Raw genomic sequence first — 55946 nt, 5'->3', positions numbered from 1 at the left:
ATGTCCAGCCCAGCCGCTGACGACCGCCGGATGCGGGAGAAAATGACATGATGGATATCTCTTGTTGCGGGGACAAGGCTGCGCAGCGTTGATGATTTGATAGTACGGATAGAATCGTACAATTGTCAACGCAATACGTCCAAAATGTTTGACTGTACGCGAACGGTTTATTATCTTGCCTTGATGAACGACCATCATCCCACGCGTGACGACCTTCGCCTGCCCGATGTGCTTCTGGCTCTGGGCAACCCGATCCGGCTGGCGGCAGTGAAGCAGATCGCGACGGGCGAATGTATCTGCAGCGACTTCGTAACGGACGTTTCGAAATCAACGATGACGCATCATTGGCGCGTGCTGCGCGAGGCCGGCGTGATCCGGCAGCGGCCGGAAGGCCGGGTCATCTATATGTCACTGCGGCAGGATGATCTGGAGGCACGGTTTCCCGGGCTGTTGTCAGCGATCTTCAACGCCGATAAGGTGGCATCGTCATAGTCTGGCCGATGCCGGCTATAAGGCCTGGACGAGCTTGGTCCAGTGTGCCGCGTAAGCTATATACGCCTCAGGAACTTCCCCCTCGAATTCCACCGTGTGCGCCTGTGCCCGGCTGCCATCGACAAGGCATGCCGTCCCAAGGCTGGTGCCGGTAGCACTCTGGCTGCCGATCAGCACAGGCCGGCCGGTCGCGGCCTTCAGCATCCGCAGATAGCTTGGATTAACCGCGAACGGCCCCTCGACGACGATCTCGCCTTCGGCGCCGATCAGGTCGAGCGAACTGGCCGTCATCATCGCCAGATGGAAGGAGACGACGGCAAGCCTTTGTGAGCCTGTCAACGACGCCTCGTCGCAGGTCCAGGAGGCCTTGACGTGCGGGAAAGGCCCGGAGCCTTCGGGTACCGATGGCAGCAGCATCCATTCAGCAGCTGCGACCTCCGCCTCGACATCCTCGGAAACCATGACTGCCGGATCGGGGATCAGCGTCGAGAATGCCCGCCCGCCCATGAAGCGGGCCGAGGGTACGGGATCGCCGAGCGCGTTGACATTGATCAGCGTGTCGCGCGCCTCGTCCAGCGCCACCTTTCTTGCGCCCATCGCCATCATCACCACCCAGGTTCCGGTGGACACCACGGAGAACGGCGCTTTCCGCGTCAGCACATGCGGCAGCAGCGAGGAATTGGAATCGTGGATGCCGCAATAGACCGGCAAACCTACGGGTAGCCCAGCGGCCTTCGCAGCCTTCGGGGTCAATCCACCCAGGACATCGCTTGCACGCCGTACCGGCGCAAACAGCGGCCTCCAGCCGCGGGCGTCGACCATAGTGGAGAAGTCGGCAGAATAGGGATTCCAGAGATCGGTGTGGCAGCCGAGCGATGTCAGCTCGGTGGAAAGGACACCGGTCAGCCGGTAGGACCAGTATTGCGCGTAGGTGAGGATGCTGGCGACATTGGCAAATTGGTCAGGGAATGTCTGTTCCTGCCAGTAGATTTGCGCGCCGATGTTTAGCCCCATCGGCAATCTGGCAGCACCAGTTTCGGAAAAGGGCGGGCGAACCGTCTCATAGTGTCCGGCGAGCGTATCGGGTCCGGTGAATTCATAATCGAGCAGCGGCAGGGCAAGATCGCCGTTCCTATCGAGCAGAACGGCTGTCGCGCCGTGGGTGGTGACAGAGATCGCCTCGATCGGTGTCTCGGCATTCAGCGCGGCGAGGCTTTCGGCAATGAACCGCCACAGACGCTCGACGTCGAAATGCGGGTAGGGGCCTTCGGTCATGACACCATTGGCGGTCTTGCGCACCGCCGTTTCCTCAAACCTGTCGAGATCAACCAATGCGACCTTGGCATTCGTCTTGCCGATATCGATGACGGCGATGGTTTTCATGGCACTACTTCATATGAAAGACGGTTGTCAGCGGCACGGCGACAGGCTCGTTGTCCGCCTTCGTCTCCATGATGTCAGCCATATGGGCCCACCATTTCTGCATCACCGGATGTTTGGGCAGATCGGCCATGGTGTGATCATCCCGCCGCCAGAGAACACCGAACAGCATGTTTGTCTCTTCGTCGAGATGGATCGAATAATCCGACACGCCGGCGTCCGTGAGAAGCGCCGACAATTCCGGCCAGATCGCGTCATGGCGCGCCTTGTATTCCTCAGTCATGCCGGGATTGAGCCGCATGCGGAAAGCGTATTTTTCCATTCTATCCTCAATGGGCCGTGCGGCGGCGGGCGCGTGACCACAGGATCGGCAATGCGATGACGGAAATCAACAGCACGCCGATAAAGATCGACATGACGATGCCTGGCACGTTCAAGAGCCCGAAACCGAAGGTGACCATGCCCATGATGAACGCGGCGAGCACGACGCCTGGAATGGTGCCGGAACCGCCGAGAATGCTGACGCCACCCAGCACCACCATCGTCACCACTTCCAGCTCGACGCCGAGCGCAATCGACGGACGGGTGGAGCCGAGGCGCGAGGTCAGGCAGATCGAGGCAATGCCCGCCATCAGGCCCGTCAGCAGGAACAGAATGAACTTCACGCGAGCGACGCGGACACCGGAGAACAATACTGCCGTCTGGTTGTTGCCGATGGCATAGACGGCGCGGCCGAAATTCGTTTTGTGCAGCAGCACGCTGTAGACAATTGCGAAGAACACGAAGAGTACGAATTCGAACGAGAAAACCCACCAGACATAGCCCTGGCCGAAATAGGCGAAGCTCGCCGGATAGCCCGTATAGGCCTGGTCGCCCAGTATGATGAAAGACAGGCCGCGAAACAGGCTCATCGTGCCGATGGTGACGACGATCGATGGCAGGCCGAGGCCGGTGATCAACAGCCCGTTGACTGCGCCGCAGAGGAGCCCCGTGCCCAGCCCGACGACGACCAGCATCGGCGTATCGGCGCCCATCGTTACGGCAAGGCCCATGGCGGTCGAAGACAGGGCGATGATCGAGGCGACGGAGAGGTCGATTTCACCGGAAATGATGACCAGTGCCATGGCAAAGGCGATCAGCGCCTTTTCGGTAAAGTTGAATGTCGCGTCGGACAGGTTCCATGGATCGAGGAAATAGGGCGAGGCAAACGAGTTGATCGCGAAGATCAGGATCGCCACCACCAGGAGCAGGCTCTCCCAGCTCTTCAGCGCGCGGCTGCCGCGGCTCTGCAGACGATCCGGAATGATCCGGGGTGAAAGATGCGCTTCCGCCATCAGACCGCCTCCGCCTTCTTCAGAATGACACGGCCCTTGCGCTTTTCAGTCCGGGCATTGACGGCAACGGCGATGATGATCACCGCACCGGAAATCGCCAGCTGGGCAAAGGGCGAGATATTGATGACCGGCAGCGCATTCTTGATGACCCCAAGGAACAGGCTGCCGAGCACCGCACCGCCGACAGAACCGATGCCACCGGCAATCGAGATGCCGCCGATGACGCAGGCTGCGATGATATCGAGTTCGAAACCGGCGGCGATATCGACATAGGCGACCGCATAGCGCGACACCCAGAGGTAGCCGGCGAGGCCAGCCAGCCCACCGGACAGGCAATAGGCGAGAAAGCGCGTGCGGCCGACATCGATGCCGGTATAGACGGCCGCATGCGGATTGCCGCCGACGGCAAAGAAGGCGCGGCCGATCGGCGTGCGCGTCATCAGGATGTAGACGGCGGCGATTGCCAGAACCGAGAGCCATGACAGGACAGGAAAGCCGATCAGCGGCGCACGCGGCAGCGCCTTGAAGGCATCGCTCATCTGATGCGCATTGATCCACGCGCCCTTGCTCAGGAGAAAGATGCTCCCGCGAAAGATGGTCAGTGTACCGAGCGTCACGACGATCGGCGGAATGTCGAGCTTCCAGACGAGCAGGCCGTTGATCGAGCCGAGGGCGGCGCCAAGGGCGACGACGGCGAGAATGACCAGCGGGATCGGTATGCCCGGAAAGGCGGCATTGACCATTGCCGCGACCATGCCGGACAGCGCCAGATTGGCCGCCATCGACAGGTCGATACAGCGCGTCAGGATGACGGCCATCTGGCCGAGCGCCAGGATGATCAGGATCGAGGTGTCATTATAGACGCGCGCCAGATTGACTGGCGCTACGAAACCGGGGAAGCGCAGCGCGATCAGGAAGACCAGAGCGATGATGGCGATGACCAGAAGGATTTCGCGGTTCTTGAGCAACTTTGCCATTATACGGCCTCCCCAATGCCAGCGGCGGCACGGACCAGCTTTTCGGCCGTCAGTTCAGCGCGCTCAAAACGCCCGGCGATGCGGCCTTCACGCATGACGATGACGCGATCGGCCATGCCCATGATTTCGGGGATTTCCGAGGAGACCATGATGACGCTCAATCCCTGCCCTGCCAGTTCGCTCATGAAGGCGTGCACCGCAGCCTTGGAGCCGATATCGATGCCCTTGGTCGGCTCATCGAGAATGATCACCTTCGGCTGTGTCGCCAGCCATTTGGCGATCACCACCTTCTGCTGGTTGCCGCCCGACAGCGTGCCGACATCCTGATCGAGCGAGGCGGCGCGCAGGTCGAGGCGCTGCGTATAGTCGCGCGCCAGCGCAAACTCGTTGGCAAGCTTCAGAAAGCCCGCCCGCGAGGTTTTCTGAAGCGAGGGCAGCGTGACGTTCTGGAAGATCGGCAGGCCGATGATCGCACCCTGACGGCCGCGTTCCTCCGGCACATAGACGATCCCGGCCTCGATCGCTTCGGCGGGAGAGCGGATGACAAGCACGTCGCCGTTCAATTTGACCGCACCGGCAGACGGCCGGGTGATACCGATCAGCGACTGCATGAATTCGGAACGGCCGGCACCGATCAGGCCGTAGAAGCCGAGGATTTCACCGCGGCGCAGCTCGAAATTGATATCCTCGAATTCGGTCGGATGGCGATAGCCAGAGACGGTCAGGACCGGTTCGCCGATCGCGACATCAACCTTCGGAAAGACCTGACCGACATCGCGGCCGACCATCATCTTGACCAACTGATCCTGCGTCACATCGGCAATCAACCCCTCGCCGACCATGCCGCCATCGCGAAACACGGTGTAGCGATCGGCAATGCGGAAGATTTCATCGAACTTGTGGCTGATAAAGAGGATCGCCTTGCCGTCTGCCTTCAGACGGTCAATCAGCTCATAAAGCTCGTGGATTTCCTTGTGCGACAAAGCGGCCGTCGGCTCATCCATGATGACGACGCTGGCGTCAATCGACAGGGCGCGGGCAATCGCCACCATATGCTTGTTGGCAATGCCGAGATCGCGCAGCCGGATGGTCGGATCGATGTCTGTGCCAACGCGGGAAAGCAGTTCGCGGGCATTGCCGTTCAGTTTTTTCCAGTCGATCAGACCGAAACGGTTGCGCGGCGCGTGGCCGAGAAAGATGTTTTCGGCGACCGACAGTTCATCGAACAACACGGTTTCCTGATGGATCGCGGTGACGCCGGCATGCGCTGCGGACAGCGCCGTCGGAAAATGGGTTTCCTTGCCACCGACACGGATCGTGCCGCCGTCCGACTGGTAGATGCCGGTGAGGATCTTGACGAGCGTCGATTTGCCCGCGCCGTTTTCGCCGATCAGCGCCGTGACGGAGCCCGGGTAAAGAGCGAGCGAGACGTCGGACAGTGCTTTCACGCCCGGAAAGGACTTGGATATGCCCTCAAGCGCGACAGCGGGTTTCATCCGCGATGTGGTCGTTTCCTGCAGCAAGAGGCAATCCACCGATGTGAGTATACGATTGAATAGGGACAGGATCGGCGGGCTCGATGAACTCCCTCCCCCTTGTGGGGAGGGTTGGGGAGGGGATTCCCTTTTTAAAAAGAAATAACCCCTCCCCTCCGCTTCGCTCCGACCCTCCCCACAAGGGGGAGGGTTAAACCGCGATCAGAAGATCTTGGCGAATTCTTCGACGTTCTTGGCGTCGTAGATGAACGGGTCGGCCATGGCGCCTTCGGTGTTGTCGTCGAGCTTGACGGTACCCATGCGGCCCATCTTCAGTTCGGCGCCCGGCTTTGCTTCCGCGCCGCCGATCAGGTCATAGGCGATCATGGTTGCGGAATAGCCGAGGTCGATCGGGTTCCAGATGGCGAAGGACTTGGACGAACCGGCCTTCACATGGCCAGCCATTTCCGAAGGAAGGCCGAGACCGGTGACGTTGATCTGGCCGACCTTGCCGGCATCTTCGACGGCCTGCGCGGCAGCAACGATGCCAACGGAAGTCGGAGCGATGATCGCCTTCAGGTTCGGGTAGGACTGGATGAGCCCTTGTGTTTCGCGATAGGACTTGTCGGCCAAGTCGTCGCCGTAGACGGTGGCAACGACGTTGATGCCCTTGTAGTTGCCCTGAACCTTTTTCATTTCTTCGATCCAGACATTCTGGTTCGTGGATGTGGCAGTCGCGGAGAGAACGGCAACGTCCCCACCTTCAGGCAGCTGGTCGGCTGCAAGCTTGATGATCATGTTGCCGATCAGCGGGCTCGACGACGGGTTCAGCTGCATTGAGCGGCCTTCTTTGGCGACGCCCGAATCCCAGGAGATGACCTTGATGCCGCGATCCATGGCCTTTTTCAGGGCCGGAACCAGGGCGTCGGTGTCGTTGGCGGATACGGCGATCGCATCGACCTTCTGGGCGATCAGCGAGTTGATGACCTCGATCTGGCCTTCGGCAGTCGTCGTCGTCGGGCCGGTGTAGATCACTTCGACATCGCCGAGTTCCTTGGCGGCTTCCTGCGCGCCCTTGTTGGCTGCTTCAAAGAAGCCGATGCCGAGCGCCTTGACGACGAGGGCGATTTTCTTGGTTTCCGCGTGCGCGGTACCGGCCATCAGTGCCAGCGAAACCGCTGTCGTGACCATCAGTGCCTTGACAATTTTCATGACGTTCTCCTCCCAGAAGCCGCGCGGTCACAATGATCGCGTTCATTCGGCTGTATGCTCTCAAAACTTTGCCAGCCGGCGTGACGCCATCGGCGGTTCCCACTCCCCTCCTCCCGCCGGCTTTACGCCGACGAGGAAGCATTCTCTTCAACAATGCCCGAGCGCGTATTGGCGATGACCAAGCCGACGCCTGCATCTTCGAGCATCTGGACATGCCGGTCCTCGATGCCCGAATCCGTGATCACCGTGGTGATGCGCTTCAGCCCGCAAAGAATGAGGCTGGAGCGTTTGTGAAATTTCGACGAGTCGATCAGAACGACGAGTTCGTCGGCTTGGTCGATCAACTTCTGCTCCGCCTGGATGAGCAGCGGATCGCCTTCCATCAGGCCGAGCGGACCCAGCCCCTGCGCGCCCATGAACATGCGGCGCGCATAGAAATTGCGCGTCACGTCATTATCGAACGGGCTGAGGATGATGTTCTGCTCGCGGTAGATCGTGCCACCCGAGAGCATCACGGTATTCTTCGAGTGCTTGAGCAGATGCTCGGCAATCGGGAACGAATTGGTGAACACCTGCATGCGGCGGTTGGCGAGGAAATGCACCATCTGGAACGTCGTGGTGCCGCCATTGATGATGATCGGCTCGCCATCCTGACAGAGCGCGACGGCTTCCTTGGCAATCGCCTGCTTCTGGCGGGCATGCAGGCCCTCGTTGACACTGAACGGACGGCCGGCAAGGCCGACGAACTGCGGTGGATTGATGGCTTCCGCCCCGCCGCGCACCCGGCGCAGACGTTTTTGCACATGCAGCGCCGCGATATCCCTGCGGATCGTCGCTTCAGAACTATCGGTCAGATCGACCAGCTCAGGCACGGTGATGACCGGCTTGTCCTGGACCGCTGACAGAATGATCCTGTGTCGCTCTTTCTCGTGCATTAGGCTCCTCCAATATTGTCTATGCTTCCATCACGACCGCGCATTGTCAATCACAAACAATCATATTTTTTCATTGTGCAGTGCAATATGACTGAATTTGATCGTTTCTGATTGACATGCGGCGGATCTTTGTGTGATCTGATCGCAACGAATGCGCTCTTTGCCCGGCGAAATCTACCGGGCTGGCGCGGAATTGACCGGGAGGAATGATCGATGCTCGACAAGCAACAAGGCGCGCGCCTTGCCAATCTCTGGGACGACGTCAAGGCAGCGGCGATGAACGAAGCCGAGCGGCTTCTGTACCGCTCCAACCTGCTCGGCTCCGACAAGCGCATCACCAATTATGGCGGCGGCAATACCTCTGCCAAAGTGATGGAAAAGGATCCGCTCGGCGGCGGCACGGTCGAGGTTCTCTGGGTCAAGGGTTCCGGCGGCGATGTCGGCACGATCAAGATGGACGGCTTTTCGACACTCTATATGGAGAAGCTCGAAGCCCTGAAGGGCCTCTATCGCGGCCTCGAACATGAAGACGAAATGGTCGGTTACCTGCCGCATTGCACCTTCAACCTCAATCCGCGCGCCGCTTCGATCGACACGCCGCTACACGCCTATGTGCCCAAGAAGCATGTCGATCACATGCACCCGGATGCGATCATTGCCATCGCTGCCTCCAACAACAGCCGCGAGCTGACCCAGAAAATTTTTGGTGACGATATCGGCTGGCTGCCCTGGAAACGTCCCGGCTTCGAGCTTGGCCTATGGCTTTCGAAATTCTGCGCTGAGAACCCGAACGCACGCGGCCTGATCCTTGAAAGCCACGGTCTCTTCACCTGGGGCGACACGGCCAAGGAAGCCTACGAGACTACCGTCGAGATCATCAACAAGGCGATTGCCTGGTTCGAGACGACCAACATGGCACCGGCCTTCGGTGGCGCAGTCAAGCCTGTTCTCCCGGCCGCTGAGCGCCGCGCGGTTGCGCAAAAGCTGATGCCGGTCATTCGCGGCTTGATCAGTGCCGACGAGCGCAAGCTTGGCCATTTCGACGACAGCCAGGCAGTCCTCGATTTCGTCACGTCGAAGAATCTTCAGCCGCTGGCAGCACTCGGCACATCCTGCCCAGACCATTTCCTGCGCACCAAGATTTGCCCATTGGTGATCGATTTCGATCCGGCAAACCCTGACATCGACAAGACGCTGGCCGGCCTTGAAGCCGCCATCGCCGAATACCGCGCCGGTTATGCCGCCTATTACGAGCGTTGCAAGCGTGACAACAGCCCGGCGATGCGCGACCCGAATGCGGTCGTCTATCTCATCCCCGGCGTCGGCATGATCACCTTTGCCAAGGACAAGGCGACGGCGCGCATTTCCGGCGAATTCTACGTCAACGCCATCAATGTCATGCGCGGCGCCTCCGGCGTCTCCACCTATGTCGGCCTGCCGGAACAGGAAGCCTTCGACATCGAATACTGGCTGCTTGAGGAAGCCAAACTCCAGCGCATGCCGAAGCCGAAAATGCTGGCCGGCAAGATCGCACTGGTCACCGGCGGGGCTGGTGGCATCGGCAAGGCGACGGCTCACCGTTTGATGCAGGAAGGCGCCTGCGTCGTGCTCGCAGATATCGATGAGGCCGCGCTCGCCTCCGCACTGAGCGAACTCGGCGGCCGCTACGGCAAGGATTTTGTCCGCGCCGTCACGATGAACGTCACCGATGAAGCCGCTGTCGAAAGGAGCTTTGCCGATACGCTGCTGGAATTCGGCGGTCTCGACATCCTCGTTTCCAATGCCGGCCTCGCCTCCTCCGCGCCGATCGAAGACACGACGCTGGCGTTGTGGAACAAGAACATGGATATCCTGGCGACCGGATATTTCCTCGTCTCACGCGAAGCATTCCGCATCTTCCGCAACCAGAAGGCCGGCGGCAACGTCGTCTTCGTCGCCTCCAAGAACGGCCTTGCCGCCTCCCCCGGCGCCTCGGCCTATTGCACCGCCAAGGCCGCCGAAATCCATCTTGCCCGGTGCCTGGCGCTCGAAGGCGCATCCGCCCAGATCCGCGTCAATGTCGTCAATCCGGACGCCGTTTTGCGCGGCTCAAAAATCTGGAGCGGCGAGTGGAAGGAACAGCGCGCCGCCGTCTACAAGACGGATATGGAAGGACTTGAGGCAATGTATCGCGAGCGTTCGATGCTGAAGCTCAGCGTCTTTCCGGAAGACATTGCCGAAGCGATCTACTTCCTTGCCTCCGACATGTCGGCCAAGTCGACCGGCAATATCATCAATGTCGACGCGGGCAATGCCCAGTCGTTCACACGCTAGACCGGAGAACGACATGACACGGATGATCACACAAGACGTTATCGCCACCGACAATGCCGCGCGCATTGCCGATCTGAAGGCCGATTACGACTATCTCGGCACGCAACTCGCCCGCCGGGGCATCGATATCGGCGCGGTTAAAGCGAAAGTATCGGCTTACGGAGTTGCGGTCCCGTCCTGGGGCGTCGGCACCGGCGGCACCCGTTTTGCCCGCTTTCCCGGCACCGGCGAACCGCGTCATATCTTCGACAAGATCGAGGATTGCTCGGTGATCCAGCAATTGACCAAGGCGACGCCGACGGTCTCGCTGCATATCCCCTGGGACAAGGTGGACGATCTTGCGGAACTGAAGGAAAAGGGCAACGCGCTGGGTCTCGGCTTCGATGCGATGAACTCCAACACCTTTTCCGACGCTGCAGATCAGGCGAATTCCTACAAGTTCGGTTCGCTCAGCCATGCCGATGCTGCGACCCGTCAGCAGGCTGTCGATCACAATCTCGAATGTGTCGAGATCGGCAAGGCGCTCGGCTCCAAGGCGCTGACCGTCTGGATCGGCGACGGCTCCAACTTTCCCGGGCAGGTGAACTTCACCAAGAGCTTCGAACGTTATCTCGAGGCAATGAAGGCGATCTACAAGGGGCTGCCGGATGACTGGAAGATCTTTTCCGAGCATAAGATGTTCGAACCGGCCTTCTATTCGACCGTCGTGCAGGACTGGGGCACCAACTATCTGATCGCCCAGGAACTCGGCCCCAAGGCGCATTGCCTGGTCGATCTCGGTCATCATGCACCCAACGTCAATATCGAGATGATCGTTGCACGGCTGATCCAGTTCAAGAAACTCGGCGGCTTCCATTTCAACGATTCGAAATATGGCGACGACGATCTGGATACGGGCTCGATCGATCCCTACCGCCTGTTCCTCGTCTTCAACGAACTGGTCGATGCCGAGACAAGGGCTGCAGAAGGCTTCGCGCCGATGCACATGCTCGACCAGAGCCACAATGTCACCGACCCGATCGAAAGCCTGATGAATTCGGCGACGGAAGTCAGCCGCGCCTATGCGCAGGCGCTGCTCGTCGATCGCAAGGTGCTGGAAGGCTATCAGGACGGTAATGATGCGCTGATGGCGACGGAAACGCTGAAGGCCGCGTTCCGCACGCATGTCGAACCCATCCTTGCTATGTCGCGCTATGAGGCTGGCGGCGCCATCGCGCCGGTTGCCGCCTATCGCGCCAGCGGCTATCGCGCCAAGGTTTCCGGCGAACGGCCGGCATCAAAGAGCGGCGGCGGCGGTATCGTCTGAGAAACGCAGACTACCCAGAAAGGCCCGATCCCTCGGGTCTTTTTCCGTTTCAGGCCAGTCGTTTCCTCATTTTTACGCCGAAAAGACATCTTCATCGCCCACTCCCGCCTTTTCACGGCAAAAAATAGGCAAAGAGCGCATTTCCCCTCTAACGCAAAACACTTTTCGCTCTATCTTGCTCCTTGCAGATACAACGGAAAGGAACCATCCATGGGTATCGAGAGCATTGTTGTCTTTCTTATCGTCGGCGCCATCGCCGGCTGGCTTGCAGGCTTGATCGTTTCGGGTTTCGGCTTCGGCCTGATCGGGAATATGGTCATCGGCATTATCGGCGCCTTCATTGCCGGTTGGCTGTTCCCCTATCTGGGCGTCAGCATCGGCAGTGGCATTCTTGCCGCCATCATCCATTCAACGATCGGTGCCGTGATCCTTCTCGTGCTGATCCGCATCGTCAAGCAAGCTTGACTTATCATGGCATCGTGCCGGTCTGCCGCGAGGCAACCGGCACATCCACGATCTTTGTTCTGGAGACATTATGTCTGACATCTACGATCCCAGGATCGAACAAGCGATTCAATCCTTCATTTCCGATCATCCCGGCATGCACACGCGCGATGAGGCAATCTCCGCGATCCTGATCAACTGGTTTACCAGCCACGGCTATTTACCGCACGATCAGGAAGGCACGCGCCCGGAAAATCTTGACGCGTCGAACGACGACTGAAAAGATCGGCAACGGCCTATCGCCCGGATCATCCGGGCGGCATCGATTAGAAAAGTCCCTTCATCCGATGAGCATCGCTTCCGTGAAGACCTTCTTTGCCGAACACGCCCCCGACATCGCCGTTATCGAACTTGAGCAAAGCACCGCCACCGTGGCGCTTGCAGCGGCGGGACATGGGGTCGAGCCGGCACAGATCGCCAAGACACTGGCGCTGCGGGTGGCAGACGAGGTGATCCTGATTGTTACGCGCGGCGACGCGCGCCTGGACAACAAGAAATACAAGGCCCGGTTTGCGACCAAGGCCCGCATGCTCGGGTTCGACGAAGTCGAGGAAGAGACCGGCCACCCTGTCGGCGGCGTCTGCCCCTTCGGTCTTGCCAAACCGCACAAGGTCTATTGCGACATTTCGCTCAGGGCTTTCGACGAGGTCGTTCCCGCCGCTGGCGCACCGCACGCGGCGGTTCGGATCAACCCGGAGCGGATGGCTCAGTTGTCCTTCGCCGAATGGATCGACGTGTCGGAGACTTGAGGCCGCCTGCCTTCGAATGAACACAAATGTTTCCTTGAAGTTAATCTCCGGAACCGGCATTCCTTCGCCCTCACGTTCGCTATTTGCCGGCTTCCTTACCGGCTCGACGCCGATGTTTCCGGTGTGACGAAGGAGTTCAATCCGCAATGAACAGGCTTGTTTGTTTGCCCTTGATGGCCGCAGCGATTGCGGCACCGGCGGCAGCCATGGATCAGTCGCTGGTCAAGCAATTTGAAAAACTGGATCCGCAGACCCGCCTGGAACAGCGATGCGACACTGAAGCGATGTGGAAGATCAGCGCCGATCAGTCGTCGTTCAAGCCTGACAAGGTGATTGCCTATACGTTCGCCGAGCCGGTCGTCGATGCCGACAATCTAAAAGCGCCAGGTGCTGTATTCCGGAGCAAGGGCGAGTGGTACAAGCTAAAATACAAATGCAGCACGGGACCGGACCATATCGAGGTTCTGTCGTTCAACTACAAGATCGGCGACCTTATCCCGCATGACGAGTGGGACGCCCATTATCTCTATCCGTAAGCAGCATTTCTGCTGCTGTTACAGGACGACGAACAGGACCATGATGGCGCCGAACGACAGCGCAGCCATGATGTTCAAAAGCGTCTTCATGATATGATCAGTCATGTCGAGCCTCCTCTGATCTGCAGGAGCGCGTGAAACCGTCTGGCTCCCGGCCTGCGGTGATCTTCGCCCGCCCGGCAGGACTATTCCGCCGATTGCGCCAAATCTCCTATCGAGTAACGCACCAACGAACGGTTTGGGTGCACCCGACGAACGATTCTGCTCAAATTTGCGCCTCAAAAGTTAAAATAACGTCCTATCGATCGTCGGCACTGATGAAATTTGTTAACCAAGACCGGCATGCTGAATCCCCTGATCGGCTGAAACTCGCCGTCTTGCCGGCTCTCGAATGGAAGAGGCGCAGGCGGCCGCAGCCACTATCAATGCGCGGCAAATACGGTCGCTGGAAAAACAGTTTCGTGGCGACGATCAGCCAGCCATGCCATAGGCGCGGAACAACAGTCAACGCGCGATGTCAGCGCCACAAAGGCGCACGATGTCCGCAATTAGCGGCAATCGGAATTCTCAGCCTGCCGCCGTTCAGGATTTCGGCGTCTGTTCCTCACGGACGGCTTCGTCGTGGTACCAGTTGCTGTAATCGACAGTGAGGACCTGCTTCGGGCGTATATCCGCGATCGTGGCAGATTGCTCGAAGCGACGGCCACCCGAATTCCGCCCACCGGCGGGGAACTCGAAAATCTTGGCCGTACCGGCCGGAGACATCATTGCCATAGTGCCTTTTCCTTTTTCACAGCCCTCAGCAGGACTGCTTATAAAGACCATAGCAGACTTGGGCGTGATTTGCGCGGATTGATTAAAAAAAAATCAATCCGCCTAAAAAATAGGCCATTTTTTAGGCATCTGATTTTTCATGACATTTTTGCGATAAATTTTGTGCGTGTGCACTCCAGTCAAATTGTCGCAAGTTCTGCGCATTTTTTGGACAAACCCAGCCATCCCAATCCAAAACCGGCGGGAAAATGCTGCGAAAAGGCAGGAAGCGATGCCGAAAACATCAACTTCGCCAGTGACTTCAACTTTTCGCATCCGTCATAGCCTGGCGCCACGCAGCCGCCCTGTTTTGCGCCTTTCCGAAGAAAATTGGCTTGTGGCTTCCCGCCCAAGTCAAACTGGCATGCCACCTGCATATAAGATGGCAGCCGTTGGCGGCGCAGCGTGATGGGCTTTCCAGATGTTGTGCATCATCAACCCATGAGAGGTTAGAAATGACGAAATTTAAGCTCGAGTATATCTGGCTCGACGGATATACCCCGGTCCCGAACCTTCGCGGTAAGACACAGGTCAAGGAATTTGACGCATTTCCGGCGCTCGAGCAGCTGCCGCTCTGGGGTTTCGACGGTTCCTCGACGATGCAGGCCGAAGGCCGCAGCTCGGATTGCGTTTTGAAGCCGGTTGCGATCTATCCGGATCCGGCCCGCACCAACGGCGCGCTGGTCATGTGCGAAGTGATGATGCCCGATGGCGTCACCCCGCACGCCTCCAACAGCCGCGCCACCATCCTTGACGACGAAGGCACATGGTTCGGCTTCGAGCAGGAATATTTCTTCTACAAGAACGGCCGTCCGCTGGGCTTCCCGGAAACCGGCTATCCGGCTCCGCAGGGTCCGTACTACACGGGCGTCGGCTATTCGAGCGTCGGTGACATCGCCCGCACGATCGTCGAAGAGCATCTCGACCTCTGCCTCGCAGCCGGCATCAACCACGAAGGCATCAATGCCGAAGTGGCCAAGGGCCAGTGGGAATTCCAGGTGTTCGGCAAGGGCTCGAAGCGCGCTGCCGATGAAATCTGGATGGCTCGCTACCTCTTGCAGCGCCTGACGGAAAAGTACGGCATCGACATCGAGTTCCATTGCAAGCCGCTGGGCGATACCGACTGGAACGGTTCGGGCATGCACGCCAACTTCTCGACCAAGTACATGCGCGAAGTCGGCGGCAAGGACTATTTCGAAGCGCTGATGGCAGCTTTCGAGAAGAACCTTCTCGACCACATCGCCGTCTACGGCCCGGACAACGACAAGCGCCTGACCGGCAAGCACGAGACGGCACCGTGGAACAAGTTCAGCTACGGTATTGCTGACCGCGGCGCATCGATCCGCGTTCCGCATTCCTTCGCCAACAACGGCTACAAGGGTTACCTGGAAGACCGCCGCCCGAACTCGCAGGGCTGCCCCTACCAGATCGCTTCGCAGATCCTGAAGACGATTGCGGAAGTCCCGACTGCGGGCAAAGTTTCGGCCGCCGCCTAAGTTTCTGCCGCTCTACCGATACGACCTTATGGCGTCGCCCACCCGGGCGGCGCCATTCTTGTGTCCGGTTGGCAATTCAGGCCGACAAGGCGTTCCCAGCCATAACGATACGGCCAGCCGTTTCAGGACCACTAGGTCATTTCCCGCACTGGTATTCCCGTCACGGCGTGACTAATTGTACGTCTTAGAGTGCCGAGACCAAGACAGGGTGTATCCATGCAAGTGCCATCCAACGCCACTTCCGGCCTGCGTCGCGAGAGCGCAGGCGCTCCACCAAGCGACAGCAGCGGCATCATCGAATGGCTGATGACCGAGACGCGCGACGATCGCTTCATCGACAATATCTTCATCGACATGTGCAACCGGCTCAATCAGGCCGGCATCCCGGTCTCGCGCGGGACGCTGCACTTCCGCATCCTTCACCCGCAATGGCTGGGTGCCCGGATCCTGTGGCAACGAGGCATGGAAGAGGCCGATATCCAGACGTTCGGTTTCGGCATCGAGGACAGCGACCGTTACCGGAACAGCCCGGTCAACGACCTCCACAACGGAGCAGCCGAGGTGCGCCAGCGGCTCGAACCGGCAGCCTTCGCCAACGCCCCACCCTATCCGCTCTATGACGAACTGCGCATTGAGGGACATACCGATTACATTGCCTGGCCGCTGAAGCACACATTGGGCAAAAACCACATCATCACCTTTGGCAGCGACAGACCGGGCGGCTTCAGCGATGACGACATTACGGCTCTGGCCGAGCTGCTGCCAGCCTTTGCGCTGGTCAGTGAAATCCGCCTGAAGAACCGCCTCGCCCGGACGCTGCTCGAAACCTATGTCGGCCCGCATGCCAGCGAACAGATCCTTGCCGGCGCCACGACGCGTGGCAGCGGGGTCACGGTCGGCGCTGCCATCCTGATCTGCGACCTGCGCGACTTTACCGGCATTTCCGACATGTGGCCGCGCGACGATGTCATCGAGCTGCTGAACGGCTATTTCGATGCCATGGCCGAGCCGATCGAGCGGCATGGCGGCGAAATCCTCAAATTCATGGGCGACGGCCTGCTGGCAATTTTCCCGCTCAGCAACACCCGCGCCTGCGGCGATCTTCTCGCGGCGATCCGCGAGGCGCAGACCGCGATGACGGCGCTGAACGAGGAGAATGTCAAAAAGGGGTACCAGCCTCTTGGCTACGGCATCGGCGTTCACGTCGGGGACGTGATGTATGGCAATATCGGCTCGCGCAGCCGCCTCGATTTCACCGTCATAGGCCCGACCGTCAATGTCGCCTCCCGGCTCGAAAGCCTGACCAAGGAACTCAAGCGGCCTGTGCTGCTCTCGCGTGCATTCGTGGAAATCGCCGGATGCGAAGCCAAAATTCCCGGATGCGAAACAAAGATGGAAAATGTCGGCTCCCACCTGTTGCGCGGCCTGAGCGAACCGATCGATGTCTTTGCCTTCTGAAGGATCTGCCTACCTGTACAGATAGGCGCTACCGGGTCCAAGCGGATGCGCCATCGGCTGCGCTGCGTCTCCGGTAAACGCCGGAGATCGCACCGGCTCGCTTTGCGGCGCCGGCATAGTCAATTTTCCAGCGGCGATATAGAGCAGGAACGAGCCTATCTGATAGGGAAAGATGACGTCGATTTCTGCGAAAGAGCGCACGAACAGCAAGGCGGAAATGCCGAACAGCACCAAAGGTTCGAAACCCCGTCTCTCGGCCAGCACCCTTTTGAGGTGACCGAACAGGCCAGCAAGAAACAGCGTGGTCAAAAGAAGCAGCCCGATCCCACCGGTTTCCACCATCGTTTCGATATACGTATTGTGAAAATGAAACCCACTGCGGGAGCCGATGAAGAACTCTTCCCACAACCGCTCCGGTTCGGAAAAACCCTGCACCCAGTAGGCCTGATAGCCGATACCGATCACCGGCGATGCGCGCGCGGCCTCGATCCCCTGTTGCCAGAGATACGTCCGGCCGGTGAGGGTCGAATCCTTGCCGAAAGCACCGAGAACACTGTCGATCGCGCCACCGTAGATAGCCCCGACCACAGTTATGGTGCCGAAGATGGTGGCAGCGATGAATAGCAGCTTGCGACTTTTCGGCGGCAGCAGGGAAAACACTTGCATACCGACGGTGATCCCAAGGACTGCAACGGTCGTCAGAACCGAGGTCGCCGACTGGGATGCATACAGACAATAAGCTGCCAGAAGACCGATCACCCCGCAGACAGGAAGCCAGAACCCACGCTGCTTCAAAAGGACGACGGCGGAGAAACAGAAGAAGACCGCAAGCGATGCATAGAATCCGAGCTGGTTCTTGGAATCGAAAGCCCCGACGAAACTGACCGTCCCGTCGAGCGGGTCAAAATGATAAACGCCGAACAGCAGCGAATAGAGCAACACGACGCCGGCTCCGGTGACCGAGCCCAGCGTCAACGTCTTCACATCCAGCGCCCGCATGGCAATCAGCGCGCAGATGACATGGGAGAGATATTGAATCGCCGCTCTTGTCGTCGTGCCCGGCGCTGCCGACCAGAAGACGGAGAGCAGCGCAAAAACCGCGAAGGCAAAGATCCAGATATATTTGACGTAGTTCCCCAGTGCCCGCCGGTAGTCGATGAGCACCAGAGGCAGCCAGACGGCGTAATAGAGCAGGATCGAGACCTGGCCGAAGCGCCCGGAATAGGCGAAGACGAAATAGGAAACGGTGAGGGCGAAAACCCCGTAGAGGAGGTTTTCGCCCGGCTTCACCAGACTGGCCTTGGCGATTTTCATCCTTACGGCCTCATTGTGTGTTGAGCGTAGGCTGCACCTTCACGACATCGCCGGGCTGAATGGGGGTGCCTTCGTCCGCCGCGATCGTCGTCGATTTTCCATCCTTCTGGCGGATGATGGAATAGTTGATGTCGATTGTCCTGCCCGGCTTCGGGGTCAGCGAGGCATCAGCCGACTGGACCAGCGCTTCCGTCATCAGATCGCGGCTGGTGATCAGCTTCAGCGACAGCGTATCGAGCTCGGCTTCGGTATTCTGCAGTTCCTGGGCAAGCTGCGCATCCCAGTCGTTGCGAAGGTTGGTTTCGTCCTGGCTCGCCTTGCTGACGTCCTGCTTGGCCTTCAGCGACGCGGTATCGATATCGAGCAGCGCAGCCTGAAGATCAGCGGCCCGCTGCTCGACGGCAAGCTTACGGGCGCTGAGTGCCAACCCTTTCTCCGCCAGAACATCGACGCGCCCCTTGTCTTCGATAACAAGCTCCAGCTGCCGCGTCTGCGTGACCGACTTCTTGCCGAGCGCTTCGATTTCGCTTTGCAGAAGCGATTTAAGTTCGGCCAGCGCGATCAACTGGAGCTTCTGCCGTTTGTCCCGGGAGACCATCAACGCCTTTTCGCTTTCAAGAAGACCGGGGGCATCTGCGACGCCCTTCAACTCGGCGGGCATGACAATATCAGTCTTCTCGGCAATCTCTGCCTGCAACCGTGCGCGGCGAACCAGAAGCCGGTTTCGCTCGGTGATCTGCACCGACGATTCTCCATGCGCGTTGATGAAATCCCGGGCAAAGCGTTGGCCATTTTCGGCACGCCGCAGGCCGCCACCCAGGCTGACAGCCTTCAGAACCGTCATATCGGGCGCAAACGGATATTCACCCGGCGTCTGGATCTCGCCGGCCAGGTAGATTGGCCGGTATTGAGCAAGCTCCACGGACGCGGACGGGCGATCGGGCAGACCAAACAGTTTTTGCAATTGCAGGCCGAGTTCCTCGGAAATCTCCGACGTGGTCTTGCCGGACGCGGGCATTGTGCCAAGGAAAGGCAAAGAAATGCCGCCGGATGCGCCGACGGTGTAATCGCCGCTGATAGCAGACCAGTCACGGACGGTTCCTTCCGCCGTCTGCCATTCCGCGACGCGTATTCTCAGCTTGTCCATGGCGCCCAGCGTGTAATCGCCGGCCAACGCCGCATGAATGCCTGAGACGCTGATTGCGATGGCGAGCGCGGAAAGACGCGCAGCACCCCGGACTTTGCGGCAGAGGGCTGGAAGTCCTTTGCAAAGACTTCTGTTCATGAAATTTCCTCACTTAACAACAAAGCCGATTCCGGCATTACGACGGAAGCGGCGTATTCACGCTGATGACTGTGATCAGTAACTACCCCGGGACAGGCAGACAGCAGGAATTGTCTTGGCAACGATGACCACATCGTTGAGCAGGGACCAATTGGTCACATAATGCGTATCAAAGGCGATACGCGCGGCATAGGAGACGTCATTGCGGCCACTCACCTGCCAAAGCCCTGTCAGGCCAGGGCGTGACTTCAGATAGAAGACGGCAGAATGCTCATAAAGCTCAAGCTCGTCTTCGACAACGGGACGTGGGCCAACGACACTCATTTCACCGCGGATGATGTTGAGCAGCTGCGGCAGTTCATCCAGGCTCAATTTGCGCAGGACATTGCCAACCACGGTGACACGCGGATCGTCCTGCAGCTTGCGGGTTGCCTGCCATTCCTCATAGGCCTTGGGATTTTTATGCAGATGGTCCTGCAAAATCTTGTCGGCATCCGGCGCCATTGTCCGGAACTTGAGGCAATGGAAAAAGCGGCCATTATGACCGACGCGACGGTGTCCATAAAACACCTTGCCGCCGTCGGAAAACTTCACCATCGCCATCAGCAGCAGAAAGAGCGGGCTGAAGACAATGAGCGCCAGGGACGCGGCGAAGATATCGAAACCCCTTTTGGACATTCCCCCTATCGGCCGGTGTGCCCCGGATTCGATGGTCGTAAAATACGGCGAACTTGCCGATCGAGTCGCAGACTTCATGGGAGAAAACTCCATTCGGGTTGGCGATTGGTCGGGTTCCAGCGGGTACTGGGATCAATTACAGATGAGAGTGTAGAGGGAGATTTAGATTTTTAAAGGCAACTTTCGCCCCATTAAGGCCGTTCATGGCAAATGCGGCCAAGTTAAAAATAGCCGCGGCCCTATCGTCTGCGTTCATCGACCCATATTTTGCGGTTTGATCAAAAGAAAATCCGCCGCGATGGAAAACTATGCTGTCTCTCTTGAGTTTTGTTTCAAAACTAACCCATTTATGAACATCACTGATCCGGATTTGATATTTAAGATTTCTTATCTTCGTTAAGAAATACCAAAAATATTGTCTTTTCGGTAAAAATATTGCGATGCAGCATTATTTTTGCACTGCACTTTAACTTATTAGTATATTCTAATTTTGTAACAAAAGTTGATCGACTAAAGGGCCTTCTCTGCCACCAAGGGGTAGGCGACCAGAAGAATGCACCTTTTAGATGCGTGCATATGGCAATGCATCTCGAAATGTGTCCGAATCCTGTTGGGGCCGCTTCTCGCATCGCAATCCGGCGGCAATCCGGAAAATTGGCGTGATATTCCGCCAAAAATATTGTCGTTGTTGCGCAATCGATAGATGATTTTAAATGCAGGCTAAGAATTCATACCGTAAATAACGTAAATGTAATGAAACAGAGTGCTTATGCGCGATTGAAACCGCCGTGGGTCTTCGATATGTTAATAATCGCCTAAGAGGATAAGGTGGATTTTTCAATGATGTCTGCAAACCAAGACATAATATTGAGGACGCTCTGATGTTTGCACCACGTGTTTTCATCAGCATGATCGGAGCGCTGAGCGTTTTTGCCATCGTGACCTTTATCCTGACAGGTTCTGCATGGACGACAGCGTGGCAGACGCTGGTCTGCGCGGTGCTGGTGCAGGCCGGATATTTCATCGCCGTGCTGTTTCTGGTGGCAAGGGAAGGCCGGGACCGCCGCAACGCGGCACAACGCCAATCGCCGGCGTCCGCATCGGCCGGTGACGAAAAAGAGCCGAAAACCATCCGTGTCTCGAACAATCCCGGCCACTTCAATTCTTGAATGGGCGCCTGAACCGCCAGTTTGGCATCTGGGCTTTCGTTAATCTCAGTTGCCCTTCATTCATACTCCAAACTGACTGATCTCTTCGCATCCGCAATATCGCGCCTTGCCGCCCGTCCAAAGCCAACCTAGGTTCGGCGCGACAGCGATGAAGGAATGCGATCATGAAACCGAATGCAGACGTCTGCGTTATCATCGCCGCGAAAAACGCGGCCGACACGATCCGGCGGGCCATCATCTCGGCACTGAGAGAGCCTGAAACCGCCGAAGTCATCGTCGTCGATGATGGATCGAGCGACGGCACCAGCGATGTCTCCCAAAAGGCTGACGATGGCAGCGGACGGCTGACAATCGCCCGATTCGAAGTCAACAGAGGACCGGCTGCGGCCCGCAACCACGCCATTTCGATCTCGAAAGCGCCGGTCTTGGCGATCCTTGACGCCGATGATTTCTTTTTTCCTGGACGGCTGGGCAACCTCCTGTCGGAAAAAAATTGGGATTTCATCGCTGATAATATCGCCTTCGTTGACGCCGAGACGGCCGAGGAGGCGCATCTTGCCCTTCAGACCTTTCCGGCAGCCCCGCGGGTTCTTACCCTTGGTGAATTCATCGCGGGCAATATTTCCAAGCGGGGTGTCCGGCGGGGGGAGATCGGATTTCTGAAACCGCTGATGCGGCGCGATTTTCTCGATGCCCACCACCTTCGCTATCAGGAAAGCCTGCGGCTGGGCGAGGATTACGATCTTTATGCCCGTGCGCTGACCAAAGGCGCCCGCTACAAGATTATCCACAGTTGCGGCTATGGCGCCGTCGTCCGTGGCGATTCCCTCAGCAGCAGTCACCGCACAATCGACCTGAAGCGGCTCTATGAGGCTGACAGGACAATTCTTGCACAGACGGATCTGACGCCGGAGGCAAGGGCGTTGATAGCCGAGCACGAGCATCACATTCGCTGGCGATATGAGTTGCGGGAATTTCTTGACATCAAGCAGCAGTCCGGTGCGAAAGCCGCGCTGCTGCATGCACTTGGAAACCCAGCCGCCATTCCGGCCATCGCCTTCGGGATATTTTCTGACAAGACGGAGCGTTTCCGCCGCCAGGCGGATGCGGCACCGGTGGCGCTGGGCGGATCAGGGGGCTTGCGCTATCTCCTGCAGCCGCCATCAACCGCCCGGTAAGGCGGGTTTGATGGCGGAATCTACGGCGATCGCGGCTTAGAAATAGTCGCGGCGTACCCCAGCGATAACCTCGAGAAAGCGCTCCTTGCGCTCCGCCAGAGTGTGATCGGCGCTCAATTGCGGCGTCGCCCGCGCCGCTTGCCAGAGGGACAAGGCCGAGGGAGCCGCTAGCAATTGTTTGGCGGCAATCCGCAATGACGTCTGCTTGGGATCACGGGCGGCGACCATGACGCTTTCGTCAATCTGACGCTTGTTCGGGTCATCGAGCGCCGGCTGATGCGCATCGAAATCGACTCCCCAGAACTTCGCACCCTTGATGATGGCTTCTGCCCGGCTGGAAACAGGGACATGGCGCGGACGATAGATGACGCCAACAGTCTGAGCCCAATCGTTCCACTTGAAACTGTTGATGCTGTTGGAGGTCGCCACCGCGAGCCACGGAACGCGGAAAGCATCGGCGAGAATGGCACCGTGCATCGATTCCGCGACGATCATTTCAGACTGGGCAATCTGGCGGATGACATCCTTCGCCTCGCCGCGCGGATCGATGTAGTGCAAACCGACGGTCTGGCAGACAACCGGCCACATACCGGCAATCGCCGATTCCCAATGCGGAACGAAGCTCTTCTTATATTTCTTCGGCAGACCTTTGAACTCGGGCATTTCGGCGACCATGACCGCCGGATCAATGATGCCGAGCTTGGCATCAACGCCGACTTTCTGCGCCGTCAACGGTCCGCGAACACAGCGAATGTCCCATTCCTGGCTGTTGCTCATATCGGGCAAGGAGCCGTAACCAAAACCGCTGCCGAGCACCAGTTTGTGCCGGCCTTCCGGCAGGAGCGCGCGGTTCAGCACCGTGCCGACCCCGACGAGAAGCGTATCTGGACGAACATCGCGAAATCCCGGGATCAGAAAATCCCAGAGCCACAGATTGAGATCGTCGCCGAAATTTCCGTGTGCGGATTCCCAGTAATAAGGGTCCATGACCATCTCCTACATGCGTTGCGCAAGGAATTGCTCGCGCGTGATATGCAATGGCAATCACGCGCATCAATGGGCGCAACAAAAAAATGCTGCACCTGCGAAGGCTACCGTGATAACTTGCCGACGGCAAGCTGAAGCGCGCTTTGCAGCAGCTTCGGATCACGCCAGACCCAGCGGGCCAACAGATTGAACTGCGGCATCTTCCGCCGCTTGATCAGCCGGGCCTGGCTCCAGAGAGCCTGCCGGCGCGCGGTATGCTTGTAGGAATGGATCGAAGCGATTTCCGCCGGCTTGCGGGAAAAGCGCCCTTCCAATGTGTCGAGCGCAACCCAGGTGTTGAACTGCTGCGACAGGAACTGCGGAGAATCGCTATCGATGCTGTGGAAGATGTTGACCCCCTCGCCCCGCACTGCACCCGGCTCGTTGCACAGGACGATGCGGTCGGCTGCAATGGCACAATCGCAGAAAAACAGCACGTCTTCTGCCGCCAGCCGCAGCTCGGCTTCGAAGCGCACGGCCTCAAACAATTTTCGCCCGATCACCATGCAGGACAGATGCAGGAAGCTCCAGTTGCGCAACATCACCTGCGAAAACTCGGGCACTTCCAGAACCAGCGGTTTCTCCGACAGCCGCGTGACCTTTTCGGTCTTTTCCAGCTCGGCCATGTCGAAATGGTAGTAGAAGGCATCGCCGCCGGTAATGGATGCCCAATAACAATCGGCACCAAAACGGGTCATCGTCTCATGTGCATTCTGCAGATGGTCCGGCGTCCACAGATCGTCGGAATCGAGAAAGGCAACAAAATCGGTTTGCGCCGTGACGTTGTTGAGGCCGGTGTTGCGCGCGCCGCCCGGACCGCCATTCGCCTGCTTGATGACGCGGATGCGCGCCTGCTGCTCGACGCTCAGAGTTTCAAGATCGGTTTCGATCGGGAAAGGCGACTGGTCATCAACAATGATGACATCGAAATCCTGGCAGGTCTGCGCGAAGACGGAGCCCAAGGCCCGGCTCAGAATTCCTGCCTGTTTCTGGTAGTACGGAATAACAACTGTAAACTTCGCCATCTTTTTGCCCCTGCGGTTTTCCTAGAAGGTGCTTCCTGGTTCCTCCATCAGGTTGCGGCTGCGTTATCGAGCGCGTCTCCTCTGTCCTTGATCCTCCCCATCCCCACACAGGATTTACGCCATGCCTCCTACAGTTAACGTCAAATCCGTCACAAGCAATGTCGGTTGGAGTATCTTATCCAAGACAAGCACATTCGGGCTTAAGTTTGTCACCGTGCCGATTTTGGCCCGTATCCTGACGCCGGAAGAGTTCGGCGCCGTCGCCGTGGCGCTCACCGTGGTGCAGTTTCTGGCCATGATCGGCGGGGCCGGATTGACCTCGGCACTGGTGATCCAGCGCGAGGAGGAGATGGAAACCGTCCACTCTGTCTTCTGGGCAAACCTGGCGATTTCCTGTCTGATGGCGCTCGGCCTTTTCATCTGGGCAGACTTCTTTGCAGCCCTTCTCGGCGCCCCCGAAGCCGCGTACCTGCTGAAAGTCATGAGCTTCCTCATTCCGCTCCAGCTTGGCGGCGACGTTGCCTATTCACTGCTCGCACGGCGGATGAATTTCAGCAAGGACGCCGTCTGGAGCATGATTTCCGAATCGCTCGGCGCCATCGTCGCCGTGGTGCTGGCGCTTTTGGGCTGGGGTGTCTGGGCCTTGATGGCACAGCTTTTCGTCTCGGCGCTGGTGCGGCTCTGCGGCCTCTATGCCGTATCACATTATATGCCGCGCTTCGTTTTCCACCCCAAACGGGTTCTGGGCTTAAGCCGTTTCAGCCTGGGCATGATGGGCTCGGAGGTCGCCAACTTCATCACCTTCCAGTCGCCGATGGTGATCATCTCGCGCTATCTCGGCCTTGCCGATGCCGGCGCCTATTCGGCCGCCAACCGGTTTGCCAGCATTCCCAACCAGGTCGTGCTTTCCGCCGTCACGGGCGTTCTGTTCCCGGCTTTCAGCGGCATGATGGATGACAAGGCCCGCCGTTCGCAGGCGCTGATGTTCTCGACGCAGGTGACCACCGTGCTGCTCGCACCAATGATGTTCGGCCTCTGGGCGCTCGCGGAACCGGCGATGCGCGTGCTGTTCGGTTCGCAATGGGCCTATGCCTGGCCGGTACTGGGGCTGCTGGCGCTGTCCAAGGGCATCCTCACGCCCTGCAGCACCTTCATTCCCTATCTCAAGGGTGTCGGACATGGCCGGGCACTGTTCTGGTCGGCGATCATTCGCGCCATCGTCACCTGCGCTGCCGTTGCCTATGGCGCAAGCACTGGCAAGCTGATCGATGCGATGATCTGGCTCTGCATCGTCAATGCCGCAACTTTGATCGGTTACTCCTGGGCAGTCTTCAAGGCGGATGGAACACCGTTCTTCAAGGGCCTGTATATCAGCAGCCGCCCAATGCTGATGGCGCTGGTGATGGCGCTTGCCGTTCGCTATCTGCTTGAGACCTTTGGTTCCCTGGCGCCCAACCCCATCCTGCAGATCCTCGCCGGCGCTGCCATCGGCGGCCTGATCTATGTCCTGTTCGTCGTTCTATCGGAACGGCCACTTTTGGCGAAAATCTATCAACTGGTCAAAAACAGGCGGGCTTGAGGCCACGGTCAAAATACTCCGGCGTGAACCATAGCGAAACACGCCGGAGGGGTTGCAGCAGCGCCTTATTTCGGAACAAGCGCGCCAATACGAGCAGGATTTCACAAACCCTGACGTGTGGAATTGCGCGTTTTCGAAACTAATTTTTGCGCTCCGCCATCTCTGCGGCGACACGTATATGATCATATTCTGATATGACGCAACACCCTACCACCACGCATTTTTCCGAACTTAAGGGTAAAATTCCTGCGATTTTCGTGGCAAAATTTCCCGCGCCGAATTCGCGTGCATCGCAGCATCAAGGCGACTTTTTCTGCTGCAGTGCCATATTTTTCGGGGTGTACTGCCCTATCTTCCAGATGCAGGTTGAAGCCTGCTCTGGTTGAAACGCCGCTTCGGGGGGAGTGGCCCAACAGGGGATGTCGCCTTGGTTATCGACGCGAATATATCATCGCGGATCAATCTGATGCGCATCTTGCTCATCTCGGGAATTGTCTTTGTACACGTCCCCTTTGATCCGCAGACCAGTCCGTTCCTCGGTGCCAATGGCTTCGTCGACTGGATCAGGGTCTTTCTCGGTGACAGCCTTTTCAGGGTTGGCGTGCCATGCCTGAGCGCGATTTCCGGCTACCTGATGTTTCGCCGCGGGCTTGACGCCTTCGACTACGGCAAGACGATCCGCTCCAAGGCGCGTACGGTTCTGCTGCCCTTCCTGATCTGGAACCTGTCCTTTTTGGCCCTCGTTGTGCTGGGGCAGAAGGGCGGCATCGGCTTTGGCTATCTTCCCGATGCGATCAACGCGGCGCCACGCGATTTGGCGACGCTGACCCTTGCGCTCGAGGGCTTGCCGATCAATGTTCCGCTCTACTTCCTGCGGGACCTGCTTTTGTGCATCCTGCTTGCTCCGGTTCTCGCCATCCTGATCAAGCGCTATCCGCTGACAATGCTGGCAATCTTCTTCGCCTATGCCGTGTTGCCGATCCCGAGTGGCATCTTCCTGAAGAAATCAATCCTGTTCGGCTTCAGCTGCGGCATCTACGCAAGCCTTCATCAAATCAACATCCGGACACTCGATCGGCATGCTACATTGATATCCGCGTTGTTTTTGACGGCGGCCGTCATGCTAGCGACCGCACTGTATTGGACCGGACCTGACTATCCAGTGTGGATAGACATGCTGCGCAGCCTGACGGCCATCTGCGGTATTGTCGGCTCCTGGGCGATCTCGGCGATCCTGATCCGCTCACGGCTCGGCGAGCGGCTTTCCGGGTCGGAAGGCCTGAGTTTCTGGATATTCTGCGCCCATTACCCCTTGCTCATCGCATTCTGGATGCTCTGGAACCGCGCGGCGCATCCCGGTCTCTACCCGCTGTTCTACTTTGCAACGCCCATTCTGGCGCTCCTCATTCTGGTCGCCTCCAACCATGTGGCGAAGCGCTTGGTGCCCAAGTTGCATGCCGTTTTGACCGGCAGCCGTGCGGGCCGTTCCACCTCCGCAGCAAAGCGCATGACGGAAAGCGGAACAAACCAGAAAGACTGGCCCGACACCTCTTCTCCAAAGGAAAAAGCGACCCGATGACCCAATCGATCTCAAAAATCCTTATCGTCCTCTCGACGTTTTCCGTCGCCATTCCGGCATCTGCCTTCGCCCAAGGCGCTAAAACCGGCGCCTCTTTCGTCGAGAATTTCGACACGATCGACAGGAAGCTCTGGTACATTTCGGACGGCTGGGACAATGGCGCGCATCAGAACTGCACCTGGTCGAAAGATCAGGTTGCGATTGAAAATGGCGTGCTTGAACTCACCTTCGAGCAGCGCAAGGCCGGCAAACGCGACTATGCCTGCGGCGAGATACAGACCAACAAGCGCTACACTTACGGCACCTATGAAGCGCGGATCAAGACGGCCGAAGGCTCAGGGCTGAACTCGGCTTTCTTCACCTATATCGGCCCCACCGACAAGAAGCCGCATGACGAGATCGACTTTGAGGTGCTCGGCAAGGATTCCGGCAAGGTTCAGCTCAACCAGTATATTTCCGCCAAGGGTGGCAACGAGAAGCTGATCGACGTGGAAGGCGGCGCCAACGCCGATTTCAACGATTACGCCTTCGTCTGGGAAAAAGACCGGCTGCGCTACTACCTGAACGGCAAACTGGTTCAGGAGGTCACGGACCCTGCGAAAATTCCGGTCAACGAACAGAAGATTTTCTTCAGCCTCTGGGGAACGGATACCCTGAGCGACTGGATGGGCAAGTTTGACTATAAAGGCCCGGCAAAGATGCAGATTGATCGGGTGGCCTACACCGCTCCCGATGAAAAATGCCTCTTTCCCGAATCCCTCACCTGCACGCTCGATTGATGCTTATTAGCATTCGCAACATGAATGTTGCGATGCACAAAAAACTGAACTAAGCTCGGCGCAAGCTGAGCGGGGAACGGGAAGTTTTCATGCTGGATGTACTATACCTGGCACATGATGTGGCAGACCCGGCGATCAGGCGTAGAACCCTGACGCTCGAGGCGGGTGGTGCGAACGTGACGGTGGCGGGCTTCCGGCGCGGCGTAGACACACCTGTCGCCAAGGATGTCATCGAACTCGGTGTCACCAGGGATGGACGGTTCGGTCAGCGGGTCGCGGCCGTTGCCAAGGCTGCAGTGCTGCTGCGCCGCAAACTGCGCGGGGCCAAGAGGCCCGGCATCATCATTGCCCGTAATCTCGAAATGCTTCCCCTTGCCAACCGGGCAAATGCTATTTTCGGCGGCGACGTTCCGATCGTCTACGAATGCCTGGACATTCATCGTCTCCTGCTGCGTAAGGATTTTGCCGGCCGTGCTCTGCGTTCAGCTGAGCAATACCTCGGGCGTAATGTCAGCCTTCTTGTCACCAGTTCACCCGCCTTTATCGAAAACTATTTCAGGCCGGTTTCCCGCCTGAAAGCGCCGGTTCTGCTGCTGGAAAACCAGGTGATCGAGCTTGAGGAAAGCATTGGCATGCAGACCGCCCGCCCACGCCCGCCACAGGCCGGCGAACCCTGGAAGATCGGCTGGTTCGGCGCCCTGCGTTGCCGCAAATCGCTCAAGCTCCTTGCTGAATTTACCCGCGCTATGGACGGAAAGTTCGAAGTCGTGCTGCGCGGACGCCCCGCCTATTCCGAATTCGACGATTTTGATGGGTTTGTCGAGAACGAACCGTTCATGCACTTTCACGGCGCCTACAAGAACCCCGAGGACCTTGCCCGGATCTACGACGACGTGCAGTTTTCCTGGGGCATCGACTTTTTCGAGGAGGGCTTGAACTCCAGCTGGCTTTTGCCGAACCGGCTTTACGAAGGCTGCCGCTACAACGCCGTTCCGATCGCCATGCGCGGTACGGAAACGGCGCGCTTCATCAGCGCCAAGCATATCGGCCTTGTTCTCGACACCGCCGACAGTGCTGCACTCGCCACTCTCCTCTCCGGTATGACGCGGGAACGCTATTTCGCCGAATTCGGCAAGGTCGCAGCAACAGGCTCGTCGACCTGGGTCTTCGACCGCACCGATTGCCAGCGGCTGGTCAACCGGCTTGCGGCACTTCGTGCCAGCGACGCCCAGACCGCACCAATCCATGAGCTCTCCCAAACGAACAGCAACAAGGGTGGACTGCTATGAACGCCGATGATTTGAGACATGGCCGCAGCCTGATCGTTATTCCCTGCCTCAACGAGGCCAGATATATCGAAGCCCTGATCGCCAAGCTCGCAAGCGCGATGCAGGATCTGAACGCCGATCTGGTCGTGGTCGATGGTGGCAGTACCGACGGTACCCGCGAGATCGTTCAGCGGATCTCAACCGTCAATCCGAAGGTCAGGCTGCTCGGCAATCCGAAGAAGATCCAGAGCGCCGCCATCAATCTCGCCGTCGCCACACTCGGTGCAGACTACGAATACATGATCCGCATTGATGCGCATGGCGAATATCCAGATGACTATTGCCAGCGCCTGATGCAGGACGCCATTGCGACCGGGGCGGATTCCGTTGTCGTCGCCATGCAGACCGTCGGCTTCAGCACCTTCCAGAAAGCGACGGCCTATGCGCAGAATTCCAAACTGGGCAACGGTGGTTCCAAGCACCGCACGGGCGCTGTCGGCCATTGGGCCGATCACGGCCACCACGCGCTGATGCGGATTTCAGCGTTTGAGGCTGTCGGCGGCTATGACGAGATGTTCAGCCATAACGAGGACGCCGAGTTCGACTACCGCCTCAACAAGGCGGGCTACCGGATCTGGATGACCGACAAGACCAGCATGATCTACCATCCGCGCAGCACCGCAGGGGCGCTTTTCCGTCAGTATTTCGGCTATGGCCGCGGCCGTGCGAAAAACTTCCTCAAGCACCGCGCCATGCCGAGCATCCGGCAGATGTTGCCGCTTGCCGTCGTTCCCGTCGCCATCGGCGCGCTGTTGGCAATCGTCAGTTGGGCCGCCGTCATTCCGTTCGGCCTCTGGGCGGTGGCCTGCCTTGGCTATGGCGTGTGGATGGCGCTGGGCGAAAAGAACCCCTACGGCCCGCTCGCCGCTCTTTCCGCAATGGTGATGCATTTTGCCTGGTCGGCCGGCTTCTGGCGCGAACTTCTCGATTTCCGTAATCGCCGGGTCGCCTCATGAGGACCGACATGAGCCGCATCCGCGTCGATATCGGCGTCTGCACCTATCGGCGCCCGGAACTCGAACAGACGTTGCGCTCGCTGGGCCACCTTGCCGTGCCCGATGACGTGCAGATCCGCATCATCGTCGCCGACAATGACGATACGCCGAGTGCGAAAGCGCGGGTGGACGCCTTGCGCGGTTCCGTGCAGCACGAGATCATCTACGTGCACTGCCCGTCCTCCAACATCTCGATCGCCCGCAATGCCTGCCTCGACAATGCCACGGGAGATTTCCTGGCGTTCATCGATGACGACGAGACGGCCAGCGGGGATTGGATCGCCCAACTGGTTCAGACAGCGAAGGCAACCGCAGCCGATGCGGTGCTTGGCCCGGTCAAGGCGACCTACGGCACGGATGCGCCGAGCTGGATGCAGCGCGGCGACTTTCATTCGACATTCCCGGTCTGGGTCGGCGGCAGGATCATCACCGGCTACACTTGCAATGTCCTTCTTCGCCTTGCAGCGCCTTCGCTTGCCGGCCGGCGCTTCAACCTGGCGCTTGGCCGCAGCGGCGGCGAGGACACCGAGTTCTTTACCCATATGCACCGGATGGGCGGCAAAATTGCCTATGCACCGGCGGCCTGGGTTGAGGAACCTGTGCCGGCCAAGCGCGCCGCCTTTTCCTGGCTTGCGAAACGAAAATTCCGTTTCGGCCAGACCCACGGCCGGCTGATCGATGCCGGCACCGGTGCGCCGGGCAAAATCCGTGCGCTTGCGCTTGCTGCAGCCAAAAGCGGTTTCTGCGCGCTGGCCAGCGTCATCCTGTTTTTCTCTCCTGTTCACCGCAACCGCTATGCCCTGCGCGCCTCGATGCATGCAGGAGTGGTCGTCGGGCTTCTCGGCGTTCGGGAAATCGAGCAGTACGGCGCAACCGAGGCGAGGTCGTCCTGATGGAACAACTTCGTCCCGACGCCACATTCATCGTCGCTGCCTTCAAGGCCGGAGAGACGATCGAGCGCGCCATCGACAGCGCGCTCGCCCAGACCGGCGTCAGTGTCGAAGTCATCGTCATCGACGATTGTTCGCCGGATGACACAGCCGAAATCGTCGATGCCTATACCGATCCGCGCGTCCGGCTGATCCGGCTTGAAAAGAACCGCGGTCCCGGCGCCGCCCGCAATGCAGGTCTTGCCGCCGCGCGCGGGGAGTGGATCGTTATTCTGGATTCCGACGATGCTGTATCGCCGGGCCGCACCGCGCGCATGATCGCGCGGGCCAAGGCCGCCAAGGCTCAGATCGTCGTTGATAATGTTGATGTCGTTCCACTGGACGGCCAGATCAAGCGGATGTTCGATGAGGCCCGGCTGGCAGCCCTCGAAACGCTGACGCTTCCAGCCTTCATCGGCTCGAACGTGCTGTTTCAGTCGGAACACAATTACGGCTACATGAAGCCAATCTTCGAGCGCCGGTTTATCGAGGAGCACGGCTTGCGTTTCGACGAAAGCCTGCCGATTGGCGAGGATTATCTGCTCCTGGCATCGGCGCTGGCCAAGGGTGGCCGCTGCGCCGTCGAGCCGGTCGCCGGCTATACCTATTACATTCGAAGCGGCTCGATCTCGCGGGTGCTGAAGCTGCATCAGGTGGATGCGATGCTGGCCGCCGATGCTGCGTTTCTCAGGAATCACCAGTTGGATGCCGCGTCGATGGGCGCTCAAGCCCGGCGTCACCGCAGCATCGAGGATGCAAGGTCCTTCATCATCCTGGTCGATCAGATCAAGGCACGATCCCTTTCCGGCGCGGTCAAAACCGCGTGGAGAAATCCGGCGGCAATCCGGCATCTGCGGATGCCCATTGCCGTCAGGCTACGGCGCCTGATGGCGCCGTTCACTGCAATTCGCCCTTTCGGTCCCCCGCCGGAAACGATGAATAGAACCACCCCGGGCAACAGCCCGCACAAGAACAAAGGATAGTTCTATGGCTCCTATCAGACCCGTTCGCAAAGCCGTTATTCCCGTCGCCGGCAACGGCACGCGATTTCTGCCCGCAACCAAAGTGATGCCGAAGGAAATGCTGACCATCGTCGATCGTCCTGTCGTGCAATATGCCGTCGAGGAAGCGATGCAGGCCGGCATCGAGCACATCGTGTTCGTCACCGGCCGCAACAAGCAGGCAATCGAAGACCATTTCGACGATGTGCCGGAGCTGATTTCGTCGCTGACGCGCTCGGGCAAGGATGCCCAGCTTTCCGAACTGGCTCGCATGCTGCCAACCGCCGGCTCCGTCAGCTTCACCCGCCAGCAGGCACCGCTTGGCCTTGGTCATGCGGTCTGGTGCGCCCGCGATCTGATCGGCGACGAACCCTTCGCGCTGCTTTTGCCGGATATGATTTCCTACGGTGCGCGCGGCTGCATGGCCGGCCTGATGGATCTCTATAACGATGTCGGCGGCAATGTCGTCGCCGTCGAGCAGTGCGCCCTCGAGGACACCTCGAAATACGGCATTGTCGGCATGGGCGAGAAAACCCGGCATGGGTTTGAAGTGACGCAGATGGTTGAAAAGCCACCGGTTTCCGAGGCACCGTCCACCTATTACCTCAACGGCCGCTATATCCTGCAGCCGGAAATCTTCTCGATCCTGGCGCATCAGCAACGCGGCGCCGGCAACGAAATCCAGTTGACCGACGGCATGCTGCGCCTCTCGGCAGACCAGCCGTTCCACGCCCATCCCTACGAGGGCCGGACCTTCGATTGCGGCTCCAAGCAAGGCTTCATCGAGGCCAACGTCGCCTTTGCACTGGCGCGGGCCGATATCGGCAATCTCGTCTTCGAATCCGTTCGCGAGATGGTTCTGTCCCACGAACAGGCCATGCGTGCTGCCTGAAAATGACGATTTTTCAGTGGCTTGATGCTGCCTGAAAATCTGGTCTCACCCCTGCCGCGTTTTGGGGTGAGAACCGACCACGAAAAGTACCTGGAGACCAGACGGCCCATGAATCAGAGACCTCTTCCGTTGAACACCGTCCCATCGCTGCGAAGCGATGAATCAGACTCGTTCATCGATCTGAACCGGCTGACCGCGATTGCGTTCCGCCGTTCAAGGGTCGTGGCGCTTAGCGTCCTCCTCTGCTTCATGCTCGGCTTGCTGTATCTGCTGGTCGCGACACCGGTCTACACATCGCAGACGCAGATTCTGCTCGACGACAATCTGTCCAAATACGCGGAAGAAGCGCCCTCGCCCCAAAGCGCCCAGCAAGCCGACACGCAGCTTTCAAGCGCGGTCGAGATCCTGAAGTCCGGCGAACTGGCATTGCGCGTCACCGACGCGGAAAACCTCGGGGAGAACGAGACCGTTCTCAACCCGCCGCAATCGCTGATGTCGACGGTGAAATCGGCGGTCAAATCCGTTACCGGCATCTTCGGTTCGCAGCCGGAAATTTCCGAAGCGGCAGCCCGCAATGGCAAGCGCGAGACGGCGGCCGCCTATATCCAGCAGGGGCTGACAGTCGAACGCGTGGCGCGCAGCTCGGTCGTGGCGGTGTCCTACAAATCCACCGATCCGAAGCTTGCCGCAACCATCACCCGCGCCTATGCCAAAGCCTATCTGACCGACCAGCTGAACGCCAATTTCGACGCGACCGAGCGCGCTTCGGTCTGGCTGCAGGAACGACTGACCGATCTTGGCCAGCGCGCGCAGGCAGCGTCGCTCGAGGCGGAGAAATTCAAAGCTGACAATGGCCTAACCTCGACGCGCGGCGAGCTGATGTCGGAACAGCAACTGTCCAATCTCAACAGCCAGCTGATTGTCGCGCAGGCAGACAGCGCCAGCGCGTCCGCACGCTACAACCAGTTCAAATCGATCATCGACAAGGGCGCCGAAAACGCCGTGAACAACGCGACGATCTCGTCCAACCAGACCGACAATTCAGTCATTCAGGATTTGCGGACACGCTACCTTGCCGTCAGCAAGCGCGAGCAGGCCGTTACGCAGAATTTCAGCGCCGATCACCCCCAGGCCGTCAGCCTGCGGGCGGAAAAGACCGAACTTGCCGGCCAGATTTTCCGGGAACTGCAGCAGATCACCGGCAGCTATCGCAACGAATTCGAAGTCGCCAAATCCCGCGAAGCATCGCTGCGCCAGAGTATCGAAGGCGTGGTCGGCAGCAACTCGCAGGCCAACCGGTCGCTGGTGCAACTGCGCGAACTGGAACAGCGGGCGACAGCGCTGAAAACGCTCTACGAATCCTATCTTGGACGCTTCGAGGAAGCGGCCCAGCAACGTTCCTTCCCGATAGCAAAGGCCCGCATCATCTCCGATGCCGGGGTCCCTGTTTCGCCATCCAGCCCGAAGCGAACGATGGTGCTTGCGCTCTCCATCGTGCTCGGCTTCATGCTGGGTGCCGTCATTGCCGGCCTGCAGGAGTTCCGCGAACGGTTCTTCCGGCTGGAAGAGGACATCCGCTCGGTGCTTGGACACAAGTCTCTCGGCTATCTGCCGCTGATCGGCAAGAAGACCGTCAGCATGTGGGGAAAGACACGCGCGCGTTTTGCCAAGCCGGAACTGGACAAAGCCGACAAACCGGCGGAAGCCGACATGCCGTTGAACCGCATGACGCGCATTGCTGTCGATGCACCGCGATCGGCCTTTGCCGAAACGTTGCGCAATGCCAAGCTTGCCAGCGACGTCATCCTGCAGGGCCGCACCAACCGGGTGATCGGCGTCGTCTCGGCGCTGCCGGGCGAAGGCAAATCGACCATTGCTGCGAATTTTGCCGGATTGCTTGCGGCCAGCGGCAAACGCACGCTGCTGATCGATGCCGACATCCGCAACCCGGCGATCAGCCGGATGATTTCGCCGGCACCGAAAACCGGGCTGGTGGAAGCCGTTCTGGGTGAGGAAGAATGGACCGTGGGTTTGAGGGTCGATCCGCAGACGCGGCTTGCGATCCTGCCGATTGCGCCACGCGACCACCTCTACCATACCAACGAACTGCTGGCCTCGCAGGGCATGGAAACCCTGATTGCCAATGCCCGCAAGAGCTTTGACTATGTCATCGTCGATCTTGCGCCGCTGGCACCGGTCATCGATGCCAAGGCGTTTTCGCCGTTTGCCGACGGGTTCCTGATGGTGATCGAATGGGGCAAGACGCCCGCTCGGCTGGTCCGCGACGTGCTGCATTCCGATCCGCAATTCAACGCCAAGATCCTTGGCGTCATGCTCAACAAAACGGATATGGACGAGCTCGGAAAATACAGCGATTTCGGCGCGGCGGAAAAATACCGCAAGAGCTATGAAAGCTATTATATCGAGCAGCCCTTGAAGGCCGCGCGTTAAGGGATCTCTCTCAACGCAGGCCGGGCTGACGCCCCGCATCCAGCCCGAAGATCGCCACAAGCGCCATCAGAAAGATCACAACGGCAATCGCGGCGGCACAGAAGACGTAGACGATCAGGTATTCCAGAAAGCAGGGTAAAAAAAGCAGCACCCGGATGAAAACGGGCTGCGACCGCGCCCAGCCGCCCATGCCGTTTCTCATGTAGTTTTCGAAACGGCGCGTCACGCTCGACATGGCTGATCGCTCCATCAATCTTCAGATAAAATTTACCAAAGATGATGCGGCCGCGCAACCAATACCCTGCTGTTAAATCCGCTTAAAGCCGGTATTTTCCCGCAGTTTACGGTCATACCAGCCTTATCTCGCGTCGTGAAAAATGATCCCGGCCGTGTGGCGCATGCCGGAGCGAATGCGGCTGACGCCGTGGCGCAGATTGACCCGGTAATTGCCCCTGGTTCCCTGGACCGGCCGATTGTGAACCGCGAATGCAACGGCGTCACCCTGGCGCAACGGTACGACCTCTGCACGGCTCTGCATGCGCGGCCGTTGTTCCGTCAGGACGAATTCGCCGCCGGTAAAATCCTCTCCGGGCTGCGAGAGCAGGATCGCCACCTGGATGGGGAAGGCGAGATCGCCGTAGAGATCCTGATGCAGGCAATTGAAATCGCCCGGGACATATTGCAGCAAGAGCGGCGTCGGCCGGATCTGGCCGGCATCTTGGCACTGTTTCAGGAACGCGGCATGTTCGGCCGGATAACGGTCATCCATGCCCATACGTTCGTTCCATGCGTTTGCGACACTGGAAAGATGCGGATAGAGCGCGGTGCGCAACGCGCCGATCAAGTCTGGCAGCGGATATTTGAAATAGCGATACTCGCCCCTGCCGAAACCGTGACGGGCCATGTGGATGTGGCTACGGAAGTGTTTTTCCTCAGGATAGAGCCCGGCGATCTTCCCACATTCCTCCGGCGACAAAAGCTTGCCGATGACGGCGCAGCCAAAACCATTGAGCTCCTCTGAGAGATGGTTCCAGTCATACCGCGCGACACGCGCTTCTGCGGACAGAGCGGCAGAAACCGGCTGGGTTGTCGAATGCGCATTCATGGCAAAGCTTCCTTGTTGGGGCGGCGGATGCTTCTTGAATGACGGCTTGAGCTGCAGGTCGCCACCCGTTTCCTGCGCAATCTTTTTTCTCTCGGCGAAGATTATCGTAAGATACCACTTACATTCCAACAACACAGGCGCCGCCCGTCAACCCCGCACCCGCAGCGGTCAGCAGCAGTTTTTCTCCGGACATGAAGGGGGAGGCCTGATGGGCAACCGAAAGGGAAAGCGGGATGGTCGCAGCGGACGAGTTTCCGTAAGTATCGATCGTGCGAACGGTTCTCTCCGGGGAGATACCGAGATCACTGCAGACGGCATCGAAGATGCGGGCATTGGCCTGATGCGGAATGAACCGCTGGATATCCGCCGCACCGATCCCGGCGTCATCGAGCGCCCTGCGCGCGCAATCGCTCATCATCCGGACTGCCTGGGTGAACATTTCCCGTCCATCGCGCATCGTCATCAAGCAATCCTGCGCCGCCACATCAGCCGAAAATGGGTAATTACTGCCGCCGGCCGGGATGGAGATCAGGTCGTAACGGCTGCCGTCTGAGGCGAGATCGACACCGAGCAATCCCGTTTCTGCATCGTGGGAAGGCATCAGAACCACCGCGCCGGCGGCGTCGGCGAACAGGACGGAGCTTGCCCGCTCGGCAGGATTGATCCGGCGGCTGAGAATATTGGCGGCGACCACAAGCACCGGCCGGCCTTGCGTGCGAACGAAACCGTCGGCCAGCGTCAGCGCGTAAAGAAAGCCGGAACAGGCTCCGGCCAGATCGATGGCGCCGGAATTTGCCAATCCGAGGTGATGGGCAAGCAGTGGCGCCGACGGTGGCAACAGATGATCGGGCGTCGAGGTGGCGAGCAGCGTCAGTGCAATGTCCTCCCGCGCGATGCCAGCGTCCTCGACGGCCGCCTCGCCTGCCCTTGCCGCAAGCCCGGACAGCGTATCGCCGGGTTCGGCCCAATAACGTGTCCTGATCCCGGTCCGGCGTTCGATCCAGCCCGGTTCGAGGCCGAGCCTTTCCTCGATTTCGGCGTTTTCGACACGCCGCCCCGGCACGCTATGACCGAAGCCGGCAAGGCGGGACGAGCGGACGCGCCTCACAGGCGTCCCGCCGCAAACCATGCCGCCGCCTCGTCGATCGTATCATAGGCACGGTCGAGTTCGGTGGCAGTGACACAATAGGGCGGCATCAGATAGATGACGTTGCCGAGCGGCCGGATGAGCAGTTTTCGCTCGCGAAAGAACGTCCGGAGCTTCGGGCCAACCTCTGACAGATATCCACCGGCAAGGACCGAGAGGTCGAGCGCGGTGATCGTCCCGATCTGGCGGACATTGCCAAAGCGTGGATCGGCCTCAAAGCGAACCAGATTCTCCGTTTGCATGACTTCCAGCGCCCGGATGCGCTCGCGCACCGGTTCGTTTTCCCAGACAGCCAGATTGGCGACGGCGGCGGCGCACGCAATCGGATTGGCAGTGTAGGAACTGGAGTGAAAGAATGTCTTCCGGCGGTCTGTCGACAGATGCGCATCGAAGATTTCGGCAGTGCAGAGGGTGGCGGCAAGCGGCAGGGCGCCGCCGGTCAAGCCTTTGGACGTGCAGAGGATATCGGGCGCCACGCCTGCCTGCTCGCAGGCAAAGACACTGCCGGTGCGGCCCCAGCCGGTCATCACTTCGTCGGCGATCAGCAGGGTGTCATGCCGTTCGGCAATCCGTTTCAATTCAGCCAAAACCGAGGCGGAATAAGTGAGCATGCCGCCCGCACCGAGAATGAGCGGCTCAATCAACAGGGCCGCGACATCGCCGGTTACGCAGAACCGCTCGAAGCTATCCAGCGTCTCTTGCTCATGACCGGCCTTTGGAAACGGCAGGCGATCGACGCCGAACAGCATCGGCTCGTAGGCCGCGTTGAAAACGCCGCGTTCGCCTGCCGACATCGTGCCGATAGTATCGCCGTGATAGCCGTGTTCCAGAACGCAGACACGGCGGCGCGGGCTGCCTAAATTGTGGAAAAAACCGAGGGCCATTTTCAAGGCGACTTCGACGCAGGTCGATCCACTGTCGGAATAGAATACGTGCGCAAGGCCCGGGGGGGCGATCCGCAACAGGCCGCGTGCCAATTCTTCCGCCGGTTCATGGGTGTATTCGGCGAAAATGATCTGGTCGTAACGGTCGCATGCGGCCTGGATGGCCGCCATGATTGCCGGATGGCGGTGGCCATGCGTGATCACCCACCAGGAGGAGATCGCATCGAGAATGCGCGATCCACCGTCATCGATCAGGCAGGCGCCGTCCGTATGGACGATGCGCTTCATAGCGGGTTCCAGCGCATGTTGGGTAAAGGGGTGCCAGACAGGTGAGCTCATGCCGTCCTCTCGTGGAACAAGGAAGGGGAGAAGTTTTCGCGAAAAGCCTGATGCAGGATATCCGGCGTCAGCGGATCGAGCCGGGGCAAACGGCCCAGAACGTGCACCTGCCCCATCGCGGCAATGATCCGCTGGGTTTCGGCCTGTTCGTCACCGATGAAGGCAACGCCGAAGACAGGAATGGCGCGGTGGCGTAGGGCTTCCAGCGACAGCAGCGTGTGATTGATCGTGCCGAGCCCGGTGCGGGCACAGAGGATGACCGGGATTTGCCAGCGCGCAAAGACATCGGCAAAAACCGAGGTTTCGGTGAGCGGCACCAGCAAACCACCGGCGCCCTCGATGACCAGAAGTCCATCCGTCTCCGGCGGTGTCAACCGCTCGGGCTCGATCTCGACATGATCAAGCCGGGCCGCGAGATGCGGCGAAGCCGGTGTCCGCAACTGGTAGGCTTCTGGAAGGATGCGCTCCGGCGGCAGACGGCCAAGCCGGAGAACGACCTGGCTGTCGGTTTCCTCATCCAGCCCCGATTGCACCGGTTTCCAGTAATAACCGCCAAGTGCCTGCGCCAATGCCGCCGAAAACACCGTCTTGCCGATGCCGGTATCGGTTCCTGTCACCACGAAGCGCATCATGGTTTCTCCTCCCCGATGATGGCCGCCAACCGGGTGAACATGCGGGTTATCGTTTCCCTGTCGACATTCAGCGTGATGGCGATCCGCAGCCTTGCGGTGCCTTCCGGCACGGTCGGCGGGCGGATGGCGCGGATGTCGAAGCCTTCCGCCCGCATGCGTGCGGCAATCCGCACCGCCCGACTATTGTCGCCGATCAGCACCGGCAGGATCTGTGATCCGCTGCCTGCGACACCGAGTTTTGCGGCAAGCTCGGCATTGGCGAAACGGCACAATGCGTCGAAATCGGCACGGCGCTGCGGCTCGTCCACCAGCATCGCCAAGGCTTCGCGAACCGCTGCCGCCATCAGCGGTGATGGCGCGGTCGAATAGATGAAACCGCGTGCCCGGTTGACGAGATAATCGCACAGCACGGCACTGGCACCCAGCAGCGCGCCGGAGACGCCGAGCGCCTTGCCGCAGGTATGCAGCACGATAACGTTCCCACGCTTTTCAAGATCAGCCGCAACACCGCGGCCATCAGGGCCAAAAACGCCGGTTGCATGGGCTTCGTCGATCACCAGGAAACCACCGTGCTTCTCGGCCACTGCGGCAAGCTCCGTCAACGGTGCGCGATCCCCATCCATCGAATAGAGACTTTCAACGGCAATCCATGGATGCCCGGTTCCGCCGTGGCTGCGCCAATGCTCGATCGCCTGTGCGAAGGATTCGACATCGTTGTGGGCGGCGGCCACTGCCTCCGCCTTGCCGGCCTGAATGCCCTCATGCGCACTGGAATGCACCAGCGCATCATAGACGACGAGATCGCCCCGCTGTGGCAGGGTCGAGAAAAGCGCTGTGTTGGCGGCATAGCCGCTACCGAAATACAGCACCCGCTCGGTTCCGAAGAAAACGGCCGCCTCCGCCTCCAGTGCCTCATGCTCCGGGTGATTGCCACGCAGCAGGCGAGAACCGCCGGCACCGGCCGGCACGCCGCGCTCAAGAGCAGATGCAATCGCCGCCGCCAGCCGCGCCGAACCGGCAAGCGCCAGATAATCGTTCGAGCTGAAATCCGCCCCGGCCCGGCCAATCAAAATGCGCCGCCTGCCCTTGCGCTCCAGGCCCGCCAGCGTGGTTTCGTAGCGGGCAAGACCCTGCGCTATCATTCGGCCAGCCTCAGTTCCATCGGCTTCAGGCCGAGCCGGCGGAACAGGGCCGTGTCATGGTCCTCGCCCGGATTATCCGCCGTCAGCAGCGTATCCCCGGCAAAGATCGAGTTGGCGCCGGCGAAGAAACAGAGCGCCTGCATCTCGTCGCTCATCTGCGTGCGCCCGGCCGACAGGCGCACATGCGCGCATGGCATCAGGATACGGGCAAGCGCGATGGTGCGGACGAATTCAATCGGATCGACCGGTTCGGCATTGGCAAGCCTTGAGCCGGGGATCGGGATCAGCATGTTGATCGGCACGCTTTCCGGCGGCTCCGGCAGGTTGGCGAGCGTCACCAGCATGGAGATGCGATCATCGGTCGTTTCGCCCATGCCGAGAATACCGCCAGCGCAGACCTTCATGCCGGCATCACGGACATTGGCGAGCGTGTCCAGCCGGTCGGCGAAGGTGCGGGTGGTGATGACCTGAGGATAGAATTCTTCCGACGTATCGATGTTGTGATTGTAATAATCGAGCCCGGCTTCGGCCAGCGTGCCTGCCTGCTGCGGCGACAGCATGCCGAGCGTCATGCAGGTTTCCAGCCCGAGTGCCTTGACCCCTGCCACCATGTCCACCAGCGTGTCCATGTCGCGGTCCTTGGGACTGCGCCAGGCGGCCCCCATGCAATAGCGGCTGGCGCCTTCGTCCTTGGCCTTGCGCGCTTCCGCCAGAACCTTTTCGACCATCATCAGCCTGGAGGCCTTCAGCCCCGTCGGAGAGCGTGCCGACTGGCTGCAATAGCCGCAATCCTCGGCACATCCGCCCGTCTTGATCGACAAAAGACGGCTGATCTGTACGGCGTTCGGATCGAAGTTTTCCCGGTGAACCGAGTGCGCTTGAAAGAGCAAATCGTTGAATGGAGAATTATAGATAATTTTTGCGCCGTCGAGAGACGGTCGAACTGTTTCAGCGGCTTCCGCAAGGGAAATCTCGCCTACAACCATCGTTTCGACCGGGAAATCAGCGTGGTTTTCATCTCTAAACATCCATCACCCCATACGATAGATTAAAAATAATAATTATCTATAATTTATCGAAGGACGAAAAACCGCAACCGCCTTTTGAGTGCAAAGCAGATAAATTCATGCTCTACGTGTGTTTGTGATGCCACGGCGCGCGCTGGGAGCAGGCAAAATCAGGAAAAAAGAAGATTTAAAAAAATCGTCAGCCGACGATGGCGAAGGCGTCGCGGGTGGCGCCGGACGCATTGCGGACGGGCTTCTGGCCGATCCATTGCACGTGGCGTTCCAGAACGGGAGCGGCGTTTTCGATATTGCCCTGACGCAGAAATGTCAGGATGGCGCGGTGATCATGATCGGTGCGCACTTCCCATTCGGATCGCCAGCTGGCGAACAGGAAACGGGCGCTGGCCGCATGCAGATCGCTGATGGCGGCCAAGAGGCGCGGCATGCCGCAAGGGGTCAGAATCAGCGTGTGAAAACGGCGGTTGGCCTCCTCCCAGGAGCGGACGTCATGGGAATTGTCGCCCGCGACCGTCGCCTCTTCGGCCTGATCGAGAATGGCAGCCGTCAGATGCGGCGCCGCGTGCCGAAGGGCCAGAACCTCAAGTGCCGCGCGCATCTGCGCCACTTCACGCACTTCCTTCAGATCGAAGGATGCGACCCGCACGCCACGGCGCGGTTCGCTCACCGCCAGACCCTGCGCCTCCAGCCGGCGGAAGGCCTCGCGCACGGGCACGTGGCTGGTTCCGAACTCCTCGGCGACATGGTCCTGGCGCAGTTTCGTGCCCGGGTCCAATTGTCCGGTCACGATCCTGTCGGCAAGGATGCGGCTGATGCGGCTGGCAATCGTGTCTTCGCTCGCTGAGGTCATGTTTTATAGATAATTTGCCGGGGCGGCGCTGTCGAGGGCGAGATTGTAATCATTGAATATCTTCACAGTGTTCCAACGCTCGACGAGGGCCGCATGCCGGGTGCCGCGCCGAACGGCTCTTGACGCTCCGTCCAAAACTGTGCCTAGATTGGCACATTCACCAGGGGGGTCCCGACAAGGGGCTGAGATTCTGCTGGCATGATCGGTGGCTTTGCCACTCTCAAGCAGCGCAGTGACCCGTTGAACCTGATCCAGTTCATACTGGCGTAGGGACGGTGCAAGCGCTGCTGCGACTCGGATTCCGTTTGCGGATTCGCGTCAGCGTCTTTTCATCATTCCGGCTCTGATGACTGGGTCTCCAACTTTGGAGCCTCAACCATGACTATTGCCGCAAAGAACATTACTCCCACAGTCACCACCGGCCCGCTGCCGGCGTCGCGCAAGGTGCATATTCCGGGCGAACTCTACCCGGATATCCGCGTGCCGATGCGCGAAATTTCCGTGCATCCGACATCTGGCGAACCGCCTGTCACCGTTTACGATCCCTCCGGCCCCTACACGGATCCGGCGCACATCGTCTCGATCGACGCCGGTCTGTCCCGGCAGCGCCAGGCCTGGGCTACTGCGCGTGGCGATGTCGAGACCTATGACGGCCGCCACGTCAAACCCGAAGACAACGGCTTTGCCACCGGCGAACGGCTGACGCCGGAATTCCCCCACCGCAACCAACCCTTAAAAGCCAAAGACGACAAGGCTGTTACCCAGATCGCCTATGCCCGCGCCGGCATTATCACGCCGGAAATGGAATATATCGCCATCCGCGAAAACCTCGGCCGCAAGCCGCCGAAGGGTGCGCTGGTGCGCGACGGCGAGAATTTCGGTGCCAGCATTCCCGACCACGTGACACCGGAATTCGTCCGCCAGGAAATTGCCCGTGGACGCGCCGTCATCCCGGCCAATATCAACCATCCGGAGGCCGAACCGATGATCATCGGCCGGAATTTTCTGGTGAAGATCAACGCCAATATCGGCAATTCCGCCGTTACCTCGTCGATGGCCGAGGAGGTCGAGAAGATGGTCTGGGCGACGCGCTGGGGTGCGGATACCGTCATGGACCTGTCGACAGGCCGCAACATCCACAATATCCGCGAGTGGATCATCCGCAACGCACCGGTTCCGATCGGCACCGTGCCGCTCTATCAGGCGCTGGAAAAGGTCAATGGAATTGCCGAAGATCTCAATTGGGAAGTCTATCGCGATACGCTGATCGAACAGGCTGAACAGGGCGTCGATTATTTCACCATCCATGCCGGCGTGCGGCTTGCGTATATCCCGCTCACCGTCAATCGCGTCACCGGCATCGTCTCGCGCGGTGGCTCGATCATGGCCAAGTGGTGTCTTCATCACCACAAGGAAAGCTTCCTCTACGAGCATTTCGACGAGATCTGCGATATCGCCCGCGCCTATGACGTGACGTTCTCGCTCGGCGACGGCCTGCGACCCGGCTCGATCGCCGATGCCAACGACGCCGCGCAGTTTGCCGAACTGGAAACGCTCGGCGAACTTACCCAGATCGCCTGGGCGAAAGACTGCCAGGTGATGATCGAAGGCCCCGGCCATGTGCCGATGCACAAGATCAAGGAAAACATGGACAAGCAGCTGGAAGTCTGTGGCGAGGCGCCGTTCTATACGCTCGGACCGCTGACGACCGATATCGCTCCCGGCTACGACCACATCACGTCTGGCATCGGCGCTGCGATGATCGGCTGGTTCGGCACGGCGATGCTCTGCTATGTCACGCCGAAGGAGCATCTCGGCCTGCCCGATCGCAACGACGTCAAGGTCGGGGTCATCACCTACAAGATCGCCGCTCACGCCGCCGACCTTGCCAAGGGGCACCCGGCCGCCCAGCTGCGCGACGACGCCTTGTCGCGGGCCCGTTTCGAGTTTCGCTGGGAAGACCAGTTCAACCTTTCGCTCGATCCTGAAACGGCACGGTCCTTCCATGACGAGACCCTGCCGAAGGAAGCTCACAAGGTGGCGCATTTCTGCTCAATGTGCGGGCCGAAATTCTGCTCGATGAAGATCTCGCACGACATCCGCGCCGAGGCGCAGAAGGAAGGACTGGAGGCGATGGCCGCAAAATTCAAGGCGGGCGGCGCGCTCTATATGCCGCTCGGCTCGGATGGAACGGTTACAGCCGGAGAATGACCATGCGTGTCCTCATCAAAGGGGCCGGCGTTGCCGGCCTTACAGTCGCCTGGCAACTCTTTCGCCATGGGTTCGATGTCACCATCGCGGAGCACGCTGAAAGGATCGGCACCGGCGCTTCGGGCTTTGCCGGTGTCATGCTGGCCCCCTGGTGCGAGCGGGAAAGCGCGGATGCATCCGTGCTGACGCTCGGCCGAATGGCCGCCGACTGGTGGGAGGCTGCTCTCCCCGGCCATGTAAAGCGACAGGGCACGCTGGTCGTCGCAGGCAACCGTGATGCCGGCGAACTCGACCGCTTTGCCAGCCGCACCACCGGCTGGAAGTGGCTGGACGAAGCAGCCATTGCAGCGCTGGAACCGGACCTTGCCGGCCGGTTCCGCAAGGCCCTGTTTTTCCGGCAGGAAGCCCATCTTGATCCGCGGAAAGCACTTTCCGCACTGACCGGGGGACTGGAGGAAGCCCGCATGCGCTTCCTGTTCTGCACCGACGGCGTGCCGGAGGAAGCCCGCCACGACCGCGTTGTCGATTGCACCGGATCGGCACAGATCGGGTCCCTGCCCGATCTTCGCGGTGTGCGGGGAGAGATGTTGCTCCTCGAGACCCGCGAGATAAGCCTCTCCCGCCCCGTCCGCTTGCTACATCCGCGCCACCCGATCTACATCGTGCCGCGCGACAAAAACCGCTTCATGGTCGGCGCGACCATGATCGAAAGCGATGATGCCGGTCCCATCACCGCCCGCTCGCTCATGGAGCTGCTGAATACCGCGTATGCGCTTCACCCTGCCTTTGGAGAGGCGAGGCTTATCGAAACCGGCACAGGCGTGCGCCCTGCCTATCCCGACAACCTGCCGCGCGTGACCGAAGAGGGGCGTACCCTCCATGTGAATGGCCTTTACCGGCATGGCTATCTGCTGGCGCCAGCGATGGCTGGGGAGGTCGCGCGGCTTCTCCTTGGACAACAGAGACAACCGGACAGGAGGGCTTCATGACTTTCATCATCAACGGCGAGGAACAGGAGGTTGCGGTGGCGACACTCGCTGACCTGCTGGCCGCTCTCGACTATGACGGCGAATGGCTGGCGACCGCCGTCAACGGCGAACTCGTGCATCGCGAAGAGCGTACCGGCTTTCCGCTGGGCGAACGCGACCGGATCGAGATCCTCTCACCCATGCAGGGAGGCTGAAATGTTGAAACTCTATAACGTCGAGGTTCAATCCCGCCTGCTGCTCGGCACGGCGCGCTATCCCTCGCCCGCCATCCTGGCCGATGCGGTACGGGCCTCGAAAACCGATATCGTTACCGTGTCGCTGCGCCGGGAAGCGGCAGGCAGCCGCGCCGGCGGCGCGTTCTTCGAGCTGATCCGCGCGCTTGGCGTCCGGGTTTTGCCCAATACCGCCGGCTGCCACACGGCCTCAGAAGCAGTGCTGACAGCTAAGATGGCGCGCGAGGTCTTTGCCACCGACTGGATCAAGCTCGAGGTGATCGGCAATCACGACACGCTGCAGCCCGACGTCTTCGCGCTGGTCGAGGCCGCGCGTATCCTGAACGGCGAAGGATTCAAGGTCTTCCCCTATACGACCGACGATCTTGTCGTGGCGGAAAGGCTGCTCGACGCCGGTTGCCAGGTGCTGATGCCCTGGTGTGCTCCCATTGGCTCGGCTATGGGCCCGGTCAATCTGCCGGCGCTGCGCAGCATGCGGGCAAGCTTTCCCGACGTACCGCTGATTGTCGATGCCGGCATCGGCCGCCCCTCGCATGCCGCCACCGTCATGGAACTCGGCTTCGACGCCGTTCTGCTGAATACAGCGGTTGCAGGGGCAGCCGATCCCGCCGTGATGGCTGCAGCTTTCACCGGCGCCATCGAAGCGGGACGCACGGCATTTCATGCCGGCATGCTGGAGCCACGCGACATGGCGGTTCCGTCCACTCCGGTCATCGGCAAGGCGGTGTTTTCATGAAGCTCGATCCATTCTACCTGATCGTCGACAGCGCCGAATGGATCGATCGGCTCGTGCCGCTTGGCGTAAAGCTCGTGCAGTTGCGGATGAAAGACAGCACCGATGCCGAACTGCGGTCCGCCATTCGCCGCGCCAAAACGGTCTGCGCAGCCCATGACTGCCAATTGATCATCAACGACTACTGGCGCGTGGCGATCGAGGAAGGCTGCGATTTCGTCCATCTTGGCCAGGAAGACTTGGCCGAGGCGGATATCGCGGCCATTCGCGCTGCCGGGCTCAAGCTCGGGCTCTCGACCCATGACGAAGCGGAACTGGAGACGGCGCTCAACACAGCACCGGACTACGTGGCGCTCGGGCCGGTTTGGCCGACGATCCTGAAAAAAATGAAATGGGCGCCGCAGGGGCTGGAAAAGCTGCGTGCCTGGAAGGATCGCATCGGTTTTCTGCCGCTGGTGGCAATCGGTGGCATCAATACCGGCCGGATCGACAGCGTCTTTGCCCATGGTGCCGACAGCGCCGCCGTCGTCACCGACATTACCCTCAATGCCGATCCGGAAGCGCGCACGCGGGAATGGATCGAACGGACGGCGGACTTTCGATGATGAGGGCAGGATGAACCCCAAGCCGCATGTGCTTGTCGTCGCGGGCTCGGATTCCTCTGGCGGCGCCGGGATCGTTCGCGATATCGAGACGCTGGCGGCCTTCGGCGTCAAGGCTTCGGTGGCAATCACCGCCGTCACTGTCCAGACGCACAAAGGCGTCGAGCATATCGATGCCGTGGCACCAGATCGCGTGGCGCAGCAGATGCGCGCCGCGCTGTCCGCCAATCCAATCGCAGCCATCAAGATCGGCATGCTGGCGACCGCAGAGACGATTGCCGCCGTTGCCCAGGTCCTCGCGGATCATCCCGGCATTCCCGTGGTTCTCGATCCGGTTCTGGTCTCGACATCCGGCCGCGCCTTGTTGAGCCTGAATGCCACGGATATCCTGCGTGACCTGTTCCGGATGTGCACGCTCGTCACGCCCAATCTGCCCGAGCTTTCGGTGCTGGCGGCATCTCCGGTTTCCACATCATCGGCTAGCGCTGCCGATCAGGCCCGAAGCCTTTTGCAGTCGGGGGCAAAGGCGGTTCTGGTCAAGGGCGGGCACGCTGACGGCGTGGACGCCATCGATCTGCTCATTCAGCAAGGACAGGCCGATCAGCCGTTTGCATCCCCTCGCCTGAGCGTGACCATGCGCGGCACCGGCTGCATGCTCGCCAGCGCGATCGCAGCACGCCTGGCCTTTGGCGACCCACTTGCGGCCGCCATTGCCCAAGCCAAGGCCTTCGTCCATGGCAAGCTCCGCGAAACGTGAACAGCCATTTGCCCGCCAATTTGCCATGATGACGGGCAGTTGAGTCCGTTGGACTGCCTCGCTCCATGCTCCCCTGCTAATCTTTCGTAGGGATAGCGTCTCGGACGCGCTATATTTCGGAGGTGAAGACCGTGGTGAAGAGATTCGCGCCGATGCCGCATGACATGAATGGTAAGAGTAACCAGCGCATAGAAACCGACGACGAGCAGCCTTTCTTCGATCAGCTCCGCATGATGCAACGCGCTTTTGTCGATTCCCCCGTGCGCAAAGCCATCATCTGGCTCGCCATCGGAATTGTCGCCGTCATCCTTGCCACATCGTTCGGGCAGATCCTGCTGAACAGATGGTACAAGCCGTTTTATGACACCCTGGAGCGGCGCGACCTTTCGGCGTTTCTGATGCAGTTCATCACTTTCGGCCAGATCGCCGGTGCGCTGCTAGTCCTCAATGTGATCCAGACCTGGCTCAGTCAGTGGATCCGGATCAAGCTGCGGGAGGGCCTGACGCTTGATCTGATCGGCGAGTGGATGAAGCCGGCACGGGCCTTCCGGCTGGCCAATGCCGGCGCGATCGGCATTAATCCCGACCAGCGCGTGCACGAAGATGCCCGCCATCTCGCTGATCTGACGGCGGGCCTCACCATCGGCCTGTTCCAGTCCGGCATTCTGCTTGCCAGTTTTGTCGGCGTGCTCTGGTCGCTTTCGTCCGGTTTCGTCTTTCATGTCGGTGGCTACAATCTCAACATTCCCGGCTACATGGTCTGGGCCGCCTTCCTCTACGCCGGCACGGCTGCGGCATTGAGCTGGTTCGTCGGCCGGCCGCTCGTCAAGATCAATGGCGACCACTATTCAAGGGAAGCGGCACTCCGTTTCTCATTGATGCGGGTCAACGAACATATCGAGGCAGTCTCCTTGTCTTCCGGCGAGGCAAACGAAAAGCGCCGTCTGCAGCGCGATCTCGCCTCGGTTCTGGAAATCAGCAGCAAGCTGATGATGGCCCTGACGCGGCTGACATGGGTGACGGCAGGCTACGGCTGGGTCACCGTCGTTGCGCCGATCGTTATCGCCGCGCCGGTCTATTTCAATGGTGATTTGAGTTTCGGCGGCCTGATGATGGCTGTCGGCGCGTTCAATCAGGTCAATGCGTCGCTACGCTGGTTCGTCGACAATATCGACAGTATCGCCGACTGGCGGGCAACCCTGCTGCGTGTCGCCGCTTTCCGCTCCGCGATCCTGATGACCGACGAGCGGCATGAAAACGACAAGCGCATCGAGTTTGCCAAGGCCGATGACCACCAGTTGACCATCGATAGCCTGGAAATCGCCCTGCCCTCCGGCTGCATCAAGCTTGCTGATCAGCATGTCGATATCCGGCCCGGCGACCGTGTCCTGTTCACCAGCACGTCGGATGTGGAAAAGGCACCGTTCTTCCGCGCCATTGCCGGCCTCTGGCCCTGGGGACATGGGCGCATTGCCCTGCCGAATGGCGACGACATGGCCTTCGTGCCGCGCACACCCTATTTTCCGCCGGGCACGCTGGAAGAGGTGCTGAGCTACCCCGATAATCCTAACAAATTCAAGAAGGCCGACATGGTGGCGGTCCTGGCGAAGGTGGGCCTGGGCAAGCTGAATGGCAGTCTCGATCAGGACATGCGCACGAAGCTGAAGCTCAACGAAGTGGAAATGAGACTGCTGGCCATCGCCAGGCTCGGCCTGCACAAACCACGCTGGATCATTATCGATGAAGCTTTGGATACGCTGGAGCGCGATGCCTACCAGCAGGTTTTGACCTTCCTAGAACAGGAGCTGGGTCAGGCGGGCATTCTCAATATCGGCCGTATGGAACCGGGCAACAGGTTCTTTACCCGCGTTCTGCAGCTTCAGAGCCATCCGGCCGGGAAGTCGCTGCGGTTGCTCAGGCCCAAGAGCCTGCGCACCAGCGATCCCGAACTGGCAGACTGAAATGTCCGTCCTTCCCCTGCGCCAAAACGTAAGGGAAGGACGAGATCGATTTAGTTGACGGCGGTCAGCGTCACCGATGTGCCGGTGGCTGCAAGGTTGAGGCCGAGCTGGCCCGTCACGCTGATCGTCTGCAGGTGGATAGAGCCGGATGTGCCGCCGACCAGGATATTGGCACCAACACCCGCTCCGACTGTGGCTTCAACACTGGCGCCCTGATAGAGACCGCTGAGCGAACCCTGATGGTAACCTGCCGTCGGCGCCAGCACTGCCCAGACGAGCTTGCCGCGCGTGGTAAAACCAAGATCGACACCCATCTTGCGGACAGCACCGGTATAACGATCCGTGCGTTCAGCACCAACGGTCGACTTGAAAGTGCAATCGATTTCCTTGGCCGATCCGAGGACATAGCCAACGCCGCCGCCGACATCGCATTCGAGATAACCGATCTTGACGCCGTCACGCACATCGCTCTCTTCATAGCTTGGGGCCGGCGCGCTGTTTGCCAGATCGGCAGCCCGAGCGGCAACTCCGCCCGTCAGAGCCAGGGTCACGGTGGTGAGCGCCAAAGCGAGTGTTTTCTTCATCATTTTTTCCTTCTCAAACCGGACCGCATACCGCACGCAGCCATTCAGTCGATAGATTCACAACAGTCATCGATATTGCAGCGATCCCAGCTGGGAGAATGAACGCAGGACAAGCCAGGATCGGTTGCAGATGAAAGACACTCAACTGTTCACCTGTTATTAGGACATTTCGAAGGCAGCCCCGCTGCCAGACCGATGTGTCCACCGCATGCTGGCCGCCAGTCACCAAAATCACACAGAATCAGCAGTCAGCCTTTGGAAAGGGATTGAGTGTGACGGGGGAACTCGGGCGCGGCATGAAATGTTCCGTCTCAACACGCTCAAGACCAAAATCTTGGACTGAGCCGAGAGCAAGGGCCTTTCGGCACCTCAACAAGGATGGTGTGCATGAAGGGAGGTCGCGCAAGGAAACTGGTCGCGGGATTGGCTCCACAGAAAGAACACGAGCCGCCGAAGAGTGAAGGCCCTGAGGAGCATAGCCGATGGTCCAATCGCTCGCGGTCTCTATTGGACAGCATCGCGCTATTGACCGATGGCGCCTGAGCCGGCGTACATACTTGGCCGGCACCGTGCGGCTGCCAACCCAAGGTTAAAAACCCCGCCTCCTTGAAGGATGGCGGGGCAAATTCAAGCGTCAGAACTATTATTCTTCGATCGTGTATTCACCCAACTCGCAGAGGTCCTGCGTGTCGGTCGTGACGTCGAGATCATCGCCTTGGAATTCAAAACGCATGTCGTACTTGCAGACGTCGCGTCCATCGGCAATGGTGATTTCCATGGTTTCGCCCGGGCCTAGCGCCTGACGGCCAAAAATATCGTCTTCCCACTTGTCGACGCCAACAGGCGAAGCGTGGAAATTGTTGAGCACCGAGTTCGTGCCGTTTTTCAGTGTGAAGACGAGGTCTTCCGCATGAGACACACTAGCCGTCAACAACACCGCTGCAGCGGCAACGGCGATTTTCATTCTCTGCATTTTCTACTCCCAAAAGCCCAAGCGGCTGCGGGCTTTAAAGCGCTCCAAATGTGAATGCGGCATGAATGAGGCGGGCTTAATTCAACAGGAGCTAACACGCGCAATGATGGCATATTCAGACAGAATTCCCTTGGTTTGGCGAGATTTCAAAAGCACTAAATAATACACAACCCATTGTTTTCAAAAGAAACTATAAAAACCAAGCATTAGCCCGGCAACTGTCCGGATCACGTCAGAGCACGAAACCACGGCAAAGCCCGTCCTCAAAGAGGGCCTCTCCAGTCTTGAGTTCATGAAACATCACCAAATATGGAGCAGCCCGATCGGCCAATTCCGACAATGGACACGCACAAAGCGGCACCCAAACGTCAGCCCTAAAGCTGCGGGAGGGGTCAAAGCGATACCGCAGGTTCAATGCGCCTTGCAGATGAATGCACGGTAGGGGTATTCAATAATTCTGGGGGATAGAATGGTGCTGCTAGAGAGATTTGAACTCTCGGCCTCTCCCTTACCAAGGGAGTGCTCTACCCCTGAGCTATAGCAGCATCGTGCGGTCGGATCAGTGTTTGTCCGGCGCGAGCGAGGGCCTATTGCCATAGCTTGTTGCGGAGCGCAAGCCGCAAATCGAAGTTTTCATTGGATGTCGCGCTCGAAAAACAAGTGACCCTTCCGGAGCCTGCGGTTTTGCGGTATCTGAGCGGTCATGCAAGATAACAATGATCAGACACGCAAAGACGCTGTAACCCCTGCTGCGGCTGGCAAGCTTGAACCGGGCCATCTCGAACCGGGGCATGAGGCCGAGCGGCAGGCCGAGGCGCGCCGCGAGCGGGCGGCAAAGACGCTGCGCGACAATCTTTTGCGGCGCAAACAACAGGGACGGGCGCGGCGTGCGGGTGCCGCCGATGAAACATCTGGCCTGCCTGCCGCAAAAACGGACGAATCTGCGGAATAAACTGCGCCAACACCATCGACCGGATCCGGGGGCGGGTCGCGATGGTCGGCAATGCCATCCCCGCAAGCTTGATGTCTCATCGGATTGGATGAAACATTGGGGCGAGCCCAGTCACTATCCATGTTGCTGCTGCATCCATGCGGATGCGCATCCGGCATCGGTTCAATTTGCTTCTCATTTCACGGTGCATCCTTTATGGAGGCGCCAATCTCTTAAAGTTCGGACTATCAGGAAAGGCGGGCGGCGCCCGTAAGGTACCCTATGGATCGCATCAGAATTACCGGCGGCAACGAGCTGCGCGGCATCATCCCGATTTCCGGCGCAAAAAACGCCGCGCTGCCGCTCATGATCGCGTCGCTTCTGACCGATGACACATTGACGCTCGAAAACGTGCCGCATCTGGCCGATGTCGAGCAGCTGATCCGCATCCTTGGCAATCATGGCGCCGACATCTCCGTCAATGGCCGCCGCGAGCGGCAGGGCGAAGGCTATTCACGCACCATCCATTTTACCTCGCGCACCATCGTCGATACGACCGCTCCTTATGAGCTGGTCTCCAAGATGCGCGCCAGCTTCTGGGTCATCGCGCCGCTTCTGGCCCGCGAAGGCAAGGCCCGCGTCTCCCTACCGGGCGGTTGCGCCATCGGCACGCGGCCGGTCGACCTGTTCATCGAAGGCCTGACGGCGCTCGGCGCCAATATCGAGATCGATAGCGGCTATATCAATGCGACGGCGCCGAAGGGCGGCCTGGTCGGCGCGCGTTATGTCTTCCCGAAGGTTTCGGTCGGCGCCACGCACGTGATGATGATGGCGGCAACACTTGCCAATGGCACGACGGTGATCGGCAATGCCGCGCGCGAGCCGGAAGTGGTCGATCTTGCCAACTGCCTCAATGCCATGGGCGCCAAGGTCTCCGGTGCCGGCACCTCGACGATCACCATCGAAGGCGTTACCTCGCTGTCAGGCGCACGACACCGCGTCCTGCCCGACCGCATCGAGACCGGCACCTATGCCATGGCCGTTGCCATGACCGGCGGTGACGTCGTGCTCGAAGGCACCAATGCCAAGCTGCTCGACACGGCAATCGAAGCCATCCGCCGCGCCGGGGCTGAGATCACTGAAACCGAAAGCGGCCTGCGCGTCGTGCGCAACGGTGGTGGCATCAGGCCGGTGGACGTGGTGACGGACCCCTTCCCCGGTTTCCCGACCGATCTGCAGGCACAGTTCATGGGCCTGATGACCAAGGCATCCGGCACGTCGCATATTACCGAGACGATCTTTGAAAACCGGTTCATGCACGTGCAGGAATTGGCCCGCCTCGGCGCCAAGATCACGCTGTCTGGCCAGACGGCAAAGATCGAAGGTGTCGAGCGCCTGAAGGGTGCTCCGGTCATGGCAACCGACCTGCGCGCCTCCGTATCGCTTGTTATCGCCGGTCTGGTGGCGGAAGGCGAGACGATGGTGTCGCGCGTCTATCACCTTGATCGCGGTTTCGAGCGGCTTGAAGAAAAGCTCAACAATTGCGGCGCTCAGGTGGAACGCGTCAGCGACTGATCCGACCGGTCGCATGCGGCCTGCAGTTGCGGATTCGATGCCGGCGTCCTATGTCCTGTGTCATGATGACGGCAGCTGATGGCTGCACAGGCAAGGGATGAATGGCATGGAGACTTTGAAGCTGATGGGGCTGGACACTGAAGATCTGGAGATCGTGTCCGCCCATGTGCAGGACGCGGTCTTCAAGGTTTCCGGCCTGGACTACACGCCACGCTCGAAACAGCTGTCGCTGGTGATCAACCGTTTCGTCTGGGAAACGGCCGAAGGCCGCGGCAAGTCGTTCGAGCGCCGCCGCAGCCTGCTCGCCTTCAAGCGCGTCTCGGCCGTCCGTTCGATCGGTTTCGATCGGAAGGACGACGAGACAGTGCTGTCGCTGCTCGCCATCCAGTTTGAACCGAACGGCGAAGGCCCGGATGGAACTGTCGAATTCATCCTGTCCGGCGAAGCCTCGATCATGCTCGATGTGGAATGTATCGAGGTTCAGCTTGCAGATACCGGCGGCGCATGGGAAACCGGTTTCAAGCCGCGCCATCCAGCCGGCGTCTGATTTCCTGCCCGCCGGCCTGAGAAGGCTGTGCATCTCCGCCGACCATCCATAAGGACGTTTTCATTGGCTCTCCGTCTCGACTATCTGACCCCCGGCTTCGAAGCCGAGTTCGCAGCTTTTCTGACAACCAAGCGGGAAGTGTCCGAAGACGTCAACGTGGTGGTCAAGACTATCATTGATGACGTGCGCTTGCGTGGTGATGAAGCGCTTGCCGAATATACCAGGAAGTTCGACGGGCTCGATTTCGCCGTGACCGGCATGGCCGTGACGGCCGGCGAAATCGACGCAGCGATCAATGCCGTGCCATCCGAAGTGCTGGGCGCGCTCAAGGTCGCTGCCGTGCGCATCGAGGCGCATCACACCCGCCAGCGGCCGAAGGACGATATTTACGAGGATTCGATGGGCGTCGGCCTCGGCTCGCGCTGGACGGCGATCGATGCCGTCGGTCTTTATGTGCCGGGCGGTACGGCGAGCTATCCCAGCTCGGTGCTGATGAATGCGCTTCCGGCCAAGGTCGCCGGCGTCGAGCGCATCGTCA

The 55946-nt window shown here is 59.5% G+C and carries 55 protein-coding genes, 1 tRNA gene and 1 riboswitch (2 of these 57 only partly in view); of the genes, 31 read left to right on the top strand and 25 right to left on the bottom strand.

The features are described from left to right. Positions 1 to 49 carry the beginning of an MFS transporter gene (locus ACQY8Q_RS16295; protein ID WP_428427529.1) on the bottom strand. It extends 1388 nt beyond the left edge of the window, so only the first 49 of its 1437 coding nucleotides appear in the window; the start codon lies at positions 47 to 49; the stop codon falls past the left edge of the window. A 95-nt stretch (positions 50 to 144) separates the two neighbouring features. Here ACQY8Q_RS16295 and ACQY8Q_RS16290 point away from each other — a divergent pair, with 95 nt between their 5' ends. Next, positions 145 to 492: an ArsR/SmtB family transcription factor gene (locus ACQY8Q_RS16290; RefSeq protein WP_428427528.1), complete on the top strand. Its 348-nt coding sequence runs from the start codon at positions 145 to 147 to the stop codon at positions 490 to 492. A gap of 15 nt (positions 493 to 507) precedes the next feature. Here the strand turns inward: ACQY8Q_RS16290 and ACQY8Q_RS16285 are convergent, their stop codons facing one another. The 7 genes from ACQY8Q_RS16285 to ACQY8Q_RS16255 all read right to left on the bottom strand — a co-directional run bounded on the left by ACQY8Q_RS16285 (position 508) and on the right by ACQY8Q_RS16255 (position 7805). Next, entirely contained in the window at positions 508 to 1875 is a 1368-nt protein-coding gene (locus tag ACQY8Q_RS16285; protein WP_428427527.1) for an FGGY-family carbohydrate kinase, read from the bottom strand. Positions 1876 to 1879: 4 nt separating this feature from the next. Continuing rightward, the gene (rhaM, locus tag ACQY8Q_RS16280) at positions 1880 to 2194 is read right to left on the bottom strand and encodes an L-rhamnose mutarotase (protein WP_428427526.1); all 315 of its coding nucleotides are present in this window, start codon (positions 2192 to 2194) and stop codon (positions 1880 to 1882) included. Between the two features lie 7 nt (positions 2195 to 2201). After that, entirely contained in the window at positions 2202 to 3206 is a 1005-nt protein-coding gene (locus ACQY8Q_RS16275; protein WP_428427525.1) for an ABC transporter permease, read from the bottom strand. Further along, on the bottom strand, positions 3206 to 4186 hold the full coding sequence (locus ACQY8Q_RS16270; RefSeq protein WP_428429801.1) for an ABC transporter permease: 981 nt from the start codon (positions 4184 to 4186) through the stop codon (positions 3206 to 3208). Before ACQY8Q_RS16270 ends, ACQY8Q_RS16275 begins: the two co-directional genes overlap by 1 nt. After that, a complete protein-coding gene (locus ACQY8Q_RS16265; protein ID WP_428427524.1) occupies positions 4183 to 5679 on the bottom strand; it encodes a sugar ABC transporter ATP-binding protein in 1497 nt (498 codons plus the stop codon). Before ACQY8Q_RS16265 ends, ACQY8Q_RS16270 begins: the two co-directional genes overlap by 4 nt. A gap of 201 nt (positions 5680 to 5880) precedes the next feature. Next, positions 5881 to 6870: a rhamnose ABC transporter substrate-binding protein gene (gene rhaS / locus ACQY8Q_RS16260; RefSeq protein ID WP_428427523.1), complete on the bottom strand. Its 990-nt coding sequence runs from the start codon at positions 6868 to 6870 to the stop codon at positions 5881 to 5883. A 122-nt stretch (positions 6871 to 6992) separates the two neighbouring features. Then, positions 6993 to 7805, bottom strand: a complete 813-nt coding sequence (locus ACQY8Q_RS16255; RefSeq protein WP_037105479.1) for a DeoR/GlpR family DNA-binding transcription regulator — start codon at positions 7803 to 7805, stop codon at positions 6993 to 6995. A gap of 213 nt (positions 7806 to 8018) precedes the next feature. Between ACQY8Q_RS16255 and ACQY8Q_RS16250 the strand changes: the two genes are divergently transcribed. The 6 genes from ACQY8Q_RS16250 to ACQY8Q_RS16225 all read left to right on the top strand — a co-directional run bounded on the left by ACQY8Q_RS16250 (position 8019) and on the right by ACQY8Q_RS16225 (position 13213). Beyond that, positions 8019 to 10118: a bifunctional rhamnulose-1-phosphate aldolase/short-chain dehydrogenase gene (locus ACQY8Q_RS16250; protein WP_428427522.1), complete on the top strand. Its 2100-nt coding sequence runs from the start codon at positions 8019 to 8021 to the stop codon at positions 10116 to 10118. 13 nt (positions 10119 to 10131) lie between these two features. Further along, positions 10132 to 11424: an L-rhamnose catabolism isomerase gene (rhaI, locus tag ACQY8Q_RS16245; protein ID WP_428427521.1), complete on the top strand. Its 1293-nt coding sequence runs from the start codon at positions 10132 to 10134 to the stop codon at positions 11422 to 11424. Between the two features lie 210 nt (positions 11425 to 11634). Then, entirely contained in the window at positions 11635 to 11889 is a 255-nt protein-coding gene (locus ACQY8Q_RS16240; RefSeq protein WP_428427520.1) for a GlsB/YeaQ/YmgE family stress response membrane protein, read from the top strand. Positions 11890 to 11959: 70 nt separating this feature from the next. Further along, entirely contained in the window at positions 11960 to 12148 is a 189-nt protein-coding gene (locus tag ACQY8Q_RS16235) for a hypothetical protein (protein WP_428427519.1), read from the top strand. A gap of 67 nt (positions 12149 to 12215) precedes the next feature. Next, positions 12216 to 12677, top strand: coding sequence for a YbaK/EbsC family protein (locus ACQY8Q_RS16230; protein ID WP_428427518.1), 462 nt, complete (start codon positions 12216 to 12218; stop codon positions 12675 to 12677). A gap of 146 nt (positions 12678 to 12823) precedes the next feature. After that, positions 12824 to 13213, top strand: coding sequence for a DUF930 domain-containing protein (locus tag ACQY8Q_RS16225; RefSeq protein ID WP_428427517.1), 390 nt, complete (start codon positions 12824 to 12826; stop codon positions 13211 to 13213). A 582-nt stretch (positions 13214 to 13795) separates the two neighbouring features. Here ACQY8Q_RS16225 and ACQY8Q_RS16220 read toward each other — a convergent pair. Further along, positions 13796 to 13987 carry a DUF2735 domain-containing protein gene (locus ACQY8Q_RS16220; RefSeq protein ID WP_428427516.1) on the bottom strand — a complete coding sequence of 64 codons (192 nt, stop codon included), beginning with the start codon at positions 13985 to 13987 and terminating at the stop codon, positions 13796 to 13798. Between the two features lie 494 nt (positions 13988 to 14481). On the opposite strand from ACQY8Q_RS16220, the gene ACQY8Q_RS16215 reads away from it, so the two are divergent. Further along, positions 14482 to 15522 carry a glutamine synthetase beta-grasp domain-containing protein gene (locus tag ACQY8Q_RS16215; protein ID WP_428427515.1) on the top strand — a complete coding sequence of 347 codons (1041 nt, stop codon included), beginning with the start codon at positions 14482 to 14484 and terminating at the stop codon, positions 15520 to 15522. A 216-nt stretch (positions 15523 to 15738) separates the two neighbouring features. Further along, positions 15739 to 16980 carry an adenylate/guanylate cyclase domain-containing protein gene (locus ACQY8Q_RS16210; RefSeq protein ID WP_428427514.1) on the top strand — a complete coding sequence of 414 codons (1242 nt, stop codon included), beginning with the start codon at positions 15739 to 15741 and terminating at the stop codon, positions 16978 to 16980. A 9-nt stretch (positions 16981 to 16989) separates the two neighbouring features. Here the strand turns inward: ACQY8Q_RS16210 and ACQY8Q_RS16205 are convergent, their stop codons facing one another. From ACQY8Q_RS16205 to ACQY8Q_RS16195, 3 genes are all read right to left on the bottom strand, one after another. Beyond that, positions 16990 to 18294 carry an O-antigen ligase family protein gene (locus ACQY8Q_RS16205; RefSeq protein WP_428427513.1) on the bottom strand — a complete coding sequence of 435 codons (1305 nt, stop codon included), beginning with the start codon at positions 18292 to 18294 and terminating at the stop codon, positions 16990 to 16992. 10 nt (positions 18295 to 18304) lie between these two features. Beyond that, positions 18305 to 19579: a polysaccharide biosynthesis/export family protein gene (locus ACQY8Q_RS16200; protein ID WP_428427512.1), complete on the bottom strand. Its 1275-nt coding sequence runs from the start codon at positions 19577 to 19579 to the stop codon at positions 18305 to 18307. Between the two features lie 75 nt (positions 19580 to 19654). After that, on the bottom strand, positions 19655 to 20335 hold the full coding sequence (locus ACQY8Q_RS16195; protein WP_428427511.1) for a sugar transferase: 681 nt from the start codon (positions 20333 to 20335) through the stop codon (positions 19655 to 19657). Between the two features lie 803 nt (positions 20336 to 21138). On the opposite strand from ACQY8Q_RS16195, the gene ACQY8Q_RS16190 reads away from it, so the two are divergent. Both ACQY8Q_RS16190 and ACQY8Q_RS16185 read left to right on the top strand, forming a co-directional pair. Continuing rightward, positions 21139 to 21426, top strand: coding sequence for an exopolysaccharide production repressor protein (locus ACQY8Q_RS16190; protein ID WP_428427510.1), 288 nt, complete (start codon positions 21139 to 21141; stop codon positions 21424 to 21426). A 164-nt stretch (positions 21427 to 21590) separates the two neighbouring features. Further along, positions 21591 to 22604 (top strand): glycosyltransferase family 2 protein, encoded by a 1014-nt coding sequence (locus tag ACQY8Q_RS16185; RefSeq protein WP_428427509.1) that lies wholly within the window; start codon positions 21591 to 21593, stop codon positions 22602 to 22604. 36 nt (positions 22605 to 22640) lie between these two features. On the opposite strand, the gene ACQY8Q_RS16180 is transcribed toward ACQY8Q_RS16185, so the two are convergent. Both ACQY8Q_RS16180 and ACQY8Q_RS16175 read right to left on the bottom strand, forming a co-directional pair. After that, entirely contained in the window at positions 22641 to 23591 is a 951-nt protein-coding gene (locus ACQY8Q_RS16180) for a polysaccharide pyruvyl transferase family protein (RefSeq protein ID WP_428427508.1), read from the bottom strand. A gap of 104 nt (positions 23592 to 23695) precedes the next feature. Further along, the gene (locus tag ACQY8Q_RS16175) at positions 23696 to 24655 is read right to left on the bottom strand and encodes a glycosyltransferase family 2 protein (RefSeq protein WP_428427507.1); all 960 of its coding nucleotides are present in this window, start codon (positions 24653 to 24655) and stop codon (positions 23696 to 23698) included. A gap of 121 nt (positions 24656 to 24776) precedes the next feature. Here ACQY8Q_RS16175 and ACQY8Q_RS16170 point away from each other — a divergent pair, with 121 nt between their 5' ends. From ACQY8Q_RS16170 to ACQY8Q_RS16130, 9 genes are all read left to right on the top strand, one after another. Further along, on the top strand, positions 24777 to 26234 hold the full coding sequence (locus ACQY8Q_RS16170; RefSeq protein WP_428427506.1) for a lipopolysaccharide biosynthesis protein: 1458 nt from the start codon (positions 24777 to 24779) through the stop codon (positions 26232 to 26234). Positions 26235 to 26700: 466 nt separating this feature from the next. Then, on the top strand, positions 26701 to 27813 hold the full coding sequence (locus tag ACQY8Q_RS16165; protein WP_428427505.1) for an acyltransferase family protein: 1113 nt from the start codon (positions 26701 to 26703) through the stop codon (positions 27811 to 27813). Beyond that, complete coding sequence (locus ACQY8Q_RS16160; protein ID WP_428427504.1) at positions 27810 to 28592, top strand: glycoside hydrolase family 16 protein; 783 nt, start codon at positions 27810 to 27812, stop codon at positions 28590 to 28592. Before ACQY8Q_RS16165 ends, ACQY8Q_RS16160 begins: the two co-directional genes overlap by 4 nt. Positions 28593 to 28681: 89 nt before the next feature. Further along, positions 28682 to 29881, top strand: coding sequence for a glycosyl transferase family 1 (locus tag ACQY8Q_RS16155; protein ID WP_428427503.1), 1200 nt, complete (start codon positions 28682 to 28684; stop codon positions 29879 to 29881). Next, a complete protein-coding gene (locus tag ACQY8Q_RS16150; protein WP_428427502.1) occupies positions 29878 to 30876 on the top strand; it encodes a glycosyltransferase family 2 protein in 999 nt (332 codons plus the stop codon). The genes ACQY8Q_RS16155 and ACQY8Q_RS16150 overlap by 4 nt, the downstream gene beginning before the upstream one ends. An 8-nt stretch (positions 30877 to 30884) precedes the next feature. After that, the gene (locus ACQY8Q_RS16145; RefSeq protein WP_428427501.1) at positions 30885 to 31808 is read left to right on the top strand and encodes a glycosyltransferase; all 924 of its coding nucleotides are present in this window, start codon (positions 30885 to 30887) and stop codon (positions 31806 to 31808) included. Continuing rightward, positions 31808 to 32827: a glycosyltransferase family 2 protein gene (locus ACQY8Q_RS16140; RefSeq protein ID WP_428427500.1), complete on the top strand. Its 1020-nt coding sequence runs from the start codon at positions 31808 to 31810 to the stop codon at positions 32825 to 32827. Before ACQY8Q_RS16145 ends, ACQY8Q_RS16140 begins: the two co-directional genes overlap by 1 nt. 4 nt (positions 32828 to 32831) lie before the next feature. Continuing rightward, a complete protein-coding gene (locus ACQY8Q_RS16135) occupies positions 32832 to 33737 on the top strand; it encodes a UTP--glucose-1-phosphate uridylyltransferase (RefSeq protein ID WP_428427499.1) in 906 nt (301 codons plus the stop codon). A 90-nt stretch (positions 33738 to 33827) separates the two neighbouring features. After that, positions 33828 to 36188 carry a polysaccharide biosynthesis tyrosine autokinase gene (locus ACQY8Q_RS16130; protein ID WP_428429800.1) on the top strand — a complete coding sequence of 787 codons (2361 nt, stop codon included), beginning with the start codon at positions 33828 to 33830 and terminating at the stop codon, positions 36186 to 36188. A gap of 10 nt (positions 36189 to 36198) precedes the next feature. Here the strand turns inward: ACQY8Q_RS16130 and ACQY8Q_RS16125 are convergent, their stop codons facing one another. From ACQY8Q_RS16125 to ACQY8Q_RS16090, 8 genes are all read right to left on the bottom strand, one after another. Beyond that, on the bottom strand, positions 36199 to 36423 hold the full coding sequence (locus ACQY8Q_RS16125; RefSeq protein WP_428427498.1) for a hypothetical protein: 225 nt from the start codon (positions 36421 to 36423) through the stop codon (positions 36199 to 36201). A 123-nt stretch (positions 36424 to 36546) separates the two neighbouring features. Next, positions 36547 to 37293, bottom strand: coding sequence for a 2OG-Fe(II) oxygenase (locus ACQY8Q_RS16120; RefSeq protein WP_428427497.1), 747 nt, complete (start codon positions 37291 to 37293; stop codon positions 36547 to 36549). A gap of 118 nt (positions 37294 to 37411) precedes the next feature. After that, a complete protein-coding gene (locus ACQY8Q_RS16115; protein ID WP_428427496.1) occupies positions 37412 to 38422 on the bottom strand; it encodes a beta-ketoacyl-ACP synthase III in 1011 nt (336 codons plus the stop codon). Continuing rightward, on the bottom strand, positions 38398 to 39663 hold the full coding sequence (locus ACQY8Q_RS16110; RefSeq protein WP_428427495.1) for an adenosylmethionine--8-amino-7-oxononanoate transaminase: 1266 nt from the start codon (positions 39661 to 39663) through the stop codon (positions 38398 to 38400). Before ACQY8Q_RS16110 ends, ACQY8Q_RS16115 begins: the two co-directional genes overlap by 25 nt. Then, positions 39660 to 40295 carry a dethiobiotin synthase gene (gene bioD / locus ACQY8Q_RS16105; RefSeq protein ID WP_428427494.1) on the bottom strand — a complete coding sequence of 212 codons (636 nt, stop codon included), beginning with the start codon at positions 40293 to 40295 and terminating at the stop codon, positions 39660 to 39662. Before bioD ends, ACQY8Q_RS16110 begins: the two co-directional genes overlap by 4 nt. Next, positions 40292 to 41437 (bottom strand): 8-amino-7-oxononanoate synthase, encoded by a 1146-nt coding sequence (locus ACQY8Q_RS16100; protein WP_428427493.1) that lies wholly within the window; start codon positions 41435 to 41437, stop codon positions 40292 to 40294. Before ACQY8Q_RS16100 ends, bioD begins: the two co-directional genes overlap by 4 nt. After that, positions 41434 to 42423: a biotin synthase BioB gene (gene bioB / locus ACQY8Q_RS16095; RefSeq protein ID WP_428429799.1), complete on the bottom strand. Its 990-nt coding sequence runs from the start codon at positions 42421 to 42423 to the stop codon at positions 41434 to 41436. Before bioB ends, ACQY8Q_RS16100 begins: the two co-directional genes overlap by 4 nt. Before the next feature lie 220 nt (positions 42424 to 42643). Further along, entirely contained in the window at positions 42644 to 43312 is a 669-nt protein-coding gene (locus tag ACQY8Q_RS16090) for a GntR family transcriptional regulator (RefSeq protein WP_428427492.1), read from the bottom strand. 152 nt (positions 43313 to 43464) lie between these two features. Beyond that, positions 43465 to 43603, top strand: a riboswitch (TPP riboswitch). Between the two features lie 87 nt (positions 43604 to 43690). Between ACQY8Q_RS16090 and thiC the strand changes: the two genes are divergently transcribed. The 7 genes from thiC to ACQY8Q_RS16055 all read left to right on the top strand — a co-directional run bounded on the left by thiC (position 43691) and on the right by ACQY8Q_RS16055 (position 50798). Next, a complete protein-coding gene (thiC, locus tag ACQY8Q_RS16085; RefSeq protein WP_428427491.1) occupies positions 43691 to 45523 on the top strand; it encodes a phosphomethylpyrimidine synthase ThiC in 1833 nt (610 codons plus the stop codon). Between the two features lie 2 nt (positions 45524 to 45525). Next, on the top strand, positions 45526 to 46512 hold the full coding sequence (thiO, locus tag ACQY8Q_RS16080; protein ID WP_428427490.1) for a glycine oxidase ThiO: 987 nt from the start codon (positions 45526 to 45528) through the stop codon (positions 46510 to 46512). Continuing rightward, positions 46509 to 46706, top strand: a complete 198-nt coding sequence (gene thiS / locus ACQY8Q_RS16075) for a sulfur carrier protein ThiS (RefSeq protein ID WP_428427489.1) — start codon at positions 46509 to 46511, stop codon at positions 46704 to 46706. Before thiO ends, thiS begins: the two co-directional genes overlap by 4 nt. A gap of 1 nt (position 46707) precedes the next feature. Next, positions 46708 to 47481, top strand: a complete 774-nt coding sequence (locus ACQY8Q_RS16070; protein WP_428427488.1) for a thiazole synthase — start codon at positions 46708 to 46710, stop codon at positions 47479 to 47481. After that, entirely contained in the window at positions 47478 to 48083 is a 606-nt protein-coding gene (locus ACQY8Q_RS16065; protein WP_428427487.1) for a thiamine phosphate synthase, read from the top strand. Before ACQY8Q_RS16070 ends, ACQY8Q_RS16065 begins: the two co-directional genes overlap by 4 nt. A 10-nt stretch (positions 48084 to 48093) precedes the next feature. Further along, positions 48094 to 48837 carry a hydroxymethylpyrimidine/phosphomethylpyrimidine kinase gene (locus tag ACQY8Q_RS16060; protein WP_428427486.1) on the top strand — a complete coding sequence of 248 codons (744 nt, stop codon included), beginning with the start codon at positions 48094 to 48096 and terminating at the stop codon, positions 48835 to 48837. Positions 48838 to 48968: 131 nt separating this feature from the next. Further along, positions 48969 to 50798, top strand: coding sequence for an ABC transporter ATP-binding protein/permease (locus tag ACQY8Q_RS16055; protein ID WP_428427485.1), 1830 nt, complete (start codon positions 48969 to 48971; stop codon positions 50796 to 50798). Between the two features lie 50 nt (positions 50799 to 50848). Here ACQY8Q_RS16055 and ACQY8Q_RS16050 read toward each other — a convergent pair whose 3' ends face one another. The 3 genes from ACQY8Q_RS16050 to ACQY8Q_RS16040 all read right to left on the bottom strand — a co-directional run bounded on the left by ACQY8Q_RS16050 (position 50849) and on the right by ACQY8Q_RS16040 (position 52900). Further along, positions 50849 to 51382, bottom strand: a complete 534-nt coding sequence (locus ACQY8Q_RS16050) for a DUF992 domain-containing protein (RefSeq protein WP_428427484.1) — start codon at positions 51380 to 51382, stop codon at positions 50849 to 50851. Positions 51383 to 52025: 643 nt separating this feature from the next. Next, positions 52026 to 52346: a hypothetical protein gene (locus ACQY8Q_RS16045; protein ID WP_428429798.1), complete on the bottom strand. Its 321-nt coding sequence runs from the start codon at positions 52344 to 52346 to the stop codon at positions 52026 to 52028. 479 nt (positions 52347 to 52825) lie between these two features. Further along, positions 52826 to 52900 (bottom strand) — tRNA-Thr (locus ACQY8Q_RS16040). A 158-nt stretch (positions 52901 to 53058) separates the two neighbouring features. Here ACQY8Q_RS16040 and ACQY8Q_RS16035 point away from each other — a divergent pair. The 4 genes from ACQY8Q_RS16035 to hisD all read left to right on the top strand — a co-directional run. Further along, the gene (locus tag ACQY8Q_RS16035) at positions 53059 to 53307 is read left to right on the top strand and encodes a hypothetical protein (protein ID WP_428427483.1); all 249 of its coding nucleotides are present in this window, start codon (positions 53059 to 53061) and stop codon (positions 53305 to 53307) included. A 261-nt stretch (positions 53308 to 53568) separates the two neighbouring features. Continuing rightward, positions 53569 to 54861, top strand: a complete 1293-nt coding sequence (murA, locus tag ACQY8Q_RS16030; RefSeq protein WP_428427482.1) for a UDP-N-acetylglucosamine 1-carboxyvinyltransferase — start codon at positions 53569 to 53571, stop codon at positions 54859 to 54861. A 106-nt stretch (positions 54862 to 54967) separates the two neighbouring features. Beyond that, complete coding sequence (locus ACQY8Q_RS16025; protein WP_428427481.1) at positions 54968 to 55408, top strand: DUF2948 family protein; 441 nt, start codon at positions 54968 to 54970, stop codon at positions 55406 to 55408. Between the two features lie 63 nt (positions 55409 to 55471). Beyond that, positions 55472 to 55946: the start of a histidinol dehydrogenase gene (gene hisD / locus ACQY8Q_RS16020; protein ID WP_428427480.1), read on the top strand. 830 nt of this gene lie beyond the right edge of the window; only the first 475 of its 1305 coding nucleotides appear in the window; its start codon is at positions 55472 to 55474; the stop codon falls past the right edge of the window.

The sequence above is a fragment of the Pararhizobium sp. genome (assembly GCF_965279435.1).
Taxonomy (GTDB): domain Bacteria; phylum Pseudomonadota; class Alphaproteobacteria; order Rhizobiales; family Rhizobiaceae; genus Pararhizobium.
Note: the sequence above shows the minus strand (reverse complement) of the source record. Positions and strands in the feature narration are given on the sequence as shown.

Excerpts from the sequence above, each read along its gene's own strand:
- ACQY8Q_RS16100 (WP_428427493.1), bottom strand. The coding sequence starts at position 41,437 with ATGATAGCGCAGGGTCTTGCCCGCTACGAAACCACGCTGGCGGGCCTG.
- ACQY8Q_RS16195 (WP_428427511.1), bottom strand. The coding sequence starts at position 20,335 with ATGAAGTCTGCGACTCGATCGGCAAGTTCGCCGTATTTTACGACCATC.
- ACQY8Q_RS16060 (WP_428427486.1), top strand. The coding sequence starts at position 48,094 with ATGAACCCCAAGCCGCATGTGCTTGTCGTCGCGGGCTCGGATTCCTCT.
- ACQY8Q_RS16200 (WP_428427512.1), bottom strand. The coding sequence starts at position 19,579 with ATGAACAGAAGTCTTTGCAAAGGACTTCCAGCCCTCTGCCGCAAAGTC.
- ACQY8Q_RS16160 (WP_428427504.1), top strand. The coding sequence starts at position 27,810 with ATGACCCAATCGATCTCAAAAATCCTTATCGTCCTCTCGACGTTTTCC.
- ACQY8Q_RS16230 (WP_428427518.1), top strand. The coding sequence starts at position 12,216 with ATGAGCATCGCTTCCGTGAAGACCTTCTTTGCCGAACACGCCCCCGAC.
- rhaM (WP_428427526.1), bottom strand. The coding sequence starts at position 2,194 with ATGGAAAAATACGCTTTCCGCATGCGGCTCAATCCCGGCATGACTGAG.
- ACQY8Q_RS16250 (WP_428427522.1), top strand. The coding sequence starts at position 8,019 with ATGCTCGACAAGCAACAAGGCGCGCGCCTTGCCAATCTCTGGGACGAC.
- ACQY8Q_RS16225 (WP_428427517.1), top strand. The coding sequence starts at position 12,824 with ATGAACAGGCTTGTTTGTTTGCCCTTGATGGCCGCAGCGATTGCGGCA.
- ACQY8Q_RS16205 (WP_428427513.1), bottom strand. The coding sequence starts at position 18,294 with ATGAAAATCGCCAAGGCCAGTCTGGTGAAGCCGGGCGAAAACCTCCTC.
- ACQY8Q_RS16290 (WP_428427528.1), top strand. The coding sequence starts at position 145 with ATGTTTGACTGTACGCGAACGGTTTATTATCTTGCCTTGATGAACGAC.
- rhaI (WP_428427521.1), top strand. The coding sequence starts at position 10,132 with ATGACACGGATGATCACACAAGACGTTATCGCCACCGACAATGCCGCG.
- ACQY8Q_RS16215 (WP_428427515.1), top strand. The coding sequence starts at position 14,482 with ATGACGAAATTTAAGCTCGAGTATATCTGGCTCGACGGATATACCCCG.
- ACQY8Q_RS16025 (WP_428427481.1), top strand. The coding sequence starts at position 54,968 with ATGGAGACTTTGAAGCTGATGGGGCTGGACACTGAAGATCTGGAGATC.
- ACQY8Q_RS16065 (WP_428427487.1), top strand. The coding sequence starts at position 47,478 with ATGAAGCTCGATCCATTCTACCTGATCGTCGACAGCGCCGAATGGATC.
- ACQY8Q_RS16150 (WP_428427502.1), top strand. The coding sequence starts at position 29,878 with ATGAACGCCGATGATTTGAGACATGGCCGCAGCCTGATCGTTATTCCC.
- ACQY8Q_RS16050 (WP_428427484.1), bottom strand. The coding sequence starts at position 51,382 with ATGAAGAAAACACTCGCTTTGGCGCTCACCACCGTGACCCTGGCTCTG.
- thiC (WP_428427491.1), top strand. The coding sequence starts at position 43,691 with ATGACTATTGCCGCAAAGAACATTACTCCCACAGTCACCACCGGCCCG.
- ACQY8Q_RS16210 (WP_428427514.1), top strand. The coding sequence starts at position 15,739 with ATGCAAGTGCCATCCAACGCCACTTCCGGCCTGCGTCGCGAGAGCGCA.
- ACQY8Q_RS16110 (WP_428427495.1), bottom strand. The coding sequence starts at position 39,663 with ATGAGCTCACCTGTCTGGCACCCCTTTACCCAACATGCGCTGGAACCC.
- ACQY8Q_RS16255 (WP_037105479.1), bottom strand. The coding sequence starts at position 7,805 with ATGCACGAGAAAGAGCGACACAGGATCATTCTGTCAGCGGTCCAGGAC.
- thiO (WP_428427490.1), top strand. The coding sequence starts at position 45,526 with ATGCGTGTCCTCATCAAAGGGGCCGGCGTTGCCGGCCTTACAGTCGCC.
- ACQY8Q_RS16175 (WP_428427507.1), bottom strand. The coding sequence starts at position 24,655 with ATGGCGAAGTTTACAGTTGTTATTCCGTACTACCAGAAACAGGCAGGA.
- ACQY8Q_RS16035 (WP_428427483.1), top strand. The coding sequence starts at position 53,059 with ATGCAAGATAACAATGATCAGACACGCAAAGACGCTGTAACCCCTGCT.
- ACQY8Q_RS16125 (WP_428427498.1), bottom strand. The coding sequence starts at position 36,423 with ATGTCGAGCGTGACGCGCCGTTTCGAAAACTACATGAGAAACGGCATG.
- thiS (WP_428427489.1), top strand. The coding sequence starts at position 46,509 with ATGACTTTCATCATCAACGGCGAGGAACAGGAGGTTGCGGTGGCGACA.
- ACQY8Q_RS16165 (WP_428427505.1), top strand. The coding sequence starts at position 26,701 with ATGCGCATCTTGCTCATCTCGGGAATTGTCTTTGTACACGTCCCCTTT.
- murA (WP_428427482.1), top strand. The coding sequence starts at position 53,569 with ATGGATCGCATCAGAATTACCGGCGGCAACGAGCTGCGCGGCATCATC.
- ACQY8Q_RS16275 (WP_428427525.1), bottom strand. The coding sequence starts at position 3,206 with ATGGCGGAAGCGCATCTTTCACCCCGGATCATTCCGGATCGTCTGCAG.
- ACQY8Q_RS16145 (WP_428427501.1), top strand. The coding sequence starts at position 30,885 with ATGAGCCGCATCCGCGTCGATATCGGCGTCTGCACCTATCGGCGCCCG.
- ACQY8Q_RS16090 (WP_428427492.1), bottom strand. The coding sequence starts at position 43,312 with ATGACCTCAGCGAGCGAAGACACGATTGCCAGCCGCATCAGCCGCATC.
- ACQY8Q_RS16180 (WP_428427508.1), bottom strand. The coding sequence starts at position 23,591 with ATGGACCCTTATTACTGGGAATCCGCACACGGAAATTTCGGCGACGAT.
- rhaS (WP_428427523.1), bottom strand. The coding sequence starts at position 6,870 with ATGAAAATTGTCAAGGCACTGATGGTCACGACAGCGGTTTCGCTGGCA.
- ACQY8Q_RS16115 (WP_428427496.1), bottom strand. The coding sequence starts at position 38,422 with ATGGTTTGCGGCGGGACGCCTGTGAGGCGCGTCCGCTCGTCCCGCCTT.
- ACQY8Q_RS16140 (WP_428427500.1), top strand. The coding sequence starts at position 31,808 with ATGGAACAACTTCGTCCCGACGCCACATTCATCGTCGCTGCCTTCAAG.
- ACQY8Q_RS16285 (WP_428427527.1), bottom strand. The coding sequence starts at position 1,875 with ATGAAAACCATCGCCGTCATCGATATCGGCAAGACGAATGCCAAGGTC.
- ACQY8Q_RS16185 (WP_428427509.1), top strand. The coding sequence starts at position 21,591 with ATGAAACCGAATGCAGACGTCTGCGTTATCATCGCCGCGAAAAACGCG.
- ACQY8Q_RS16220 (WP_428427516.1), bottom strand. The coding sequence starts at position 13,987 with ATGGCAATGATGTCTCCGGCCGGTACGGCCAAGATTTTCGAGTTCCCC.
- ACQY8Q_RS16265 (WP_428427524.1), bottom strand. The coding sequence starts at position 5,679 with ATGAAACCCGCTGTCGCGCTTGAGGGCATATCCAAGTCCTTTCCGGGC.
- ACQY8Q_RS16190 (WP_428427510.1), top strand. The coding sequence starts at position 21,139 with ATGTTTGCACCACGTGTTTTCATCAGCATGATCGGAGCGCTGAGCGTT.
- ACQY8Q_RS16235 (WP_428427519.1), top strand. The coding sequence starts at position 11,960 with ATGTCTGACATCTACGATCCCAGGATCGAACAAGCGATTCAATCCTTC.
- bioB (WP_428429799.1), bottom strand. The coding sequence starts at position 42,423 with ATGGTTGTAGGCGAGATTTCCCTTGCGGAAGCCGCTGAAACAGTTCGA.
- ACQY8Q_RS16135 (WP_428427499.1), top strand. The coding sequence starts at position 32,832 with ATGGCTCCTATCAGACCCGTTCGCAAAGCCGTTATTCCCGTCGCCGGC.
- ACQY8Q_RS16155 (WP_428427503.1), top strand. The coding sequence starts at position 28,682 with ATGCTGGATGTACTATACCTGGCACATGATGTGGCAGACCCGGCGATC.
- ACQY8Q_RS16240 (WP_428427520.1), top strand. The coding sequence starts at position 11,635 with ATGGGTATCGAGAGCATTGTTGTCTTTCTTATCGTCGGCGCCATCGCC.
- ACQY8Q_RS16070 (WP_428427488.1), top strand. The coding sequence starts at position 46,708 with ATGTTGAAACTCTATAACGTCGAGGTTCAATCCCGCCTGCTGCTCGGC.
- bioD (WP_428427494.1), bottom strand. The coding sequence starts at position 40,295 with ATGATGCGCTTCGTGGTGACAGGAACCGATACCGGCATCGGCAAGACG.
- ACQY8Q_RS16170 (WP_428427506.1), top strand. The coding sequence starts at position 24,777 with ATGCCTCCTACAGTTAACGTCAAATCCGTCACAAGCAATGTCGGTTGG.
- ACQY8Q_RS16120 (WP_428427497.1), bottom strand. The coding sequence starts at position 37,293 with ATGAATGCGCATTCGACAACCCAGCCGGTTTCTGCCGCTCTGTCCGCA.
- ACQY8Q_RS16045 (WP_428429798.1), bottom strand. The coding sequence starts at position 52,346 with ATGAAAATCGCCGTTGCCGCTGCAGCGGTGTTGTTGACGGCTAGTGTG.